Below are 53928 nucleotides of genomic sequence, written 5' to 3'. Positions count from 1 at the left end.
GTCGCGACGCCGAACGACGAGAACGTGGTGAACGCGCCGCAGGCCCCCGTCCCGACGAGCAGAGCGATGTCGCCGCCCGGAGCGCTGGCGGTGAGGGCGGCGAGGACGAAGCTCCCGACGACGTTCACCACGAACGTGCCGCGTGGCACCGCCTCCTGGCGTCGCGTGAGGGCGACCGAGACGAGCTGGCGACCGACCGCGCCGACCGCGCCGCCGACGCCGACGAGCAGCGGTGCCGGGAGGGTCACGCAGACGCCCTCCGTGACTCGACCCGGCCCGCCGCCAGCCGGCCGACGCCGACACCCGCGAACCCGAACGCGTACGTCGCGACGACGTAGCCGACGGCGACGGTCGGGACGCTGGTCGCGGTCCCGACGACGAAGGTGCTGTACGTGGTGAACGAGGAGAGGAAGCCGGTGCCGACGGCGAGGCGGACCCGGCGCGGGACCCGGTCGCGGTCGAGCGAGACGAGGAAGCCGAGCAGCACACAGCCGGCCACGTTGGCGACGAGGGTGCCGGCGAGCCCGGTCGGAAGACCCGCGAGCGCGACGTCGACGCCCCACCGGGCGTTTGCCCCGGCGAACCCGCCAGTCGCTACGAGGGCGAGCGTGCGTGCGTGAGCCCCGTCGCTCATCGAGACGGAGTGTCGAGGCACGGCCTAAAAGTCCGCCGACTTCCGGCGAGCGCGGTCGCTCGGGGTGACTGTCGAACAACGACCCCCGTTCAACACACCCGCGGCTCGGTCAGAAGACGTACTCGTCTTCGTGGCCCATCATCCCGTCGTCCTCGTAGCCGCCGCCACCACCGGGCTCGTCGTCGTCGATCGGCCCACTGGTCTTGTAGGCCTTGATCCCGGTCGAGATGAGATCCTCGATGGCCTCCTCGCGGTTCACGAACTCCCCGCGCTCTACCATCTGTGTGATCTGCATCTCGAGGTGTTCGGGGATGTTGATTTCGACCTTTGGCATCAGTGGTAGGGGCTTCGGTGATGTGGTATTTAAGCCTGACGGGGACGACGAATCCGGTGCACGACCGGTCGTTTCGAGGGTGGGTGACGGGACAGCTGTCGGGCGGTTCCGCCGCCGTGTCGGTGCCGCCGGGTCGTCGCCGAGGCCGTTCCGTCACCCCTACGGTTTCGCGCCACCGAGGGAGTGGTATGAGCGTCACCGACGTCACGGACCTCTACGAGGAGTTCGGCGAGGACCGCCTCCCACCGGGTCAGCGCGAGACCTCGAAGTTCCCCGTGCTCTCGAAGGGGAACACCCCGAAGTTCGACCCCGACACGTGGGAGTTCCGCGTCACCGGCGCGGTCGAGAACGAGCTCACCTTCGACTACGACGAGTTCCGCGCCCTCCCGAGCGAGACACAGCGCCAGGACTTCCACTGCGTCACCGGCTGGTCGAAGTTCGACTGCGAGTTCACCGGCGTCCCCTTCACCGAACTCGCCGAGCGCGCCGGCGTCCACGACGACGCCACCCACGTCATGTTCTCCGCGCTGGACGACTACACGACGAACCTGCCGCTTTCGGAGTGCATGCGCGACGAGGTGCTGTTCACCTGGCAGTTCGACGGCGGGGACCTCCCGCCGGACCACGGCGGCCCCCTCCGGGTCGTCACGCCCCACAAGTACGCCTACAAGGGCGCGAAGTGGGTCTGCGGCGTCGAGTTCCTCACCGAACCCGAGCGCGGCTACTGGGAGCGTCGGGGCTACTCGAACACCGCGAACCCCTGGAACGAGGAGCGGTACAGCTAGCTGCGTTGCAATGAACACCCTTTATACGACCGACCCCTGAGATGGGGGCAATGGAACGAGTGGGTAGCGAGCCGAGCGTCCCACCGGCGACGCGCGAGGACGCGACACTCGTGAGTCGGAGCCGTCCCATCCCGGACGTCTCCTTTCGGGCGTTCCTCGCGGCCCGCGACCCGCCGCGCCTCCAGTGGGCCAGCCACGAGGGGCTGGAGCTGGCCGGCGCGGGCGTCGCCGCCCGGCTCACGGCGAGCGGGTCCGACCGGTTCGAGTCGGTCCGGAGCGCCGCCGAGGGGCTGTTCGCCGACGCCGACTGCACCAACTCGGACGCGCCACGTCCCAGACTCGTCGGAGGGTTCGCGTTCCTCGACGACCACGAGCCCGACCCGCCGTGGACCGGCTTCCCCGCCGCGGAGTTCGTCCTCCCCGAGGTCCAGTTGACGCGGACCGACGACGGGACGTGGCTGACCGTGAACCGCTACGAGCCGGGTGCGGACCCGGACGACGTCGCGAGCGACCTCGACCGCGCGGTCGAGGCCGTCGCCGACCTGCCGAAGATGCGCCCCGCGGGGAGTCAGCCGGGCGTGACGGAGGTGCGCCGCCCGACCCCCAAGGAGGACTGGACCGCACAGGTCGCCGACGCCGTCGAGCGAATCGAGGCCGGCGACCTGCAGAAGGTTGTGCTCGCATGCGCGCTGGAGGTGGACCTCGCGGGCGAGGTCGACCTCCCGGACGTGCTCGAACGGCTGCGACGGACCTACCCGAACTGCTATCGCTTCCTCTTCCAGCCGACCGAGGAGGCGGGCTTCCTGGGCGCACCGCCGGAGCGCCTGGTCAAGCGCACCGGCCGACGGATGGAGACCGAGGCGCTGGCGGGGTCGGTCGGTCGCGGGGGCACGCCGGAGGCCGACGCCGACCTCGCCGCCGACCTCGTCGAGTCGGAGAAGATTCAGCACGAGCAGCGCCTCGTCGTCGACGCCATCTGCGAGCAGCTCGCGCCACTCGGCGAGGTCTCCGAGGGCGAGCAGACGGTGCGGAAGCTGGCGAACATCCAGCACCTGCGGACGCCCATCACGGCCGACCTCGACCGCGAGACGCACGTGCTCGACATCGTCGGCTCGCTGCACCCGACCCCAGCCGTGGGCGGGCTCCCGCCCGACGTGGCGGCGGAGACCATCCGCGACGTCGAGACGTTCGAGCGCGGCTGGTACGCCGCCCCCATCGGCTGGTTCGACGCGGACGGCGACGGGGAGTTCCTCGTCGGCATCCGCTCCGGGCTGGCTGGCGGTCGCAGCGCCACGCTGTTCGCCGGCAACGGTATCGTCGCGGACTCCGACCCGCAGGAGGAGTGGGACGAGGTCCAGCTGAAGTACCGACCGCTCCTCGACGAACTCGAGTGACCAGGCCGTGTCTGAGTACCCGAACCGGAACGTCCTCTGGGCCGAGACGCTCGTCGACGAGCTCGCCGCCGGCGGGCTCACCACGGCGTGCATCGCGCCCGGGAGCCGCTCGACCCCCCTCACCGTCGCCTTCGACGCCCACGACGACGTGGAGACGTTCTCCCATCTCGACGAGCGCTCGGCCGCCTTCTTCGCGCTCGGCCGTGGCCGCCGGACGGGCGAACCGACCGCGCTCGTCTGTACCTCCGGCACTGCGGCGGCGAACTTCCATCCCGCCGTCATCGAGGCGAACCAGGCGCGCGTGCCGCTGCTCGCGCTGACCGCCGACCGCCCACCGGAGCTGCGAGATTCCGGGGCGAACCAGACAGTCGACCAGGAGAAGCTCTACGGGAGTGCGGTGCGCTGGTACCGCGACCTGCCCGAGCCGGAGCCGACGCCACGGAAGCTCCGTCGCCTCCGCACGGACGCGGCCCGGGCGCTCGCCGAGGCGACGGGGAGCGACGCCGGACCGGTCCACCTGAACTGCCCGTTCCGCAAGCCGCTTGAGCCGACGCCGGTCGCCGGCGACGTGCCCGCGGACTGGCACGCGGGCGACGAGCAGGCGGCGGCCGGCCGGGGCGACGGACCCTACGTCCGTCGGCAGCAGGGCCGTCCCGCACTCGCCGACGCGGCGCTGGCGGACCTCGCGAGCGCAATCGAGGCGGCCGACACGGGCCTGATACTCGCGGGGCCCGCCGACCCGACGACGCTCGCGGACGACGACTGGCCCGCGGCCGTCGGGGAGCTCGCGGCCGCGACGAACTTCCCGGTGCTCGCGGACCCGCTCTCGGGGGTCCGCTTCGGCGAGCGCCCGGGGGACGCGACCGTGCTCGGCGGCTACGACGGCTACGTCCACGCGCTCGACCTCGACCTCGACCCCGACATCGTCCTCCGGTTCGGCGCGTCGGCGACCTCGAAGCCACTCCGGAGGGCACTCGCGGACACCGACGCGCGGCAGGTGCTCGTCGACCCGATGGGCGAGTGGCGCGACGCCGAGTTCGTCTGCTCGGACCTCGTCGTCGCCGACCCGACGGGGACGGCGCGCTCGCTGGCGGCGGCCGTGGCGGGGCCCGGAGATTCTCGGTTCGCCGACCGCCTGGCCGACGCCGAGGCCCGGTACTGGGCGCACGTCGAGGAGTTCCTCACCGACGAGACGCCGGAGGGGGCGGTCGCCCACCGCGTGCTCGCCGAGGCACCGGACCCGGCGACCGTCTTCGTCTCGAACTCGATGGCGGTGCGGGACGCCGACCGCTTCGGCGAACCGCGAGCGGCCGACCTCACGGTGCTGGCGAACCGGGGCGCGAGCGGCATCGACGGCGTGCTCTCGACGGCGTTCGGCGCCGGGAGTGCGACCGACGAGCAGCTCGTCCTCCTGACCGGCGATCTCGCGTACTACCACGACATGAACGGGCTGCTCGCGCTGGCGCGCTGTGGCGTCGACGCCACCATCGTCTGCGTGAACAACGACGGGGGCGGCATCTTCCACCTGCTCCCCATCGAGGCGTTCGACCCACCCTTCACCGACCAGTTCGTCACGCCCCACGGGCTGGACTTCGCGGCGACCGGCGAGCTGTACGACCTCTCCTTCCAGCGGGTCCCGGCCGACGAGTTCGGGGACGCCTACCGGGCGTCGCTCGCGATGGACGGCACGCAGGTCATCGAGGTGCCGTTCGACGCCGACGCCAGCCACCGGGCTCGCGAGCGGTTCGCGGACTCGGTCGCCGACCGGCTCTGACGCTCAGCCGACGACGTGCTTGAACGCCATCGCGTACCAGAACGGGACGACGCACGCGCCGACGAGGAACACGCTCATCGGCGCGAGCAGGTTCACGCCGACGAACGCGAGCACGAGCGGGAGCCCGACGCTCAGCGCGCCGAAGCCAACCACGGCGACGCGCGGAATCGTCAGCAGGTAGCCCAGCAGCAACAGCGTGCATCCGCCGATTATCACGTTGACGAACAGGTTCAGCTGTGGCGAGACGGTGACGTACGCCAGGAACGGGTACATCAGGAACGTCAGTGCGGCGAGCACCATCGACTGCTGGGAGAGGCTGACCCGCACCGGCTCCTGTTCGAGCTCCTCCTCGTCCCAGTCGTGGACGGAGAACCCGTCCCACTCGTCGTCCTCGTCGGCGGCGACGTGCTCGCCCTGGCCGCGCGTCGTCCGTCGGGCCGCGCCCTCGAACGACGAGGCCGCGTTCGCGCCGCCGTCGGTCGACGCGGAGGTGGTCCCCCCGCCGCTGCCCGTGCCCGACCCGCCGCCCGAGTTGTCGCCGACGTAGTAGCTCCGACTCGTCCGGTTCCCCTCGCTCGCGGCCTCGCGGTCCGAGCCGGGGTACTCCTGCCGGCGGTTCCGGTTCCCGTACCTGTCGCCGGCCCAGCTCCGCCGGTCGTCGTCAGTCGCCCGTTCCCGGCCCTGCTCCTCGTCGGTCCCGTCCTCGTCTCGCGGCCGTCCCCAGCCGGCCGCGTCGCCGAACATCCGCTGGTACGTGCCGTGGCCCAGCCGGTCGTAGCGGGCGCGCTCGTCCGGGTCCGAGAGCACCTCCTCCGCCTCGGCGACGCGCTGGAACTCGTCGGCCGCGTCCGCGCTGTCGTTCAGGTCCGGATGCGTCTCCTTGACCCGCTCGCGATAGGCCGCCGTTATCTCGTCCTGCGTGGCGTCGGTGCCGACGCCGAGGACGTCGTAGAACGTCTCCGTCATGCGGTCTTGGGGACCCGAAGTTGGTGCACGTTGGGTCGGCACGCCCAAAACAGTTCCTGCTGTCGGGGGTTCCGTGGGGGAGGAACGTGCCGGCCGCACGGTCCGACTCGGGTGGGTAGGGTCGTTGCGACCCTCGTCGGCGACGAAGCGGCCGATCGCCTGCTCTCGCGGTGGCTGAGCGACCCGGAGCGCTGCAGCGGTGAGCGAATCGGCTGGGGAGGGTCGCGGTGGGGGTGGGGTCGGTGGGACGTTCCGGTTCCGACTGTCGCCGGCGGTTTTCCCTCGACAGGGTCGCCCTCCGTCTCACAGGAACTGACCCCAGCTACCGCCGACTTCGATACGGACGACCACGGAAGCGAATCTATTTCCGGGGGCCGACCCCACCCCCGTGCATGGTTTCGGAACTGTTCGACCCCGCGCGGTGGGAGGCTATCGACCGCGACTATCGCGACATCACCTACCACCGGGCGACGGAGTCCGGCACGGTCCGCATCGCGTTCGACCGCCCGGACGTGCGAAACGCCTTCCGGCCCGGGACGGTGGACGAGCTGTACGACGCGCTGGACCACGCGAAGCGACAGACGGACGTTGGCTGTGTTCTCCTCACCGGGAACGGCCCGTCCTCGAAGGACGGCGGCTGGGCGTTCTGTTCGGGCGGGGACCAGACGGTGCGCGGCGGCGAGGGCTACGAGTACCGCGACGAGGACGCCGACCGGGAGAGCGCGGCGACGGGTGGCCGCCTGCACATTCTGGAGGTGCAGCGCCTCATCCGGCACATCCCGAAGCCGGTGCTCTGCGTGGTGCCGGGCTGGGCCGTCGGCGGCGGGCACTCCCTGCACGTGGTCTGTGACATGACCATCGCGAGCGAGGAGCACGGGCGGTTCAAGCAGACGGACCCGGACGTGGCGAGCTTCGACGGCGGCTTCGGCTCCGCCTACCTCGCCAAGCAGGTGGGCCAGAAGAAGGCCCGCGAGATCTTCTTCCTCGGGAAGACCTACGACGCACAGGAAGCGGCCGACATGGGCATGGTGAACGAGGTGGTGCCCCACGACGAACTGGAGGAGGTCGCCCTGGAATGGGCCGAGGAGATGAACTCGAAGTCACCCACCGCGATGCGGATGCTCAAGTACGCGTTCAACATGACCGACGACGGCATGGTCGGCCAGCAGACGTTCGCGGGCGAGGCGACCCGGCTGGCGTACATGACCGACGAGGCCCAGGAGGGCCGCGACGCGTTCGTCGAGAAGCGCGACCCCGACTTCTCGGAGTTCGACTGGCACTACTGAACGTCGAACTCCGCGAACGCGCGTCCGGGCGGCCGTGGCTTCGCGTTCAGCTCCCACTCGACGTCGTAGCGGCCGGTGAACGCGCAGTGGTGGTGGGCGTTGTGCTCGACGGTGGCACCCGCGTCCTCGGCCCGCGCCGCGACCGCCTCGAACGTCGCGGGGGAGACCGATAGCGCGACGTGGTCCACCCGGCCGGTCCCATCGTCCGGCGCGGCGTCGGGTTCCGCCACGGCGAGGAAGAACCCGTCGCGCCCGAGGAACGACATCGAGGGGTCGATACCCGCCGCGATGGCCTCGGGCCAGGTCAGGTGGTCCGGGACGGTGCCCGGCTCGCCGTCGCGGTACCCCTCTCGGAAGCGTCTCTCGAGGTCGAACAGCTCGCGGTAGTAGTCCTCGGCGACGGGGAGGTCGTCGACGAGCAGGACGAGATGGTGAAGGCCGTCGATTTCCATACGTCACCGTCGGACGGCCCGGACCGTAACGGTTGCTCCGTGGCGGGGCGAGAAGGGGGTGGCGACCGACTCAGCCCAGCAGCACCGGCAGCCCGATGGTGACGATGACGCCGACGAGCATCACGACCGCGCCGAAGGTGACCTGGTTCATCTCGAAGTCCTGCATCGGCGAGGTGACGCGGCCCGCGTGCGCCTCGTCGCTGTGGTCGGTGCCGTGGCCGTGGTCGTCGTGTCCGGCCTCGTCGTGCTCCGCGTCGACGCTGTCGGTGTCCTCGCTCATGCGAGGGGATTGTACGAGGTCCTACCTGAAACTATCGAACCTCCCGAACCGGTCACGGCGCGGGCCGGCACCACGAGCACGACCGATGTCGCCGTCGAAACCGTCAAACCCGCCACGCACGAACCCGGAGGTAGGAAATGGGACTCACGAAGCGCATCATCCCCTGCATCGACGTGGATCTGGACGAGGACGGCAACGCGGCGGTGTACACGGGCGTCAACTTCGAGGACCTCGCGTACACGGGCGACCCGGTCGAGATGGCTCGCCGGTACAACGAGTCGGGCGCGGACGAGTTCGTCTTCCTCGACATCACGGCCTCTGCGGAGGGCCGCGAGACGATGCTCGACACGGTGAGCGCGGTCGCCGACGAGGTGTTCATCCCGCTGACCGTGGGCGGCGGCATCCGCACCACTGACGACATCAAGGAGACGCTGCGGGCGGGCGCGGACAAGGTGTCCATCAACTCCGGCGCGCTGGCGAACCCCGAGCTGGTGAACGCCGGGGCGCGCTCGTTCGGCAACCAGTGCATCGTCATCAGCGTGGACGCCCGGCGGCGCTACGACGAGCAGGGCGAGCACTACGCGCAGGTCGACGGCGAGTCGTGCTGGTTCGAGTGCACCGTCAAGGGTGGCCGCGAGGGCACCGGCCGCGACGTGGTCGAGTGGGCGCAGGAGGCCGCAGAACGGGGAGCCGGCGAGCTGTTCGTCAACTCCATCGACGCCGACGGGACGAAGGACGGCTACGACATCCCGCTGACGAAGGCCGTCTGTGACACCGTCGACACGCCCGTCATCGCCTCCTCGGGCTGTGGCGGCCCCGAGGACATGGAGGAGGTGTTCACCGACGCCGGGGCGGACGCCGCGCTCGCCGCCTCCATCTTCCACTTCGACGAGTACTCCATCGCGGAGACCAAGGCGTACCTGGACGAGCACGGCGTCCCGGTGCGGCGCTGACCCGTCCCGCGAACACCCCCCGTACCGACCGGTGACTACCTTCATCCACGCCCTGGCGTATGGATACATGTCGACGAACTGTGACCCGCTGGGGGTCGGTCCCCGGCCTCGCCGTTGCGGCCGACACCGTCGCGGCCCGACCCGTCACCGGAGGCGCGACCACCCTCACCACCGGCTACGGCGGCGTCCTCCCCGGCGGCCGTCTTGCGAGCGTCCGCGCTGGGCTGGAGGTGCATCTCAGTGTCGTCCTCGGCGGCCTCGTCGTCTACGCGCTGGTCAAGCGCAGCGAGGTCTGATTCCGCTTCGCCCACCGGCAGTTACTTTCCCCCGCGACCGAACGTACTGGTAGATGGCGTGGGAGTGCGACGAGTGTGGGACACGGTCGACCTCACCCCCCTGTGACGAGTGCGGGAGCGAGCACGGCGAGTACACCGGCTTCGTCTGGGTGTGCCCGGAGTGCGGCCGCCAGTCCACGAAGAACAACCCGCCCTGTCCCCGCTGTGGCGGGATGGACCTCGAACAGCGCAGGCCGGACTACAGCGACATCGATGCCGAGACGGCGGTGCCGGGCTACGCACAGCTCGCGAAGCCGCTGGTCCCGCTCTTCCTCGTCGTCGCGGTCGTGGTCGCCCTGTTCGCGACGGGCGTCGTCCCGCTCCCCGAGGACCTCGACGTGGCGCTGAACGGCCCGCGCGTCGTCGACGCCCCCGGCTCGGCCGACCAGGCGGGCGGGCTGAACCTCTCCGACGTGGAGTCTGGGATTCTGGACCGCGTCGACGACTACCGGGCAGAGCGTGGCGGCGACGCCCTCTCGCGTGACGACACCCTCGCCGACATGGTGACGTTCGCGAACCAGCGTCAGGTCGCCACCAGCTACGACGGCGGCTCCGTGCGAGGCGGGCTCCGTGACTTCTCGCCGGACTGCCAGCCCGCGATCTACCTGCTGGGCTCGACCGACAGTGAGGGCGCGACCGTCGACGACTTCGAGAGAGAGTCGGCTGCAGCCCAGGCGCTGTTCGACGTCCTCGTCTCGAACACCGAGGGCTCGGCGACGCTCGCGGACGCGACCGACGCCCACGCGACCGACATCCACGTCGCCCCGGACGGGCGAATCTACGCCGCGTACGCTGTCTGCTAGTGGCGAGCGGCGAGAACGGAACAGCGGCTCGCGAGAACTACGCCGCCTGCTCGAACGCGCTACGGAACGCGTCGGTCTTCTCCTGTACGCGCTGGGCCGCCGTCTTGAGCGCGTCGATGGGGTCGACGCCGTCCTCGGTCTTGACCGTGAGGATCGGCTCTGTCTGTCCACCCGACTGCTCGGGGTTCACGTCGTAGGTCGCGGCGGCGACGCCCTCCGTCTCCAGCAGCGCGCCCTTGAGGACGTTCATGAACGTGTGGTCCTCGCCTGCGATCTCGACGCGGAGTTCCTGTTCGAGGTTCTCCGTGACGGTGAGTTCCATGTGCCTTCGTGGTCGTCCGGCGCGTTTACAGGTTTCGGAATGGTTCGTTTGACGGCCGCTACTCGTTACTGTACGTGGCCGAGTCGAACAGTTATGTCGACGGCGAGGTCGGTTTCTGAGGGTTCGGTCCATCCGAGTGATGTGTTGTCCACAATGAGGTAGTATCGCTCCCGATCCCCGAGCTTCACTGTCTCTTCGACAGTTCTAACGAATCGGTGGGTCGTCTGGCTATCGAAGTTACCACCCGATTCGTATGCCTGGAACGCTGCCTCCGAAAAAAGGAACACGTCCACCTGGCCGAACGGTGATGAAACCTCGTACTCCAGATCGTGCTGTACGCCCGGTTCGAGTTCGAACCCTGCGAAGTAGCCCGCTGGTAGTGTGAACGACGCAGTACTCTCCTCGTCGCGTAGCGCCTGCGCGATCCGTTGTCTCCTGACTGCTCGTCTCGCGATTTCAATCCCTTCATCGATACTGGAGTCCGCGGAAGCGGCTTCGTCTCCGCCACCAGCAGCCTCGTCTGCTCCTTTGGAGGCAGCGAGGTACTCGTCAGTCCCTCTCGCGAGCAGTCGAGCGGCTTCGTCTGTCCCGGACGCCAGGGCAACAAAGGAGCCGCCAATGAGATAGAGAACCCCACGTCGTTTACTGGCCATCACCTACGACAACACGAGGCGCTACTGTAAGACTTTCTACCGTTACCACGTCCCGTGGAACGTGTCGAACTCCAGGGCGTCCAGCGGTTCCTCGCCGATGGCGATGCGGTACTCCTGGGGCGTGAGCATCGGCTTGTGGAACTGCGGGCCGTCGTCGGTCGTGATGCGCGGGCAGCCGGTGTTGACGAAGGCGTCCATGTCGAAGTTCCGGAGGCGGTCCGGGGTGACCTCGTCCATGGTGATGAGGTAGGCGTTGTCGTTGTTGTCGACGATCTCCTCGGCCTGGTCCCAGCGACCCTGGCCGATCTTGGTACAGAAGATGACGCCGAACTTCTCGGCGTCCATCGCCTTGTGGACGGAGGCGTAGCGCTGCTTCATGAACTTCTCCGTGTCGGCGACGGTGAGGACGTTGTTGACGGGGTCGGCGATGACGACCTTCTTGTCGGGGTGCTCCATCGCGAGCCCGAGCGGGTGGAACTTGCCGCCGCCGACGTAGAGGATCTGGTCGGCGTCGATGTCCGCGGAGGCGTAGTTGCAACCGAGCACCTGCCCCTCGTGGGTGAGGCGGTCGTCGCCCTTGCGCGTATGGACGGTGTAGCCGGCGTCCTCGAGGTGCTCGCGCATCTCCTCGAAGCGGTTCATGTGCTGGGCGGTGGTCACGAGGCCGACGTCCTCGCCCTCTAGCTCCTCGTCGATGGCGCGGTCGACGCTCGGGAGGACCTCGACGTTGGAGAACAGCGGGACGTAGATGATCTTGTCCGACTCCTTCATCGGGGAGTGCCCGAAGTGGACGAACACGTCGGTCCGGCGCATCAGGTAGGTGTCGAGGTCACAGGCGCCGTAGCAGGGCTGCCCGGAGATGCAGACGGTGACGTCCTCCGGAAGGATCTCACGGAGGTCGTCGGCGACCCGTGGCCCCCGTCGTTTCAGGCCCTCTGGGAACTGGAGGCCGACCTTGTCTGCATCGCGCTCCTCGACCGCGTCGACGATGCGGTCGAGTTCGTAGTCCCACTCGCGGTCGTGCTTGAGGGACATTCCGGTGTTCCGGAGGTCGCCCTCGGAGTACGATTCCTGGCTCATTGGGCCGGATTAGCCGGCACGGACGGTTAACTTCGACGGTTCTGGATTGCGGCGAGAACCGGCGGGAAGCGGTCAGACGGCGTCGACGAGCCGGAACGCGGCCTCGAAGTCCGTCGAGTCGAACGAGCCCTGGAGCTGGCGCGCCTCGTCGCGGAGCCGCCTGAGCCGACCGGGGTCCGTGCCCGCGGCCCGCCGCGCTGCGGCGACGAATGCGTCGAGTTGCTCGAAGTAGGCAGCACGCGTCGCGAGGTGCTCTACCGTCGCGCGGAGGTCGTCCGGGGCGACCGGCGCCTCGAGATGGGCGTCGTGCGGGCCCGTCGGAGGGTGCTCCCGGCCGAGCGAGACGAGCGCACAGCCCGGCGCGCGCTCGGTGAGCGTCTGGAGCAGCGTCCGCTGGGCCCAGTTCCCGACTGGACCGGCGACGGCCGCGACGGACGCCCGTTTCGCGGTCGCCAGTACCTCGTCGGGCACGCCCGTCGCGACGACGTCGTACTGGCTGTTCTCGAGCGCCGACCGATACCGCTCACGGGTCAGTTCCTCCTCGGCGACGACGAGTACCGTCGGGGTCCGGCGTGACATCGTAGCTTTCACTCGGGTCCGAAAACACATCAACCACTCAGTCCGTTCAACGTCCGTTCAGACCGTTCAAATTGCGGTTACGGGGTTTGAGACACGGAATCCTGCGAGAACGTCGGTGCTCCGGCAGGTTGAAACACGTCCGTTCCCAAGCGACGGGCATGAGCGTCGAGACAAGCGGTGAGAGCACCGAGGAGACGGCTTCCGTCGAGCAGCGAGCCCGCGAGCTCGGTCGCGCGCTGCGTGACCTGCCGGAGTACGAGCGGTTCGACGAGGCACAGGCGGCCGTGGAGGGCAGCGAGGAGGCCCAGGCGAAGATCGAGGAGTTCGAGCAGGTGCGGCAGGAGTTCATGCTCGCGCGCCAGACCGGACAGGCCTCCCAGGAGGACCTCGAAGAGCTCCAGGAGACCCAGGAGGAGCTCCACGACATCCCCGTCATGGCGGAGTACCTCGAGGCCCAGAACGAGCTCGACGCCCGTCTGGAGCGTGTCAACAGCACCATCTCGTCCGAGCTCGGCCTCGACTTCGCCGAGGAGGCGAGTGGCTGCTGTAACGACTGAACTGGCGTTCTTCTCCCGGCGTCGCGGTCTCGTGTGAGCGAGGACTGTGACGGCCCCCAACAGCAGCGTTACACGAAGAGACACGCTTTTGGTGGCAGCGGAACCCGGTTTCGGTATGTTCGTCCTCGTCAACCTGAAGGCGTACCCGTGTGACCCCGTGGCGGTCGCGACCGCGGCGGCGAACGCGGCCGACGACAGCGGCGTCCGTATCGCCGTCGCACCGCAGGCGGCCCACCTCGAAGCGGTCTCGGAGACCGGCGTCGAGACCTGGAGCCAGCACGTCGACCCCGTCGAGCCCGGGAGCCAGACCGGCCACACGCTCGCCGAGACCGTCGCGGACGCAGGCGCGGCGGGCACCCTCGTCAATCACTCCGAGTACCGCGTGAAGCTCGCCGACCTCGACGGCTCCGTCCGCGCGGCCGAGCGCGCCGGGCTGGAGACGGTCGTCTGTGCCAACAACCCGGCGCAGGTCGGCGCGGCCGCGGCGCTGGGTCCCGACGCCGTCGCGGTAGAGCCGCCGGAGCTCATCGGCACCGGGACACCCGTCAGCCAGGCCGACCCGGACATCGTCGAGGACGCCGTCGCGGCCGCGGCGGCGGTCGACCCCGCCGTCGACGTGTTCTGCGGTGCGGGCATCTCGACCGGCGAGGACCTCGTGGCGGCGTCCGACCTCGGCGCGACCGGCGTCCTGCTCGCTTCGGGTGTCGCGAAGGCCGACGACCCACGAGCCGCGCTCGACGACCTCGTCGCGCCGCTCTGAACCCGGAACCGGGCTTCCCTTCGTTACGTTATTCATGGAAATAATTAAGTCAGTAGGTGATGGAATAAAACTCGATGGGTGCGAGAGAACGAGTAACGAAGCTCGCGTCGCTGAACGTCGACTCGGCGGCCCGAGCGGTCGCCGAAGCGGGCGGTATCGGACGCAGACACGAACCGGCACTGTCGCCGGGAACCTGCCGGAACTGCGGGGACGATGGGGCCCGCGAGCGAGCCGTCGTCACGGGCGGTGACGGCGAGCGGAACGCCATCAGCCTCTGTGAGGGCTGTACGGCCGACCGGACAACCGGTGGCTCCCGGGCCGACTGCGACGGTCTCCCGGTGGACCGTGCGGCCGTGGTCGAGCGCGACGACGCCCGCTGCCGGGGCTGTGGGGTCCGGGAGGCGCTCGTCGTCGGTGACGTGTTGCACCTCCACGCCGTCGTCTCCACCGCAGCGAGCGGCCACCGACACGTCCACAACGTGGTCGCCCTCTGTCCCATCTGCCACGAACGCGTCCACGACAGTGGGTAAGCATTTAGTAGCCGACCGGCGAGGTTCCGGCATGGCCGAAGAGCAGGTGTTCGTCTCCCACGCACCGTCGGACCTCGACCTCGTCCAGGAGCTGTTCTCGACGGTCCAGAACCTGCACCTCGACATCCACATCGCGCTCGAGCAGATCGAACCCGGCCGGAACCGGCAGGACCTCGAGGGCAGACTCACCAACAGCGACCTGCTCGTCGTCGTTCTCACCGAGGCGAGCGCGACGAACCGCTGGGTGAACCAGGAGATCGGCTACGCGGTCGCGAAGGGAATCCCCATCCTCCCGCTGTCCGCCGACGGCGTCGAGCTCGGGGGCTATCTCCAGCGACACGAGGAGGTCTCGCTCGACCCCGACGAGATGGAGGTGACGGTGTTCAACCTCCTCGCCCGGCTCCGTTCGGAGCTCGCACCGCTGGGCACGCTGTCGACGCCGAACTGGTTCGTCCGTTTCCCCTGCAACTTCGAGAACTGCGGGACGACGGTCACCCTCGACGTCGAGGAGATCCAGAAGAAGCTCTGGCAGATGTTCGAACACAACCAGGCGCTGGTGGCGGGCTGCGAGGAGTGCGACGCGCAGTACTTCTTCAACCCGGCGACCCTCGGCTACGTGCGTCGGGAGGACCCGGTCTAGAACTCGTCCTGCAGCCGGTCGTAGGCGGCCTGCACGCGTTTGAACTCCGCACGCGAGCCGTCGGCCCGGTCGGGGTGGACTGCCTTGACCTGCGCGATGTAGGCGTCCCTGAGGTCGTCGGCGTCCTCGAAGCCGGCCGCACCGAGCACCTCGTAGGCTTCGGCACGGCGCATCCGGACGTCCTTGATGATTCCGTCGTCGCGGGCCTGTTCCATACAGTCCGGGCAGAACTTCTCGGTACGGTCGTCGACCGTCACGACGCGGTAGAGTTCGATGGAGTACCAGTCGTTGCACTGCTGGCAGAGGTTACGCTGGCGGCTCGCCTTCGAGGGCTCCTTGGACTCGAGCTCGGCCGCCGTCTCGGCTTCGGACTCCTCCTGCCTGCGGGGGTCCGTCTCGCCGTCGTTCGACGGCGCGTGTTCGGCACAGGAGTCACAGCAGAGGACGCTCGTTCCGTCCGAGAGGATTACCTCCTCGAGTTCGGAGACGAGGTACTCCTCGGTGCAGCCGTCGCACTCGCGTCGTCGCTGGTCGATGTCCGACCCGTTGTCGGTGACCGTCTCTGCGTACTCCCGGCATTCGGGGCAGCAGACGGCTCGTGACCCACCCGGCATCGTGACCGCGTGGAGGTTGTCGAGGGAGAACTCGCGGTCACAGCCTTCACAGGCGTGTCGTTCGACCACAGCCATCGAATGAGTCAAAGGGATTCATCCTATATTAGTGTTCAGCCTTCGTGGAAGGAAACAGGCCGACACGTGTCGGTGGAGCTCCTGCCTGCGGGACGAACTGACAGAGCGCACAGATGTGCCCGAGACGGAGCGCAGGGAATGGTGACCACCAGACAGGAGTCGGAGCGACTGCAGTAACTATTTCTTCCGGGCAGGAGAAGTCGGCAGTATGACAGCCACCGATTCACCCGACACGGGGGGCTCCGAGTTCGACTGGCTGAGCCTCGACGACGACGAGGAGATCGTCTGGTCGGGCAACCCCCACCCGATGAGTATCGTCCCAGCGCTCGTCTTCGGCGTGCCGCTCGTCATCCTGCTGGTGGGTATCTTCATCATCGTCGGCGCGTACCTCTGGCGCGAGAACACCGACTACGTCGTCACGACCGACGGCCTGTACACGAAGTCGGGCGTGTTCTCCCGGGATGTCCAGCGCGTCGACTTCGACAAGGTCCAGAACATCTCGTTCAGCCAGGGCGTCGTCGGGAACTACTTCGGCTACGGTAACGTCGACATCTCGACCGCGGGCGGCTCCGGCGTCGAGATGCAGTTCCAGTCCGTCGCCGACCCGAAGGCCGTCCAGGAGCGCATCAACCGGCTCATCAAGGAGAACCGCCGCGGGGGCGACCGTCGTGGCGAGGACGCACCCCCGAAGGAGGCCGTGCTCGACGAGATACTCGCCGAGCTGCGGACGATGCGCGAGACCTTCGAGCGCATCGAGGCTCGCGAGGGCCGGTCGGCTGACGGCGCCGGTCAGCCGCCGGACGGGACGCCCAGCGCCAGGGACGACGACGGTTCCGGCCCGCGCGGACGATGAGCCGGGACTGGCTCACGCTCGAGGACGGCGAGGAGGTGCTCTGGGCGGCCTCGCCACGCGTCCAGAGCGTCATCCCGGCGGTGTTCGTCGGCCTGGTCGTCGCCGTCGTCCCGGTCGGGCTCCAGCTGACCGCTGGTGACGCGTTCCCAGTGCCGGTGTGGCCGTTGGCTCTGCTCGGCGTCGTCCCACCGGTGCTCGCGTACGTCTGGATCCGCAACGTCGAGTTCGTCGTGACGAGTCGGCGGTGTTACCGCAAACAGGGGGTGCTCTCGCGGGACGTCCTCGCGGTCGGCTTCGAGAGCGTCCAGAACAGCTCCTACGAACAGGGGTTCTTCGGCAGGCTGTTCGGTCACGGTACCGTCTCGGTGGACACGGCCGGCGGACTGGGGACCGAGCTCGCGTTCTGGAACGTCGAGGACCCGCGGTCGGTGCAGAACCTCGTGCTCGACCAGCGGGCGGCCTTCGACGACGGCGACGACGAGCTTCCGGGCACCGTCGAGCAGTGGCAGGCGGTGCTCGCGGAGGTCCGACGGCTCAGACGAGCAGCAGAAGGCTACGAACAGTCGTCTCGGTGACCGGCAGGCCGGTCGAAACGGAACGACCCCACGGTCGATACCGTTGTGCTGGCTGCCCGAGGGACGACTGGGTGGTGTGATGGTGTCGGGCAGCCCGCAGCGTCGACCGTGCGGCGCCGACGGCACCGCCGTTGGGGACGATGAATGTTCCCGCCGTGAAGGGGAGGAACCGGCGGATCGACGGTCCGCCGCGTAACCTGTCCCGATGGCCGGAACGGTCGTGGTCCACGAAACGTCACGGTCCTCGGGCAAGCCCACTACGGACGGTCGCTACCTATGTATGACTCCGGTACCACCAGCAGATGGACGAGTTCGGGCCGTCGGTAACAGATCCCTGCCGACTCGAACGGCCCGTTCGGGCTACAGTACGGTGCCGTGCTTCTTGTCGGGGAGGTCCTTCTCGACGGTCTCGTAGAACCGGAACCGGTTCTCCAGCTCGGTGCGGAGCGACGACGGCGGGACGACGTCGTCGATGACGACCTCGCTCGCCATCCGGCGCACGTCGATGTCCTCGCGGTACTCCTCGCGGAGTTCCTGCTCGCGCTGGGCGCGCTCCTCGGGGTCGTCGATCTCGTTGAGCTTCCGCGCGTAGACCGCGTTGATGGCCGCCTCGGGCCCCATGATACCGATCTCGCCGGAGGGGAGCGCGATGGTCGACTCGGGGTCGTACGCGGGCCCGGACATGGCGTAGATGCCCGCGCCGTAGGCCTTCCGGACGACGACGCACTGCTTCGGCACCGTCGCCGAGGAGGTGGCGTAGATCATCTTCTTGCCCTTCTCCAGGATGGCGTCCTTCTCGACCCCCGAGCCGGCCATGAAGCCGGGCGTGTCAGCCAGGTACAGCAGCGGGATGTTGAACGCGTCGGACTTCCAGATGAACTCCGCGGCCTTCTCGGCGGCGTCGGGGAAGATGGCCCCGGCGCGCTGGGCGGGCTGGTTGGCGACGATGCCGACCGGCCGACCGTCGATGCGTGCGTAGGCGGTGAGTATCTCCTTGCCGTAGTCGGGTCTGAGCTCGAAGTAGCTCCCCTCGTCGACGATGCGCTGGATGACCCGCTCCATGTCGTAGCCCTTGTTCGGCTCCTGCGGGATGACCGAGTCGATGCCCTCGGGCGAACGGGCGGGGGGCTTCGGCTCCGTCCGCGGCGGGTCCTCGTCGCTGTTGTCGGGCAGGTAGGTGACGAGCTGGGAGACGAGCTCGCGGGCGTGCTCCTCGCTCTCGGCGACGAGGTCGGCGCTGCCGGACTCCTCGGCGTGCATCCGCGCGCCGCCGAGCTCCTGCATCGAGATATCTTCGCCGGTGACCATCTGGACCATCCTCGGCGAGGCGATGGCCATCGCGGACATCCCCTCGACCATCACGGTGAAGTCGGCGAAGACGGGCGTGTACGCCGCGCCGGCGATGCACGGACCGTACAGGACACAGACCTGCGGGACCCGCCCGGAGAGCATCGAGTGGTTGTAGTAGTACTTTCCGATGCCCTCGCGGTTGGCGAAGAACCCGGTCTGCTGGTCGATGCGGCCGCCCGAGGAGTCCATCAGGTAGAGGACGGGACGGCCGGTCTTCAGCGCGCGCTGTTGCATCCGCAGGAACTTCTCGACGCCCTTGGCGGCCATCGAGCCGCGCTTGACCGTGTAGTCGTTGGCCATGAAGTGGACGTCGCGGCCGTCGAACGTCGCCCCGCCCGTGATGAGCCCGTCGGCGGGGAGCTTGTCGTCGGCGTCGAACTCCGCGAACTTGCCGTCCTCGAACAGGAAGGCGTTCTCGCCGTCATCGTCGTCGTCGTCGCCAGACTGCGTCTGGCTGCCTGGCGAGCTGCGCTCGGCATCGAACCAGAGGTCGAGGCGGTCGCGGACGAACAGCTTGTTCTCCTCGTGGAGCGTGTCCTTGTACTTCGCGGGCCCACCCTCCATGATCTCCTCGATCTGTTCGAGTAGCAGTTCCTCGCGCTCGGTCGGGCCGAGGTCGGCGTACTCCTCCGGAACGTCGGACTGGTCCCTCTCGCCCTCCGGAGCGTCGTGCGTGGCCGCCGGTTCGTCGTCCTGTCCGACGTACACCTCGACGTCGTCCCCGACGTGTTCGGCGAGTGCGGCCGCGATTGCCGACGCCTCCTCGGCCGACGCGCCCTCGCTGATGCGCACCTTCATGTCAGGTCGTGCGCGGGGTTTCGTGAGAAAGGTTTCCCTTTGGGTTCCCGCGACGATTGCCGAGGTGGGCCGTGGCAGGACGTGGAGGAGGCCGACGCTGGTCGCGGACCGGCGGTCACGTCGCGACGGCGTCGCTGTTGCGGACCGCGCTGTACAGCCGCCTGGCCGCGTTGACGGTGCCGACGACGAGCCCGGTGATGGCGACGAAGATGGTCATCGTGAGGCCGACGCCGAAGACGACCCCGGCCAGTTCCTTGCCGTTGGGCCAGAGGAACGGGACCGTCGCGGTCATCGCGAGCAGGAACAGCTGGAGCGCCAGCCAGCGGCTGGTCCACTTGTATCGGCGCACCAGTTGGAAGAACGTCTCCGTCTCCAGCGTGAGCTCGATGCTCTCCTTCGTTTCCGTGCCGGCCTGTCCGTGGAAGCTCTGGGACATCGTTCACTCACGAATGGCCGGTTTCAGGGAAAAGGGAGTGGCGCCTGTTCTGGCTTCGTGAAGCTCGAGGGGGTCGATACCGACGAATAAGGGGGTGGAATTTCGCGCCCACGTCGACACGCCGAACTCACCCGTCGAATCCCTCGCATTACCCCGGTATCTCCGTCCGGACGGTCTGCGGGCTCGTCGTGGGCCACTCCGGTCGCGTTCTCACGCAGTGAAGCTGCCGGGGGAACGCACACGATTTTTGCGTCTGGGGCCGTTCGCTTCTCGCGTGTCCAACGAGTGGGACGCGGAGACCCTGTTCGACGTGTTCGAGCGCGCCGACGCCCGGCGCATCCTCGCGCTCACCTCCGTCGAGGAGCTGTCCGCACAGGCGCTCGCCGACCGATGTAACACCTCCGAGGCGACCATCTACCGCCGGCTCGACGTGCTGCAGGACCACGACCTCGTCGTGGAACACGACCGCGTCGACGAGGACGGCAACCACTTCAAGACCTACGCGACGAACCTCGATGAGGTGTGCTTCCAGCTGCGTGACGGTGGCTTCACCATCGACGTGACGTACCGGCGCGACCTCGTCGACGAGGGCCTGTGACGAACCGGGAGAAGATATACCACGGCTGGCCGACGACGGCCACACGTTACCATCCGGGGACCCCGCGAACTCCGACTCCGACGCATCGACGGGGCCCTGGGAGGGCGACGACGAACTCGCCGACGCTGGCTTCCGGCTGGACCGCGCACTGGAACCCGAGGCCCCGAGTCGTACCTGCCGCTGGCGAACGACGAGTGGAACGTCGAGAAGCGGCCACAGATACTCAGTGTGCGAGCGACGGCGGAACGAGCGGTGGCGGCGCGGAGTCGCCGAGGTCAGTCCAGCGCCGCTTCCAGCCGGTCGACGTACTCCTCGCTCCCGACGTGGACGGGGACGCGCTGGTGTAGCTCGGTGGGTTCGACAGACAGGAGCGACTGGCTCCCGTCGGAGGACGCGCCGCCGGCGGTCTCGATGACGTAGCCGATGGGGATGCCCTCGAACTGCAGGCGGAGCTTCCCGTTCGGCGCGGAGTCGAGCGCCGGGTACGCGAAGACGCCGCCGTAGGTGACGACCTGGTTCACGTCGGCGATCATCGCGCCGCCGTAGCGAAGCTTCAGCTCGTCCTCGACCTCGTCCACGTAGGCCGCGAAGTCGTCGGGCCAGTCGGGGACGCGGCCGCCGAAGCCGTAGACGACGGGGTCGTCGGGGATGGTCACGTCGCGCTCGATGACGCCGCGCTCGTCGCCGCTCAGCTCGTACTCGACGACGGTGTCGCCGCGGGCGACGAGCATCGTCGTGACCGGGCCGTACAGCACGTAGCCGGCGGCGACGAGGTCCTCGCCGCGGGCCGGCAGCTCGGCGTCGTACACGCCGAAGATGGTGCCCATCGCGTTGTTCGACTTGAGGTTCGAGGAGCCGTCGAGCGGGTCGACCGCGACCGCGACGCCCTCGCCGCAGTCGACGACCTCCGGGCGCTCCTCGCTGGCGTACTGTCCGACGCCGTCGATGCGCGAGAGGCGGTCCTCGAGCAGGCCGTCGGCCCACACGTCGGCCTCGACCTGCTCGTCGCCGCTCGGGTTCTCCTCGTCGACGGTGCCGCGTCGGCCGACGAGACCCGTGCGGATCTCCGGTGCGGTCTCGGCGATGACGTCGACGACCGCGTCGACGGTCGCGTCGTGGGCGCTCTCCTGCATCATCGGTCCAGCGCTTCCTCGGCGGAGGCACCCTCGTAGATGACCGCTTCGAGGGCGTCGAGGATCTCGGTGGGGTTCTCGCGCTGCCAGACGTTCCGGCCGACCGCGAGGCCCTTGCCGCCGGCCGCCATGCAGCCTTCGACCTGCTTGAGGAACGCGTAGTCGTCGGTCTTCGAGCCGCCGGACATGACGACCTTGACCTTCCCCGCAGCGTCGACCGCCCACTCCATGTTCTCCGGCGAGCCGGGGTACTTGACCTTCGCGATGTCCGCACCGAGCTCGAGCGCCTGCCGGGCCGCGTACGCGATGGTCTCCGGGTCGCGGTCGTTCTTCAGGCCCTGGCCGCGCGGGTAGGACCACATGACCATCGGGACGTCGTGCTTCCGGGCGTTCTCCTGGGCCTTCCGGAACTCCTCGGCCATCTCTATCTCGTTGTTGGAGCCGCCGTAGAGGGTGAACCCGAGCGCGTCGGCACCGACCTCCTCGACGGCGTAGTCCACCGAGCAGTTCACGGCCGAGTCCGGTTCGCCCATCCAGAGGTTCGACGTGCCGTTGAGCTTCATGAGGAGGTTCACGTCGTCCTCGTAGGAGGGGTAGTACGCCTCGGCGACGCCCTTCTGGACGGCCATCGCGGTGACGGCGTCGTGTGTGCCGACGTCGAACACCGTCGAGGGGTCGATGGTCTCGGGAACTGGCTCGAAGTCCACGGGGCCGTGCTCCAGCCCGTGGTCCATCGCGAGAATCAGTACCTTTCCGTCGCGGACGATGGGTGAGTCGTCGATGGGTCGCATTCGGTTCCAAGTTCCACGAACCGCCTATTAAAGCGTGGTGTTCGGAACGGGGCATCGGACGAACGCACGAGCGAGCTGGAGCGGAACGCTACCGGCGTCTCAGCGGCGCTCGCGAGTCGATGAAAACACACTACACCGGTAGTAAATATTCGGGTCGGTTCGTTACGCCCGCTGGAACGCCTCGCGCGCCGAGAACCGCCACGTTCTCGCCTGCATCACGTTCACGTCGAGCGCCTCCGCGAGCGCCGCCGCGTCGACCCACGCGAGCTGGCGCACCGAGGTGATGCCCGCCGCTGCGAGCTGGTCGGCCACCCAGCCGTCGACGACCGTCTCGACCGGTGTCGGGCGCTCCCGGTCGGCCCAGATGTCGACGGGGTCGCGCTCGACCGGGTCGTACTCCCGGACGCCGAGTTCCTCCCAGTCGCTCGTCGAGGCCGCGACCCAGTCGCGCTCGTCGTCCTGCAGCCCGCCCATCGACTCGGCCCGCTCGTCGAGGCCGTCGCCCAGCGTCGACGACCACGAGAGCGAGTACTCCCGGCGCAGGGCCGTCGCCACGCGCTGCTCGACGCCCGCCTCGACCAGGTCCGTGTACGTCACCCGTTTCTCGGTCACGTCGCCCGCCGTGACGCCCGCGTCGGTCAGCTGGGCCGCCGCGACCGGTGTGACGCCGTCCAGCCCGGCCAGCATCTCGGCGTCGGCTACCAGCTCCTCGCTACCGTCGTTCGTGCCCATCCGTCACTGTTGTTCTCGCCAGCACCGGTCTTGAATGTTGGTGTGCCGGCCGCGATTCGTGGAACCGAACGTGAGTGTTCGGTCGCGTGTCGTTTCGATTCTGAGAGGGCCGGCCCTGCAGTCGTGGAACCCCTCACGGCGACGCTTCCCATCCAGCCGGGGTGCGCGCGGTGCGGTGTGATTGCGGGGCGGGACTGAAAGGGGCTTTCTGGTTGTTCGCAGTCACGGTCGTTCCTGACACAGCCAAAACCGGGATATCAACGGAGATGCCAGCACGACCCCGGACTCGAACACGGACTGGTAATCGCGGAACGTCTTTACGGTATCACGCGATAGAGGCAGTCATATGACACGGGTGCTTCACACCGCCGACACCCACCTCGGATACCGGCAGTACCACTCGCCCGAGCGCCAGCGGGACTTCCTCCGGGCGTTCGAGCGGGTGGTCGCCGACGCCGTCGAGGACGACGTGGACGCCGTGGTCCACGCGGGCGACCTGTTCCACGACCGACGCCCCGGACTCAGGGACCTCCAGGGGACGGTCGCGGCGCTCCGGGACCTCGCCGACGCCGGGATTCCGTTCCTCGCCGTGGTCGGCAACCACGAGGGGAAACGGGACGGGCAGTGGCTGGACCTGTTCGAGGACCTCGGGCTCGCCACCCGTCTCGACAGCGAGCCGCACGTCGTCGGCGACACGGCGTTCTACGGGCTGGACTTCGTCCCGCGGTCACGCCGGGATGACCTCGACTACGAGTTCGGCGCGCACGACGCCGACTACGCGATGCTGGTGAGCCACGGACTGTTCGAGCCGTTCGCACACGCCGACTGGGACACGGAGCGGCTCCTCGCGGAGTCGTCGGTCGAGTTCGACGCGCTGCTGCTGGGGGACAACCACGCGCCGGGCGTCGAGGAGGTCGACGACACCTGGGTCACCTACTGCGGGTCGACCGAGCGGGCGAGCGCGAGCGAGCGGGACGACCGGGGGTACAACATCGTCGCCACGGAGGAGGAGACGGTGGCCATCAGCCGCCGTGGCATCCCCGACACCCGGTCGTTCCGGTTCGTCGACGTCGAACTGAAGCCGGGCGAGGGCGTCGAGCGCGTCCGCGAGGCGGTGCGCGAGCACGACTGCGAGGACGCCGTCGTCGTCGTCACGGTCACGGGCGACGGCGAGGCGGTCTCCCCGGCCCCCGTCGAGGAGCTGGCCATCGACCGCGGCGCGCTGGTCGCCCGGGTGAACGACCGCCGGGAGTTCGACGAGGAGCAGGCGGTCGACGTGACATTCGCGGACCCCGACGAGGCAGTTCGCGAGCGCGTCCGCGACCTCGGGCTGAGCCAGGCCGCCCGCGACGTGGACGAGACAGTCCGCGCCTCGAAGGTCGCCGACTCGAACGTCCGCGACTCGGTGAAGGACCGGGTCGAATCGCTCGTGGACGGCGGCGACCTCGATGCCTTCGAGGGCGCGGAGCCGACGGCCGGGGACGACCCCGACGACCCCGGCGGCGACGCCGCCGAGGAGGCAGACGACGACGCAACCGACGACACGGTCCCGGCCGAGCCGACGGACGGAGACGGCCAGGACGAACCACCGGAGTCGGAGCCCGCGTCGACCGACGGTGGCGACGCGGTGCACGCCGGACACGACGAGGCCCCCGAGACCGACCCCGCACTCGACGAGCCACCGGACGAACCGACCGATGACGCAGACGAACAGGCCGCCGGGAGCGACTCGCAGGCGTCCATGGAGGAGTTCCTGTGAGGGTCGACCGCGTCCGCCTCTCGAACTTCAAGTGCTACGGCGACGCCGACCTGCGGCTCGACCGCGGGGTCACCGTCGTCCACGGCGTCAACGGCAGCGGGAAGTCGAGCCTGCTGGAGGGGTGCTTCTTCGCGCTGTACGGCTCGGCCGCGATTCCGGGGACCCGGGAGGACGTCATCCGGACCGGCGAGGAGGAGTGCGAGGTCGAGCTGTGGTTCCGCCACGACGGCGTCGACTACCGCCTCGAGCGCAGCCTGAAGGACTACGGCGACCGCGTGTCGCACGACTGCCTGCTGGAGGGCGGCGACGCATCCTGGGAGGGGCCGAGCTCGGTCGACGCGGCCATCACGAACCTGCTCCGGATGGACGCCGACGCGTTCGTCAACTGCGCGTACGTCCGCCAGGGCGAGGTGAACAAGCTCATCCACGCCAGCCCGAGCACCCGTCAGGACATCATCGACGACCTCCTGCAGCTCGGCAAGCTGGAGGAGTACCGGGAGCGCGCCAGCGAGGCCCGGCTGGGCGTGAACGACGTGCTCGACAACGCCCGCGGCCGGAAGGAGAGCCTCGACGAGCAGGTTGCGGCGAAGGAGGCGAAGGGCCTGCACGACCAGCTCAACGAGCTCCAGAGCGAACTGAACGAGACCGGCGCGGAGATCGAGCGACTGGAGGACAACGTGGCGGAGGCCGAGTCGACACGCGACGAGGCCCGGGCCGTGCTCGACGACCACGAGGAAAAGCGCGAGGAGCTGGCGTCGGTCGAGTCCGACGTGAGCGAACTGCAGGACGCCATCGCGGCGACCGAGCGCGAGCGGGAGGAGCTGAAGGCCCGCATCGCCGACCGGACCGACGACCTCGACGACCTGCGCGCCGAGCGCGACGACCTCCTCGAGGCGGTCGACCTGCCCGACGCGAGCGACCTGTCCGACGATACGGGACTCGCGCCGGACGAGACGGCCGGACTCGTCGAGCACCGGCTCGGCGAACTCGAGAGCGAAGCCGAAGCGCTGCAGGAGCGGATCAACGAGCTCTCGGTCGAGATCAGCACGAAATCCGACGAGGCCGACCGGCTGGCCGAGCGCGCGGCCGAGCTGGAGAACGAGGCCGAGCGGCGGCGCGAGGAGGCGGCCGACCTCGAAGCCGAGGCCGACGAGGCCGACGCCGACCTCGACGACCTGCGCGAGAAGCTCGACGGCTTCGACGACGACATCGAGGCGCACCGCGAGGCGTTCGACGACGCACCCGTTGAGTTCGGCGATGCGGAGTCGCACCTCGCGGCCCGCCGCGACGAGCGCGAGGAACTGCGGGACGAGGCCAGCGACCTGCGAACCGGGGTACAGACGCTCCGGAACCGCATCGAGGAGGCCGAGGCGCTGCTCGAGGAGGGCAAGTGCCCGGAGTGCGGCCAGCCCGTCGACGGCTCGCCCCACGTCGACTCGCTGGCCGACGACCGCGAGGAGTTGGCGTCGAAGGAAGCCGAACTCGAGGCGCTCGAGGCGGACATCGAGGCGCTCGACGAACGCATCGACCGCGCCGAGAGCCTCCGCGACGCCGAGCGCGAGGTCGAGAGCCTGCGCGAGAACCGCGACAACATGGCGCAGCTCCGCGAGCAGAAGGCCGAGAACGTCTCGGAGAAGCGCGAGCGTGCCGCCGACCTGCGCGAGGAGGCCGACGAGCTCGAGTCAGAGGCCGCGGAGCGGCGCGAGGAGGCCGATTCGACCCGCGAGGCGGCGGACGACCTGCGGAGCGACCTCGGCGAGGCCAACGGCGAGCGCGCCGACGTGAAGGCCACCATCGAGACGCTGGACCGGCTCTCGGAGCTGTTCGGCGAGGTCGACTCGGTCGAGGCTGAGGCCGAGCGACTGCGTGACGAGCGCGCGAGCAAGGCCGAACTCAACGAGGAGCGTCGGGAGCGCCTCGCGGAGAAACGCGAGCGGAAACGGGAGCTCGAGTCGGCGGTCGACGAGGAGCGGGTCGAGACCGCCCGCAGCGAGAAACAGCGCGCCGAGGAGTACCTCGAGGAGGCGACCGAGGCGCTCGAGACGCTCGAATCGGAGGAGGCGGACCTCCGGGACCGCATCGGCGGCGTCCGCAACGAGATCGAGGAACTGGAGTCGCTCCGGACCAAGCGCGACGCACTCGCGAAACGCGTCGATGCACTCGAATCGCTGTACGACGAGGCCCAGGACCTCCAGGAGATGTACAGCGACCTGCGCGCGGAGCTCCGCCGGCGGAACGTCGAGACGCTCGAACGGATGCTCAACGAGACGTTCGACCTCGTCTACCAGAACGACTCGTACTCGCATATCGAGCTCTCGGGCGACTACGAGCTGACGGTGTACCAGAAGGACGGCGAGACCCTCGACCCCGAACAGCTCTCGGGCGGCGAGCGCGCGCTGTTCAACCTCAGCCTTCGCTGTGCCATCTACCGGCTGCTCTCCGAGGGTGTCGAGGGGGCGGCACCGATGCCGCCGCTCATCCTCGACGAGCCTACCGTCTTCCTCGACTCGGGTCACGTGTCGCAGCTGCTCACGCTCGTCGAGACGATGCGAACGGAGTACGGCGTCGAGCAGATCATCCTGGTGAGTCACGACGAGGAGCTCGTCGGCGCGGCGGACTCGCTGGTCCACGTCGAGAAGGACCCGACGACCAACCGGTCGACGGTCACGCGCGGGAAACGGCCGATTCCCGGGCTGGACTGACGCTACTCAGCTCTGAGTAGCTCGATACCCTCCGCCGCCAGCGCCGTCGCGGCGTAGCCACGCTCGCCGGCGATGCGGGCCTCCTCGACGAGCCCTGCCGCACGGAACTCGGTCAGCAGGCCGAGCAGGTCGCTCTCGCAGAGGTCGTAGTCTGCGAGGAGGTCGCGCACGGCAACCGCCTCGCGGTCGACGAGCTCGACGAGGAGGCCGAGCGAGCGGTCGTCGTGGGTGGCGCTGAGGATTCGGCGGACCGCCGGCGGGACGGCACCGGCGGCGACCGCGAGCCCGGACCCGTCGTCGACCGTGGTCAGGCGCTCGTTCGGGCGGAACTCCTCGGCACCGGTCTCGGGGTCACGGACCAGCGTGGACTCGCCGGACTCCTTGACCACCAGAAACGTGCGGCCGTGCTCGTCGCGGACCGTTCGCATGCGTCGGGCTTCGAGCGCGAAGGGTTAGTCCTTGTCGTCGCCCGTGCCGTCCGTCGTCGCAGCCGGAGCGGTCTCCTCGTCCCCGCCCGTGGGTCCGTCGGCGTCGGTGGACTCGGCAGGTGTGGACGCCGAGACCGCCTTGGTGCCATCGCCCCTCGGGAGGTCCCACGTCCGGAGGCGGTACGCGCCGTAGAGGAAACAGACCAGCCCGGCGGCCAGCAGCCGTCCCCCGAGGTACCAGTCGTTCCGGAAGACGACGTACAGCCCACCCAGGCTCCCGGCGAGCAGCGCGCCGTTGAACGCGAGGACGAGCACCCAGAACTTCCGCTGGAGCTCCGCCGGTGCGTCGACGTCGGCGGGCGACGACGGCGAGGGTGCCTCCGGAATCTGCACGGAGGGTGTGAGCTCCGCCTCGTAGTCGCGGAGGTCGGCCTCCGGGTCGGGCTCGCCGGGGCCTTTCTCCTCGTTCCCCTCCAGTAGGTCGTCGAGCACGCTTCGCTGTTGGGGCGGCGGCAGCAAAAGGGTTGCTCGTTCGCGTGGTCCGTTGCAGGTGGCTCAGGCGTGCTCTCGGAGGGAGAACGTCTCTCCGGCCTCTAGCCACGCAAGCGGGTTCTCGGCGTCGTAGAACACCGTCCCGTCGTCGGTCTCGTATGTCTCGATAGACTCGACGCCGTCAGTCTCGTCTCTATCGGCCGTGCGTCCGTCGGATTGCGTTGCGTGGTCGGACAAGCCGGTCACCTCAGAGGCTGGTAGACAGTACCAAGGTATATGTCTTGTTGCCGCGGGGAAATCAGACCCGACCGACAGCAACCGATGGTAACGGTCGCTTACCGAGGGCGAACGTTGCGATTGCGGGGTGTGAACCACGGCTGTTTTTACTGCTGCCCCCGAACCGCCTCCAATGACCGACGCAGGGGATTCCGAACAGCTGACGCTCGGGGGCGCGTTCGGTGACGGCGGGTCGGCCGACAGCGAGGACGACGGACTCAGCGAGTCCGACCTCGTCGCCGAGGCCGAGGCCGTCACCACGCCTGGTCTCGAGAACGCCGACTTCGTCGAAGCCGACGAGGCCCTGTTCCCCGACCCCGACGGCACCGTCTCGCTCTCCGTCATGCAGGTGGACTACACCGTCGAGGGGTCGGGCGAGCACGAACAGCCCGTGATGCACGTCTTCGGCCGGACCGCCGAAGGGACCGCCGAGCACGTCATGGTGTTCGGTTTCCAGCCGTACTTCTACGCGCCGACCGACTCGCTCGACGAGTCCGAACTCGAGGACGAGAACGTCATCGTCGACTGGGAGGCGACCGACGTGGACGGCGAGCCCTACGAGAGCATCCGGGGGGAGCGCCTGACGAAGATCTTCGGCCGCACGCCGCGCGACGTGGGGAACATCCGCGACCGATTCGACCACTACGAGGCCGACGTGCTGTTCCCGAACCGGTTCCTCGTCGACAAGGGCATCAACAGCGGTATCACGGTCCCGGCTCGCCGCGGCGAGAGCGGCTCGATTCGGGTCCCACACGAGGAGGTCGAGGCGACCGAGCTGACGGCCGACCCGCGGGTCAACACGTTCGACATCGAGGTCGACGACCGCAACGGCTTCCCCGAGGACGGCGACGAGCCCATCATCTGTCTCACCTCGCACGACTCCTACGACGACGAGTACGTCGTCTGGCTCGCCATCGCCGACGAGTACGACGGCGATGCCCCGGACGCACTGCCGGACTACGACCCCATCGAGGGCGAGCTGGACCTCCGCGTCGAGATCTTCGACGGAGAGGACCAGCTCGAGGCCGAGCGGAAGATGCTCGAGGCGTTCCTCGACTACATCGACGAGACCGACCCCGACGTGATGACCGGCTGGAACTGTCTTCCGGAGGACTCGGAGGTCCAGATGGCGGACGGGACGACAACTGAGATCAAAGACGTCTCGGTCGGAGATGCTGTCGTTGGTTCGGAGGGACAGGAGACGGCAGTTGCCGAAGTGACGAACAAGTGGTCGAGCGAGAAGGAAATCCTCGAATTCACGCTCGACGACGGAACGACGCTCGAATCGTCAGCAGACCATCGTATCATGGTCGGTGACGATGCGGACGTCGACTGGAAGGAGGGAGGCGACATCGAGGTCGGGGACTACGTCCTCAAACCGAGACGGCTCCCGGTAGCCGAAGAACGGCTGCCAACGTTCAGCGAACTCGTCCCGGTTGACAGGCAACGGTACGCCTCACAAGAGACGATTAGCCGGTTCAAGGGGGAGTTACCGTACGGTGCAGTCACCGAACTCGCCGAACGATTTGATGTGGAAAAAGAGACGCTCTACCACCCATCCCCCACGGTCTGGAGTGTAGAACGGTGTCGGGAAGCTGCAGCCAACTACGATGTTCCCGTTCCGGACGGCGGGCGTGTACACAAAGAGACGGGGGCGGAACTGGACCGGGAGATGACGGAGGACGAGCTCTACCTTGCTGGACTGGTCTTGACCGACGGAACGATGTCGACCGACAGTGGCGTCCGGTTCTACAACACGAAGCCCGAACTCCACGACCAGTTCCCCGGCAGCAACACGCAGACACCCGACGGGAAGGGCTGTTACAAGCAGAACGTTCTCGATTACGCGACGATGTACGCGTTCAACGGACTCGGGATCCCGTTGGGTGATAAGAACGAAACTGACGTGGACCTATCACCAGTGTTCCGGATGCCGGAAGAGTACGTCAGCTCGTTCCTTGCCGGAGTTATCGATGGTGACGGGAGTATCGGAAAGACCGGGATTACTGTCGCAGCAGAGAACGAGAGCATCGGTGAGTGGTACGTCAAACTCTTCAAACGCCTCGGCATCTATGCGCAGCAGAATCGGAACGTTGTCAGGATTCCCGATTCACAACGAGATATCGGCCGTCTCAAGCGGCGAGTGCTCCCGGAGATGAACCATCCGGCCAAAGTGGAGTCCCTCCGGGCGTTCGAGGGTGGGAGAAGTGGACAGACCGAGAACATCTCGTACGCCCTCTTCGACCCCGACTCGGACTCCGAAGTCAGGCGTGTTGGAGAGGACAAGCACCGACGTGGAATCAACCTCAAACGACACGAGTCGGTGAACGATGACTGGGAGGAGTACGTGTTCGTCGAAGTTACCGACGTCAGCGTGACCGGTACCGAGACGACGTACGACATCGAAACCACTACCCACAACTTCGTTGCCGAGAGCTGTCTGGTCCACAACTGTGACGACTTCGACGCCCCGTACTTCCTCGACCGGCTGGAGGTGCTCGACTCGACGATGCACGACCAGGACATCGACCCGAACCGGCTCTCCCGGGTGAACGAGGTCTGGCGCTCGGGCTGGGGCGGCCCGAACGTGAAGGGGCGGGTCGTCTTCGACCTGCTGTACGCCTACAAGAGCCGGCAGTTCACCGAGCTCGACTCCTACCGGCTCGACGCCGTCGGCGAGACCGAGCTCGACGCCGGCAAGGAGCGCTACACCGGCGACATCGGCGACCTCTGGGAGAACGACCCCGGCCGGCTGCTGGAGTACAACCTCCGCGACGTGGAGCTCTGCGTCGAGATCGACGCGAAGCAGGACATCATCTCGTTCTACGACGAGGTGCGCACGTTCGTCGGCTGCAAGCTCGAGGACGCCCCGACCGCCGGCGACGCCGTCGACATGTACGTCCTCCAGAAGGTCCACGGCGAGTTCGCGCTCCCCTCGAAGGGCAAGCAGGAGTCCGAGGACTACGAGGGCGGCGCGGTGTTCGACCCCATCACGGGCGTCAAGGAGATGGTGACGGTACTCGACCTGAAATCGCTCTACCCGATGTGCATGGTGACCATCAACGCCAGCCCCGAGACGAAGGTCGACCCCGAATCCTTCGACGGCGACACGTACCGCGCCCCCAACGGCACCCACTTCCGCAAGGACGAGGACGGGATGATCCGGGCGATGGTCGACGAACTGCTGGCGGAGCGCGAGGCCAAGAAGGAGTTGCGGAACCAGCACGACCCCGGCAGCCAGGACTACGAGCGGTACGACCAGCAGCAGGCAGCTGTCAAAGTAATTATGAATTCTCTCTACGGCGTTCTTGGGTGGGACCGGTTCCGTCTCTACGACAAGGAGATGGGTGCCGCCGTAACCGCTACAGGGAGAGAGGTAATCCGGTTCACCGAACAGGCCGCGAACGAGATAAACTACCAGGTTGCTTATGGTGACACTGATTCTGTAATGTTGGAACTCGGACAGGACGTGACTCCCGAGGGAGCCATCGAGCAGTCCTTCGAGATAGAGGAGCACATCAACGACTCCTACGACGCCTTCGCCGCGGAGGAGCTGAACGTCGACATCGAGGGCGGCGAGGAGCACCGCTTCCAGATCGAGTTCGAGAAGCTCTACCGGCGGTTCTTCCAGGCGGGCAAGAAGAAGCGCTACGCGGGCCACATCATCTGGAAGGAGGGCAAACACGTCGACGATATCGACATCACCGGCTTCGAGTACAAGCGCTCGGACATCGCGCCCATCACGAAGGAGGTCCAGCACGAGGTCATCGACAAGGTGGTCCGCGGTGCCGAGGAGTCCGAGATAACGGAGTACATCCACGACGTCATCGAGCGGTTCCTGGCGGGCGAGTACAGCTACGACGAGATCGCCATCCCGGGCGGCATCGGCAAGCGCATCGACAACTACGACACGGACACGGCCCACGTCCGCGGTGCGAAGTACGCGAACCTGCTGTTCGGGACGAACTTCGACCGCGGCTCGAAGCCCAAACGGCTCTACCTCGAGAAGGTCCACCCGGACTACTTCAAGGAGCTCGAGGACGCGGGCGAGTTCGACCCGCAGCGGGACCACCGCTACGGCGAGTTCAAGCGCGAACAGGACGTCATCTGCTTCGACTACGCAGACCAGATTCCGGCGGAGTTCGAGGTCGACTACGACAAGATGCTCGACAAGACCCTGAAAGGCCCCATCGCTCGCGTCATCGAGGCGCTCGGTATCTCCTGGGAGGAGGTCAAGACCGGACAGGAGCAGACTGGGCTGGGCAGCTTCATGTAGGCCCGGAATCGGAGTGTCGGGCTCCCACACCGCCGCCACACCCGATTCTAAAATCGTGAACAATTTTTTTCGATATGCGAATCAGAGGCACGGGAATACGCAAGGATTATGGGGCCGACACCCTATCACTAGAACACTAAGAGGTAGCCAGCATGGCAAAACTCGAACTCAACAATCTCCACGCGAGCGTTGCAGAAGACGATGGCGAGAAGATTCTCGACGGCGTCGACCTCGAGGTCGAATCCGGCGAGATCCACGCCCTGATGGGACCGAACGGCTCCGGGAAGTCCACGACGGCGAAGATCGTCGCCGGCCACCCGGCCTACGAAGTGACAGAGGGCGAGGTACTACTCCACCTCGAGCCGGGTGACTTCGGCGAGGACTTCGAGATTCCCGAGGACAAGCGCACCTGGGACCTGCTCGACCTCGAACCCAACGAGCGCGCCGCCCTCGGCATCTTCCTCGGCTTCCAGTACCCGGCCGAGATCGAGGGCGTCACGATGACGAACTTCCTCCGCACCGCTCTCAACGCGAAGCTCGAGGAGCGCGAGGAGCTCTTCGAGGACGACGAAGAGGAGCCGGAAGACGAGGAGGACGGCTACGACACCTCCCCGATGGAGGGTCCCGCGGACGAGGGCGAGGTCGGCGTCGCAGAGTTCCAGAAGCTCCTCCAGGCGAAGATGGAGCAGCTGGACATGGACGAGAAGTTCGCCCAGCGCTACCTCAACGCCGGCTTCTCCGGCGGCGAGAAGAAGCAGAACGAGGTGCTCCAGGCGGCCATCCTCGAGCCGAGCATCGCGGTGCTCGACGAGATAGACTCCGGACTGGACATCGACCGCCTGCAGGACGTTTCCCACGGCATCAACGCGCTCCGCGACGAGCAGGGCACGGGTGTCCTGCAGATCACCCACTACCAGCGCATCCTCGACTACGTCGAACCCGACCACGTCCACGTCATGATCGACGGCCGCATCGCGAAGTCCGGCGGCCCCGAGCTCGCAGAGCAGCTCGAGGACGAGGGCTACGACTGGGTCCGCGACGAGGTCTACGGCACCGCGTAAACCACCCCGACACCACTACACCACAACCATGAGTTCCGATCAAGACCACCTCAAAGAGACCGACACCGAAGCCCGCTTCGAGTTCAAGAAGGAGGAGAGCTCCGCCTTCCAGACCGAGAAGGGCCTGACCGAGGAGACCATCCGTCTCATCTCGGAGGACAAGGACGAGCCGCAGTGGATGCTCGACCGCCGTCTGCGTGCACTGAAGCAGTTCCAGCAGATGCCGATGCCGACCGACTGGCCCGGCCAGCCCGACCTGAGCGAGGTCGACCTGAACGAGATCGTCCCGTACATCCGGCCGGACATCGAGACGCGCGGCGGCGCGGAGAACTGGGAGGACCTCCCGGACGAGATCCAGGACACCTTCGACAAGCTGGGCATCCCGGAGGCCGAGAAGAACGCGCTCTCGGGCGTCGGTGCGCAGTACGAGTCCGAGATCGTCTACCAGAACATGCAGGAGCAGTGGGAGGAGAAGGGCGTCATCTTCTGTGACATGGACAAGGCCGTCCAGGAGCACGAAGAGATCGTCAAGGAGTACTTCATGACGAAGTGCGTCCCCCCGAGCGACAACAAGTTCGCCGCGCTCCACGGCGCCATCTGGTCCGGCGGGTCGTTCGTCTACGTCCCCGAGGACACGACCGTCAACATGCCCGTCCAGGCGTACTTCCGGATGAACTCCGAGGGCATGGGCCAGTTCGAGCACACGCTCATCATCGCCGAGGAGAACTCGGAGGTGCACTACATCGAGGGCTGTTCCGCCCCGAAGTACTCCGCGTTCAACCTGCACTCCGGCGGCGTCGAGGTGTTCGTCGGCGAGAACGCCCACGTCCAGTACTCGACCGTACAGAACTGGTCGAAGAACACGTACAACCTGAACACGAAGCGTGCCATCGTCGAGGAGGAGGGCACGATGGAGTGGGTCTCCGGCAGCATGGGCTCGAAGGCCACCATGCTCTACCCGGCGACCATCCTGAAGGGCCGCGGCGCGACGGACAACCACATCACCATCGCGTTCGCCGGCGAGGGCCAGAACATCGACACCGGCGCGAAGGTGTACCACAACGCGCCGGACACGAAGTCGACCATCGAGTCCAAGTCCGTCTCGAAGGACGGCGGCCGGACGAACTACCGCGGCCTCGTCCACATCGCCGACGGCGCGGAGAACTCCTCCACGTCCGTCGAGTGTGACGCGCTCATGTTCGACAACGAGTCCACCTCGGACACGATGCCGTACATGGAGATACAGGAGTCGAAGGTCGACGTCGCCCACGAGGCGACCGTCGGCAAGATCGGCGACGAGGACGTCTTCTACCTCCAGTCCCGCGGACTGGACGACGACGACGCAAAGCAGATGATCGTCGCTGGCTTCATCGAGCCCATCACGGAGGAGCTGCCCATCGAGTACGCGGTCGAACTCAACCGCCTCATCGAGCTCGAGATGGAGGGGAGCCTCGGATAATCATGAGCACACAGGTACACGCCAACCTCACACGAGACCAGGTGGAGCAGATCTCCGAGCAGCTCGGCGAGCCCGAGTGGCTCCTCGAGACCCGGCTCGAGGCGCTCGAGGCGCTCGACGACCTCGAGATGCCGGACGTCATCCGGACGCCGGGGCGGGACTGGACGAACCTCGACGCCCTCGACTTCGAGGGCTTCGTCGACCCGCTCAACGCCGCCCAGGACAAGGAGCGCGAGAGCGCCGAGGGCATCGAGGTCCTCGAGTGGAGCGACGCCGTCGCCAAGCACGGTGACCTCCTCGAGGAGCAGTTCGGCAGTATCGTCGACCCGGAAGAGAACTACCTCACCGCGCTCTCGACCGCGCTGTTCACCGACGGCACCGTCGTCTACGTGCCCGAGGGCGTCGACGCCGAAGACGTGAAGATCCGGACGACGATGAACAGCCAGTCGCTGTTCAACTACACGCTCGTCGTCACCGAGCAGAACGCCTCCGTCACCATCCTGGAGCGCCAGTCCACCGGGGACCGCGAGGCGGGAAGCGCCTCGGATGCGAGCGTCGACGGCGAGCGCTACTACAGCGGCATCGTCGAGGTTGCGGCCGGCGAGAACTCCCACGTCCAGTACGGGAGCCTCCAGAACCTCGACGACGAGACGTACAACTACACGCTCAAGCGCGGCACCGCCGACACCTACGCCAACGTCAACTGGATCGAGGCCAACATGGGCTCGCGCCTGACCAAGAGCGAGGTCGAGACGACGCTCGACGGCGACGGCTCCGAGAGCCACATCGTCGGCGCGTTCTTCGGCCACGACGACCAGCACTTCGACATCAACAGTCGGGTCTGGCACCGCGCCGAGCACACCACCGCCGACCTCGTCACCCGCGGCGTGCTCGACGACAGCGCCCGCTCCGTGTACGAGGGCGTACAGGACGTCGGCCGCGACGCCTGGAACACCAGCAGCTACCAGCGGGAGAACACGCTGATGCTCTCCGACGACAGCGAGGCCGACGCCTCCCCGAAGCTCATCATCAACAACCACGACACCGAGGCCAGCCACTCCGCCACGGTCGGGCAGGTCGACGAACAGGACCTGTTCTACATGACCAGCCGCGGTGTCGACCCGCGCAGCGCCCGCAACATGCTCGTCGAGGGCTTCTTCGTCCCGGTCCTCGAGGAGGTCGCCGTCGACGAACTCCGCGACGACATCGAGGAGCTCGTCGCCGAACGGCTGCGCGAGTGACGCGCTCGCCGCGTCCGGCCGCCGCGCTCGTTTCTTTGCGGTTCTTTCGCACACTGCCGGCAGCTTGAGGTGGGTCCTTCTCGTCGACCAGCGTATGACCGATACCGACTGCGTGTTCTGCGACATCGTCGCGGGCGAGGCGGACGCGCTCGTCGTCGAGGAACGCGACGGTGGCGAGGAGGGGGCGGGGACGCTCGCCTTCTCGCCGCTGGACCCGGTCGCGCCAGGGCACGTGCTCGTGATTCCGAAACCCCACCACGAATCGCTGTTCGATGTCCCGCCGGACGTCCTCGGGGACGTGATGGCGCACGTGCAGGACCTCGCGACCCGGATGCGTGGCGGTGGGAGCGACGAACGAGGGTTCGACGGCGTGGCCGTCCTCAACGACAGCACCGACTACCAGTCCGTTCCACACCTCCATCTGCACCTCGTCGGACGCCACGACGGCGACCCGGACCTGTTGCCCGACAGCGGTGACTACGGCATCGCGAGGCGCGACGCCTTCGACGCCGTCACAGCCGCCCTCGACGACGACTGAGCGCGCGGCTCGTCGACGCCACCGGTCGGCCCGGGAGCGCGTCGAGTGGAGAGGGAGAGCGTTAAGTGACCGGCTCTCTACCGTTCCCTCATGAGCCTGGGGCAGCGCGTCGCGACCGACCACCAGCTCGCCCGTCTCCTGCAGATCGGGGCGGTGCTGGAGGAAGTCGTCGAATCCCGCGCGTACCATCACCTGGACTCCTTCGAGGACGAGGAGGGCGTCGACGAGGACGTTCGCGACCTCCTCGAACACGCCGCCGAGGAGTCAGCAGAGCACCGCAGCCGACTCGAGGCACTCATCGAGGACCTGGACGCCGAGACGGTCCCCTACGAGGAGATAAACAAGCTGGTCGAGGCCCAGTACGCCCAGACCAAGCCGGAGGACTTCGACGGGCTGCTGTACGACCAGCTCTGCAACGAGGAGACCGCGTACAAGTTCTACGACGACCTCGTCGAGGCCATCGAGGCGAGCGAGAGCGAGTTCAGCATCGACCGCGAACTGGTACTCGACACACTCCGCCAGATCCGCGAGGAGGAGGCGGAGGGCGTCGAGGAGGTCACCGAAGTCATGGAGCGACGAGCGTGAGGACCAACCGATGAACACCGCAGACCAGTATCTCAAGGCGATCTACCTGGTGCAACGGATGGAAGACGGGCCGGCAGCGACGGGCGCGCTGGCGGACATGCTCGACGTCTCGCCGGCCAGTGTCAACGAGATGGTCGGCAAGCTCCAGGACCGGGGGCTCGTCGACCACGAGAAGTACAAGGGTGCGACACTCACCGACGACGGGATCGTCCGCGCCGAGGACGCCCTCCAGACTTACTGCATCATCGAGCGCTTCCTCGCGAACGTCCTGGAGGTCGAGGACTACCGCGGGGAGGCCAGCGCCCTGGAGGCCGTCATCGACGACACTGTCGCCGAGCGACTCGACACCATCATCGACCGACGCGAGGAGTGCCCCGACTGCTTCGACGCCGAGGCCGACCAGTGCTGCTATCTGGAGGTCGCCGCCGGCGAGAGCGCGGACTGAACCTGGTTTTACTTTCACCACGGCTGGCGTGGGTTTAATACGACCAGGAGGCTGCTGGAAGTATGGAGTGCCCGACCTGCGAGAAGGTGTTGTCGACCGAACGGGGGATGCGCCAGCACCACACCAAGGTCCACGGCGTCTCGCTGCCGAATCGGAAGTGTTCGGGCTGTGGAACCGAATTCTACGACCCCAAAGCCCGACTTGAGTACTGCGACGATTGCAACCCGAATGCCGGCGAGCACAACGGGAACTGGCAGGACGCGACGGAGAGGGCGGCGTGTGCTCGGTGTGGAGATGCGTTCGAGTACTACCCGTCGGACAAGGACGGGGTGTACTGTCCGACCTGTGTAGACGAGAGTGACGAGTTTCTCGGCGACGCCTCCTGGGAAGTGTGGGACGTACAGCGTGTCGACCGGAACTGTGACGAATGCGGCGTCGAGATGACGGTGCTCAAGTCGGACCGCGAGCGTAGCGTCGGTCGGTTCTGTTCACGGGATTGTCTCTCAGCCTGGATGTCAACGGACGAGGAGTGGGACCCGAGCGACTACAGCGGTTCTTGGTATCCGGTGAAACGAGCGGCCTTGGAACGTGACGACCACGAATGTCAGTCATGTGGACGTACGAGGACCGATATGGGGCGGGAGCCGGATGTTCACCACATCGTCCCAGTTCGAGAGTTCGATGACCCGCAGGACGCTCACACGATAGAAAACGTAATCTGCCTCTGTCGGAGCTGTCATCGATTAGCCGAGATCGGACGGATACCGACACCGGTCCCGTAGGAATAACAACGCATAAATCGGTCCATGCGCAACCCTCGACTGCTTAGCCCTGTGGTGTAGTGGCCAATCATATGGGCCTTTGGAGCCCATGACAACGGTTCGAATCCGTTCAGGGCTACTATAGAATTTTTTACATTTTCCGGCAATCCGAGAACGGACCTTTTTCATAGCTGCCGCCCCTCGTTTCGAATCCAATGGGCTTTGGGAGCTACGACGAATCCGAACAACAGGACCAGGACAGCGACATCGACGAGGACGACGCGGTCACCGTCCACGAGCACGACCACGAGGGTGAGGTCTCGTTCGACCAGGGGGACATGTCGAACGAGGACCTCGTCGGGCAGCTCAAGCAGATGAAAGACGACGACGAGTAACGGCTCGTCGAACGCTCGCGGTCGCGGACTACTCGTTCTCGTGGAAGGCGTCGGCACCGTGGTCGTCCTGCCAGGCGAACGCGAACAGCCGACGGCTCGGCAGTCGCTCCAGGGACCGGCCGTCGTCGCTCTCGCCGGTCGCGCCGTCCCAGCGGGCACCGTCGGCGACGAACGTCCCGGGTTCGACGGTGCGTTCGAACGCGAGTCCCGGGTTCTCGAAGGCGTGGATGCCGTCCTCGGTGGCGAAGACGACCACGTCGCGGTGGCCGACGGTCGTCTGCGCGACGCTCCCGTTCGCCTCGACGCGCGAGAGCGGGAACCCGAGGGCGTCGTCGCCGACGGTGAGGCCGAGGACGACGGCCTTCGGGTCGAGGTCTCTGCGGTCCCAGTCGCGTTCGTCGCCGGTGCCACGGTGGGCGGCGAGGCCGAAGCCGTCCATCTCGAAGTAGTGCTCGTACGGGGCCACGTCGTAGTCGATGGGTTCGGGCTCGTCGCCTTCGCCGGCGGCCTCGCTCTCGCCGCCCGGCGGGACGAGCACCTCGCCGCCGGGATTCGCGTCGCGGAAGCGGTCGACGGTCGTCATCGCGGCCGGGACGACGGTGAGTTCGACGCCGGAGAGCGGGCCGTCGATGGCGACGCCGCGGCTCTGCTTCTACTCGCTCTCCGTCTCGCGGTCGTACATCACCAGGTCGTCGTCTGCCAGCTTGCCGGACACGCCGAAGGTGAGGGTCCGGGGGTCCGCGCCGTCGTCCGTGGCCACGGTGCGCTCGTAGACGACGGCGCTCCCGCAGAGGGGACACCACGTGACGGCGACTGGACTGCCGTCAGAGGCCTCTGCGTTGACGATCTCGTGGTAGTGCAGGTACCGGACGGGGTAGGCACGGGCTTGCTCGCCGTCGACGACGACGACCTCGTCGTCGCCGTCGCCATCGTACTCGGCGACGGGGTCGTAGGTCGGGTCGTCGACGCTCGGAATCGCGTCGCGCGGGAGGACGTTCCTGACGTTCACGTCCGCAGGTGCGTCCGACTGCGATATAAGGAATCGGGTGTGTAGCGGGGTCGATGCAGTCCAGCTCCCCGGCCTACGCAAGCTCGAACCGGACGCGCTCGCCGTCCGAGCCGCGGGTCTCCCGGCCGGTGACGGTGACGGTCCCGATGTCGCCCGTGGACTCGACGTGCGTGCCGGCGCAGGCGGTGCGGTCGTAGGGGTCGGCGGCGGCGTCGGCACGGTCGCACGCTCCCGCCGGCCCCACCCCACCGATCTCGACGATTCGAAGTTCGGTGATGGAGTCGGGCAGCAGGTCGATGCGGGTGCGGTCCGTGTCGAGCTCGGCCTCCGCCGTCTCGCGGTCCATCTCGTACCAGCGGACGGGCAGCTCGTCGTCGACGAGTTCGTTCAGCCCGTCCTCGATGGTGGCGAGGTCCCCGTCGTCGAATCGGTCGTAGTCGCAGTCGAGGCGGGCGCGGTCCGCGTACACCTGGTTGCCGGTCGTCTGGGCGGCGAACTCGTCGAGCAACAGCCCCGAGAGGAGATGCTGGGCGGTGTGGTAGCGCATGTGGGCGTGGCGGCGGTCCCAGTCGAGCTCGCCGACGACGGCGGTGCCCGGCTCCGGCGGGTCGTCGTCGAGCATGTGGTAGATGGTGTCCTTCTTCGCGACATCGGTGACGGCCCACTCGGTGCCGTCGGCGGTCAGCGTCCCGGCGTCGGCGGGCTGGCCGCCGCCGGCCGGGTAGAAGCAGGTACGGTCCAACACGACCCGGTCACCGGCGACGCGCTCGACGGTCGCCTCGAAGCGACGGGTGGACGAATCTGTCAGGTAGAGCACTTCTGTCACGTCCGGAGCGAGGCTCTGCGTACACTTAATCCGCACTGTCGTAACGCCTAAGAGTTGTAGAGCCGTTTGTACCGATAACAATGACTACGGACCGTCTAATCTGGTGGGATTCTCTATGGGTGTCGAGATAAAGGAATCACGGGTCACCGACGAGGAGTTCGAGGAGATGCAATCGTTCGTGCACGACTACCTCCTCGCCAGCGTGGAGAACGAGGAGGAGGGCGGCCGGATGCGGTGGTACCCCTGGCACTCCGCCGAGTACCGGTTCAACCACATCCTCAACGTCGTCGCCCTCGCGACGAAGATCGCGAAGCAGGAGGGCGCCGACGTGGACGTGACCCGCGTCGCCGCGCTGTTCCACGACATCGCGAAGCTCGACGCCGACCAGGACGTCCACGCCGAGGAGGGCGCTCGCGTCGCCCGACAGTACCTCGAGACCCGCGGTGAGTTCCCCGCGTCGTTCGTCGACGAGGTGTGTCGTGCCGTCGAGAACCACTCGTACCAGGGCGAGCTCGGCGACCTCTCGCTGGAGACGCAGTGTCTCATCGAGGGCGACGTGCTCGACAAGGTCGGCGCGAACGGCACGGCGCTGATGCTGCTCCGGATGGGCTACGAGGCCCGGACGCACATGGACGCCGCCGAGATGGTCGACCGGGTGCTAGAGCGCGGTCACGACGCCGCGGAGCGCATCGAGAGCGACACCGCCGAGGGCATCGCACACCAGCGGCTCAAGCGCGTGAAGTGGTTCCGCGAGTGGCTGGAACTGGAGGTCGCCGAGATGGACCTCGGCGACGTCGATTCCCCTCTCTGAGGCGGTCGAACCGCTGTTTCTGTGCCGGAGCGACGGCTACACCGGCGCGAACGTCCGTACCGCGTCGACGAGGAAGAAGCCGCCGAACAGCGCGAGCACCACCGCACTCGCGCCCGCGACGACCGGGGCGAACCTGTCGACGCGTTTGCCGACGGCGACGAGCGTGGCCGGGAAGCCCGTAACCCAGACGAGGATACCGCCGAAGAAGCCGACGACGAGCGCCGGCGACCCTGCCTGCACGACGACGGTGCCGGCGAGCGACTCGCTCACGTAGGGGACGTGGGTGAACACGTCGATGGTGCGGTCGTCGAGCATGTGGACGCCGACGGTGAGCCAGAAGACGATCTGGTACGGGTTCGTGAGCGCGAGCACGAACGCCTTGGTGAACCCCTTCCGGTCGTCCTCGGGGTCGACCTCGACGAAGTCAGTCGCGGTCATCGCGTCGCGGGCGGCCCCGTAGGCGAAGTAGAGCATGAGGACGCCGCCGGCGGCGACCATGACGCCCTTGACCGCTGGGACGGTCTCGACGAACGCGACGACGCCGAGCCACGCGAGCACGAAGAAGCAGGCGTCGGCGGTAAAGGCACCGAGGCCCGCTCGCACGCCGGAGAGCCAGCCGCCGAGCACGCTCTCCTCGGCGATGATCGCGTTCATCGGCCCCGGTGGGGAAGCGAGTGCGAAGCCGAAGAGGAGGCCGGCGAAGAGCGAGGCGACAGTCGATGCCATCGGCGGCCGTACGCGAGTGGGATACAAAAGGCGACCGGAGGCGGCGAAGGACGTTGTGAAAGTCAGCCGGCGAAGTGGCGGCCGACTACGGGAGCGTCGCCACGCTGTCGACGGCGAGCGGGAGGACGTTGGCCAGCCAGTCCGTGACGGCGAAGACGGCGTCCGTGGCCGCCCCGACGAACGTCTCCCAGAACGAGAACCCTGTCAGGAGTGCGAGGAACGTGTCCAGTCCGAAGAAGCCGAAGAGCGCGGCGGAGGCGATGTGGGCCGTCCGGAGGTTCACCCGGCCCGCGAACCGGTGGAAGAAGTAGGCGTTCGCGAGGCTCACCGGGACGATGGCGAGCATCTCGCCCGTCCAGATGGCCGGCGTCGCGCCGTACTGGGCCGCGAGCCCGATGGTGACCATCTGGGTCTTGTCGCCGAACTCGCCCGCGGCCATCATCCCGAAGATGGGGAACCACGCGGCGAGGCTGGCGGGGAGTTCGCGGCCGAACACCGTTCGTGTCTCGGTGGCACCCTCGACGGACGCGAGAAACCCACCGTCGGTCTCGACGCTGTCGAAGCTGCGGTCGCCGTCCGTCGGCATCGAGCGCAGGAGCAGCCCGGCGAAGACGAGGAAGAGGGTGCCGGTGAAGATGTCGAGGTAGACGCCCGGGAGCACCCGGAGGAGGAACTCACCGAGGAGGATCTCCAGTGCGGTCCAGCCGGCGAACGCGGTCGCTGCGGCGGAGACGACGACGAGGGGATGGTAGCGCGTCGACAGCCCGGCGATGATGAACTGGACCTTCTCGCCGGGCAGCACCGCCAGCTGGGCGACGAACGCGACGACGACGACCTCCGCGAAGCCGGTCACGCCTCGGGCACCTCCTCGGCGGAGACGGCGTCGGTCTCGACCCGCTTGACGCGGATGGAGTCGGCGATCTCCTCCGGGAGGCTCTGTCGGCCGCCGTCGCTGACGGCGACGGTGACCATCCCGAAGGGGGCCACGTCGACGATGCGGACGACAGTGCCGGGCGTGATGTTCGCGTCCTTCAGGTACCGGAGCTCCTCCTCCTCGCGGTCGCTGACGCGGGATATCTCGACCGTCGTGCCGGGCTCGTGCTCCGACAGCCGGGTGTGTTCGGCGTCGTCCGGCGGCGAGAGGTCGGCGTTCGGGATCGGGTCGCCGTGGGGGTCGACGGTGGGGTCGTCCAGCGCCTCGGCGACGCGGCGCTCGAACTCCTCGGAGATGTGGTGTTCGAGCACGTCGGCCTCCTCGTGGACCTCGGACCAGTCGTAGTCGAGGTGCTCGGTGAGGTAGGCCTCGAGGAGCCGGTGGTGCCGGAGCACCTCGAGTGCGACGGTGACTCCCTCGTCGGTCAGCTCGACGCCCTTGTACTTCTCGCGCTCGACGAGCCCCCGGTCGTCGAGCTTCTCGACCATGCTCGTCACCGTCGGTGGGGTGACGTCCAGGTAGTCCGCGATCTGGGAGGTCGAGATGGGCGGCTCCGCGCGCTCCTGAAGGATGTAGATGCCCTTCAGATAGTCCTCCATCACGTCGGAAAGCATCCTTGCCCCGGATTAGACGTGTCTAAAGTAAAAGTTACACGGTCGACAGTCGCGCATCGTGTCGGGAACGGCCGCGAGGCCGCGGTCAGATACCCTGGCCCATCAGGTGGCTGCGGAGGATGTCGTCGTCCTTGTTGCCCGTGCCGGTGTTGACGAGCACGACGGTGTCGTCCTCGTCGAACTCGCCCTCGTCGGCGAGCTTCCACGCGCCCGAGGCGGCCGCAGCGCAGGTCGCGCCCATCTCCAGGCCCTCGTGCTGGGCGACCGTGATCGCGGCGTCGAGGATGTCCGGGTCGTCCGTCGCGACCGCGCCGCCGTCGGACTCGCGGAGCACGTCGAGTATCCAGGGGCTCGCACCGGGGTCCGGGATCTCGATGCCGCCGCAGATAGTGTCGGGATGCTCCCACGCCTCGTGGACGTCCTTCCCCTCCTCGAAGGCGGCGACGATGGGCGCACAGCCGGTCGCCTGGGCCGCGTAGAACCCGGGCACGTCGTCGGTCAGCCCGAGCGATGCGAACTCCTCGGCGGCCTTGTGCATCCCGACGAGGCCGACGCCGCCGCCGGTCGGGTAGACGACCGCGTCGGGCGTCTCCCAGTCCAGCTGCTCGGCGATCTCGTAGTACATCGTCTTCTTGCCCTCGTGGCGGTACGGCGTCTCGAACGTCTTCACCGAGTACCAGTGGTCGTTCTCCGGGTCGTCCATGGCGTCGGCGAACGCCTCGCCCGCGTCGGTGATGCGGCCCCCGACGACGCTCATGTCGCCGCCGTGGACGTTCACCATCGCCTTGTTCGTGAAGCCGGAGCGCGCCGGCAGGAACACGTGGGCATCCATGCCGGCACGCGCGGCGTACGCCGAGGCGGCCTGGCCGGCGTTGCCCGCCGAGGCGAGCGCCACGTCCGTCGCGCCGTGCTGGGCTGCCGCGGTCACCGCGACGGTCTGCCCGCGGTCCTTGAACGTCCCCGTCGGGTTGCGCCCCTCGTCCTTGATGTACACCTCGCCGACGCCCAGCTCGTCGGCCAGGGTCGGGCACTCGACCAGCGCCGTCGCGCCCTCGCCCATCGACACCGCCGACTCGCGGGTGAACGGCAGCAGTTCGGCGTAGCGCCACATCGACTCGAACGGACGGTCGGCGAGCGCCTCTCTCGACAGCGACACGTCGTCGTACTCGTACGCGGGGTCGAGGATACCCCCGCAGTCGGGACAGCCGTGTGTCGCCTCGGCGGCGTCGAAGCGCTCGCCGCAGTCGACGCAGTCCAGTCCGACGAAGGCCTCGGTCGTCTCCATGTTCGGGGGTTGGGCCGGGGTGTCCTAAGCCCTGTCCATGTCGCCGGCGCCGGGGGAGAGCCGGTCGTCGACACCGCGACCACCGCGGTTTTCAGCCCGGTGGCCGAAGGGAGGGTATGGACGCAGACGTCATCGTCGTCGGTGGGGGGCTGGCCGGGCTGGTCGCCGCCCGCCGAATCGCCGACGAGGGGGCGGACGTGCGGCTGTTCGAGCGCGAGGACATGGTCGGTGGGCGCGTCCGGTCGACCCACGAGGACGGGTTCACCTTCGACCGTGGGTTCCAGGTCATGTTCACCGGGTATCCCGCGGTCGAGACGGAGCTCGACCTCGACGCGCTGGACCTCCGGACGTTCGCGCCGGGCGCGTGCATCTGCCGGCCGGGGCATCGCTCCATCCTCTCGGACCCGTTCCGCGACCCCTCGGCGCTGACGGAGTCGGTGCTCAACCGGGACGTCACCGTCGCCGACAAGCTGCGGACGCTGAAGCTCAAGCGAGAGCTCTCGGGCCGTTCGACGGAGACCATCTTCCAGGGACCGGACTCCGACATCGAGTCCTACCTCGGGTCGCGTGGCTTCTCGCGGAAGTACATCGACAACTTCGCCGCGCCGTTCTACGGCGGTATCACGCTCGACCGGTCGCTCTCGACCTCCAAGCGCGTGTTCGAGTACACGTTCAAGATGCTCTCGGAGGGCAAGACGGCGGTGCCGGCCGGCGGCATGGGCGCTATCACCGCACAGCTCCGCGAGCGGGCCGAGGCGGCCGGCGTGGACGTGCGGACGGGTGCGACCGTCACCGAGGTCGACGCCGACGAGGGTGACGTGACGGTCGCCGTCGACGGGTCGTCCGTCGAGGCCGACGCCGTCGTCGTCGCCACGGACCCCAAGGCGGCACGGGAGCTGACGGCGGTCTCGGCGATTCCGACCGACGCCCACGCCTGCGTCACGCAGTGGTTCTCGCTCTCGGGGCGCGACGAACTCGACGCCGGCACGCGCCTCATGCTCAACGCCACCGAGACGGGGCCGAACCAGATCGCAGACCACACCGCCGCCGCGCCCGAGTACGCCCCCGAGGGGGTCAGGCTCCTCAGCGCGACGTTCCTCGGCGAGCGCGAGGAGAGCGACGACGAGCTCGCCGCGCTGGCGAGGGAGACCCTCGAATCGTGGTACCCCGAGCGGCGGTTCGGCGACTTCTCCCTCGAGCACACCGACCGCATCCAGTTCGCGCAGTTCCAGCAGCCGGCCGGCTTCTCGGACTCGCTGCCGGACACGCGGGACCCGATGGGACCGGTGTACCTCGCGGCTGACTACACGCGCTGGTCCTCGATACAGGGCGCGATGGCCAGCGGGCGGGACGCCGCGACGGCGGTTCGCCAGGACCTCGGGTAGCCCGACCGCCGATTCCCGCGAGCTGACACCCACCGGAGGTTTATCCCGGGCAGCGTGTGTCGATACCGACATGTCCTCGCAGACCGGCAGACGACTCGACGACATCGGCGACCCGATTCAAGGCACCGGATTCGAGTACGACACCGACGGCCCGCTCGCCGACCGCCTCCACGACCGGGTCACACCGCTGTTCTCCAACCCTGTCGCCGGCGAGTGGACGACGGGACTCGTGTCGCCGGCCGAGACCGACGGTGCGTCCGTCACCGGGCTCGGCGTGTTCGCGCCCGGCAACGATGGGCCCCCCGAGCACTACCACGTCGGCTACGAGGAGTCGTTCACGGTCCTCCGCGGCGAGCTCGTCGTCGACGTCGACGGCGAGACGCACCACCTCTCGCCCGGCGACGAGATCACCGTCCCGCCGGAGACGCCCCACGGCTTCGCGGTCGGCGGCGACGACCTGGCCGCGACGCTGACGACGACCCGTCCGGCGGCCCGGACGATCGACGTGGTGCGCACGCTCTACGGACTCGCTCACGAGGGTGCGCTCGACGACGACGGCCAGCCCGGACTGCTGCAGGCGATGGCGCTCGCGGCGGCGATGTCCGACGATACGGTGTTCACGTCGCCGCCGCCTGCAGTCGCGCAGCCGCTCGCCCGGCTCGTCGGTCCCGTCGCGAACGCGCTCGGCTACGAGGCGACGTACGAGCGGTTCGAAGCCGAAGCGTTCTGGACCGAGCGCGTCGAGCAGCCGTCGCTACAGGACCCGTCGTAGCTCCCCGAGTGGCGGGAACCGGAGCGTCTCGCCCGCGTCCGGGTCGCGGACGACCGGGTGGAACGTTCCCGCCCGGCCGACGAGTGGCGAGTCGAAGTCCTTCGCGCGCATCTCGTTGACGACGACACCGGCGGCGAGCGTGGTGAAGGGCGGAAGCATCAGCACCGGGTGGCCGTCGTACGCCCCGGGTCCGTACAGCAGACAGGGGTGGCGTCTCCCTTCGACCGCCAGGACCGGGTGGTCGTGACCGACGATGTAGCGCTCGCCACCCGCTGGTGGCTCCTCGTGGCCGTGACAGACCACGGTCCCCGAGTCGAGTCGGTAGGCGTCGTGGACGGGTGCGCTCGCGACACGGTCGAGCTGGCGGTCGTGGTTGCCGCGGACGAGAATCGGCTCCGCGTCGGCGTCACGGACGGACGTGACGAGGGCGTCGAGCGACTCGCGCACCGGCACCGGGACCGCGTCGAACCGATGGAGCACGTCCCCCGCGAACACGACCGTCTCGGGGTCGAACCGGTCGAGGAGGGTACCGAGGCGGTCGAGCGTGTCCCGTCGCTCGTTCAGTGGAAACTCGACGTTCGAGGCGTGAGCACGACCGAGGTGGACATCGGCGACGACGAGTGCGTCGTCGGCAGGGAGGTAGACACCCCTGTCTCCGACGACGAACTCACTCGCGGACATCGCCGCCGTCGGTCCGCACGTCGGCCGAGACCCCCAGTGCGTCCTCGAGGTCGTACTCGGTGCCGGTCGCGACGAACAGCACCTCCTCGAGGACGGCGAGCAGCTCGGGGACGACCTTCACGACCAGCCAGGTGATGCCCACGAGCGCGACGACGGACGCAAGCTGGGAGACGACGCTGTGGGCGAACCAGAACGAGGCCTCGATGGGCTCGACACCGGCGTAGCCGGCGACGGTGACCACCGGCTCCATCGCGAACCAGCCCGAACCCGCGGCGACCGCGACGAACACGTTCCGAACGATGTTCAGCACCCAGATGACGGGGATGGCGATGGCGAGTGACTTGAGCTTCCGGCGGAGCGGTGCCTCGACGGCGACGATGAGCCCCGCGAAGATGGCCATCGAGCCGATGCCGGTGCAGGCGTAGACGATGTACGTGCTGAACGCGTCCGGCCCGAAGTAGAAGTAGTTCATGTAGCCGTGGATGGGGCCCTCCCGGAACACCGGGTCGTAGCCGAGCAGGTTGATGCCCCAGAGCGTCTGGCGGGCTACCTGCTCGATGAGGAGCTTGCGGATCGCGGGAACGGCCTGCGTCGGGAAGTAGACGAGGCCCATCACGCCGACCGCGCGCGAGAGCACGTGCAGCCGCTCGCGGCCCCCGAGGATGAGGTAGCCGGTGTAGATGCTGGCGGGGACGGCAAAGAGTGCGAGCCCGCCCTCGACGAAGCTCTTGACCTCGAACGCGAAGTGCGGGAAGACCGCCAGCCAGAACAGGCCGAACAGCCCCCACGTCACCGCGAGGACGTACCGGGCGGTGTCCCTGTCGTAGACGTCGACCAGCGAGCCGACGAGGAACGCCGCGATCATGACCCACGCGAACAGGTCGGTCGCGGTCATCCCGAGTACCGTCGGTCCGACGACGGCAGGGAGGAAGTTCATATCGACCGCAAGGTGGTTCTCGGTTAAAGTCCTAACGCCATCCTACGATGGGCTTACCGCCGGGTAACCGACCGCAGACGGCTGGCGGTCCCGGAACTCAGTCGGCGTGCTCCTTCGCCGTCGTGTACGCGTCGCGGACCTCCCGGAACGCCTCCTCGTCGCCGCCGTGGTCCGGGTGGACCTCCATCACCCGCTCGCGGTAGGCGTCGCGGACCTCGTCGGTCGAGGCGGCGGGCGAGAGGTCGAGCGCCCGGAACGCACGTTCGACAGCGTCGGGCTCGCTCGCCGGCTCCCACTCCAGCTCCGGCACCTCGAACGGGAGCCGCCGCCCGAGGTGGTGACCCGGCATCTCGTGCTCGCACAGCACCGCGTCGATGCCCGCACCCTGGATGTCGAAGAACGCCTGCGCGTCGAACGTCACCGCGACGTCGCGTTCGGGCAGGTAGAACGCCACGGAATGACCGCCCACGGGATGGTTCTCGGCGTACCGCTCGCCGATATCGTCGAGGTAGTGACGGATCTCCTCGTGACGACGGACCTGCCCCTGACCGTCCTCGTCGCTCCGACGACCCGGCGGGCTCGGGAACAGCTGCTCCCCGACGACGAACATCGCCGCCGAGAACGCGGCGAAGACGACGCCGAGCGATAGCCCCGCCAGCACCCACGACGGGAGTGCCGTGCCCAACGCGAGCCAGAGGGCGAGGGGTTGCAGTGCCACGACGGCGACTAGGGGTTGGGCGGTAAAGAAAACAGCGGACCGAAGACGTTCGGTCCGACGCTACTCAGCCGATGTAGCGCAGGTCGTCGTCGCTCGGTACGTTCGCCTGCTGCTGTTGCTCCATCTCCTGTATCTTCCCGATGACCTCCTCCATCTCGTCCGCGCGCTCCTCGAGCGAGGCGTAGTCCACGTCCATCCCGAGCATCCCCTCGAGCACCTCGAGGACCGCGCGGGCGCTCTTGGGGTCGACGAGGTAGCCCGAGGTCTCGCCCATCAGGCAGGCCGCCTCGACGTCGCGGCGAGCGCCCAGGCCGAGCAGCAGGCCGGAGACACCGACGATGCCGCCCGCCGGCTCGTCCTCGCGGAACTCGACGCCCTCGTCCTCGAGCGCCTCGACGATGGACGACTGGGTCGCCGCCCCCAGTACCGCGTACTCCTCGATGAGCTCGCCGGTCGGAACGCCGCCGAGCGCGTACAGCTCCTCGCAGCCGAACTCGTCGGCCACGTCGAGCACCGCGCTCGCGAGGCGGTAGTGCCCCTCGTTCGTCTGCGCCTGATGGTCGCCGGTCAGCACCAGGAGGTCGCGCCCCTCGGTCTCGACGGCGTGGAACTCCAGATGGGTGAGCTCGGCGACACCGTCGTCGCCCACGTCGACCTGCGGCGGCAGGTCGTGTGAGTAGAGCCGCCGGACGAGCGTTCCGTCGTACTGGTCGAGGATGTGCTCAGCCGTCAGCTTGCCGACGTGGCCGACGCCAGGCAGGCCTTCGATGAACGCCGGGTCGGAGAGTTCGGCCGAATCGACGGTCTCGATGTCGAGTGGCTCCATACCCGCTACTCGCGGTCGGCGCGCTTAAGAGCGCGTCGGTAGCCGCCGTAGCTGTCCTCGGGGTCGACCGGAGCCGGCGCGCTGTTTATCGCGTCGGCGCCACAGTCGGGACAGCTGTCAGAAAGGGTGTACACCGGGCGTTCGTGGCGGCCGCGCCACGCCGAGCACACCCGGATGTCCGACTTCATTCGTCGTCCGAACGACGCTCGCGGTGGTACTCGCCGGTCCCACCGTGCTCCTCGATGGCGACTTCGGCCCGCCCTGCGGCCGCCTCGAGCTCGGACTCCGCGGTCTTGTAGTTCGGTGCCTTCACGCGGATGCGGTACTCCGGCGACCCGACGTAGGTCACGTCGAGTTCGACCTCGTCGGGCACCTCGCCGTTGCCCTCTGCCGCCTGCAGTGCCTCCTGCACGTCGTCGACGCCGCTCGGGTTCGGGCTGCGCAGGTCGACGTAGCCGGTGACCGTGACGTACGGCACCGAGACGTTGTCGCGCGCGGTGTCCACCAGCTGTTCGACCTCCTCGCCGGAGAGGTCGCCGTCCGAGAGCGCCTCGGGGCCGTGGATTGCCGCCTGTTCGAAGCCCTCGTAGAGGCTACCGAACTCGGCGAGCAGCTCGTTGGCGACGGAGGCGTACTGCTCGTCGCTGACGTCCTCGCCGAACGCGAGCAGCATCCAGTTGTCGGCCTTCTGCTCGTTCTTCCACTCCTGAATCTTGTCCGACCGCTGATGGTCGTTGACGTCCTTGATGGAGAGGTCGATCTGCTGGGAGTCTTCGTCGACGTCGAGTACCTTACAGACGACGGTCTGGCCCTCTCCGACGTGGTCGCGGACGTTCTTGATCCATCCGCTGGCGACCTCGCTGATGTGGACGAGGCCGCGCTTGTCCTCGTACTCCTTGAGGTCGACGAAGACGCCGAAGTCCTCGATCTCGTCGACGTCGCCGACGACGAGTTCGCCCTTTTCGGGCCAGCCGCTGTACTTCATCGTGCGTCGACCGTCTCCACGATGTCGTGGGGAATCTCCGCCTGACCGCCAGTGGGGGTGGCGAGCGTGGTGCCACACACCGCGCAGTTGACGGTGGTCGAAGCGTTCCCGAACACGATCTGTTCGTTCTCGCAGTCGTTACACTTGACTCGGATGAAATCTCCTGCCATGGGTCTCACTCCTGAAGCTCCAGTCGGCCGGCACGCCATCCCGGACGGAGGTGCGCCTTGCCGCACTCACCGCAGCGGTACTTGAGGTCGGTCTTCTTCGTGGGCTTGTCCCCACCGGGGACCTTCGAGAAACGACCGGCGTTCCCGATGACCTTCTTCCCCTCGCGCTGCTTGCGCTGGTCTTTCTTCATGCCCGAGCTCCGGCCCGTGCGGACCTTCTCCACTTCGTGCTCGTGGTGCTCGTTGCAGTGTGGACAGTACGTGTTGAAACGTCGTGGCATCTGCATAGATATCGGCCTCTTGGACCCACCTTGTCTCCGGCACTTTAAAACCCGTTTGGTTCGCCGCGAGCCGTCCGCGAGCGCCGCTACTGCACCGCGTCGGCCGCTCCGTCCGTCCTCTCACCGGTGTCGCCGTCGTCCGGACCGCCCTCCGCGGACGCATCCGGTACGTCGCCCTGGAACGCCTCGCCGAGCTGCTCGCGCCACTCCTCGGTCGCCGCGAGGTCGGACTCCAGCTCGGCGACGTGGTCGGCGAGTTCGGTCATCGACTCGCCGTGCCGCTCCTCGATGGCCGAGAGCTCCGTCCGGAGCTCCCCGAGGTCGTCCGCGAGCGTGTCCGCGCGGGCGTCGACCTCGTCCGTGCGGCCGCCGACACGGTCCAGGCGCGCGTTCGTCCGGTCGAGCCCCTCCTCGAGCGCCCTCACCTCGTCGGCCACGTCCGCAACCCGGCCGTCGAGCCGAGCCTCGACCGCCTCGAACCGGTCTTCGACCGTGGCGAAACGGTCGTCGATGGCGGCGAAGCGGTCGTCGACCTCGTCGAGGCGGGCGTCGAGGCCCGCCAGTCGTTCGTCCACGGCCGCCAGCCGCTCTCCGAGTGCGTCGTACTCGCCGGCGTCGGCGTCGAGTCGCGCCTCGACGTCGGCGACCGACGCGCGGGCCGCAGCGACCTCGGCCTGCATGTCGTCGACGATCTCGGTCGCGGTGCCGTGCTCGTCGATGAGCTCCGCGAGACCGTCGGCGTACGCGGCGAACTCCTCGAGGCGGGCCTCCAGGTGTTGGCGGTGGACCTCCTCGCTGCGCGCCCTGCCGGGCGCGACGTGCTCGCGCAGCCGCTCGGCCTGGTGCTCGCTGACCGCCCCGGACTCGAAGGCATCGACCAGCGCTTCGACGACGGCCGCCGGCGGGAGCGCCGAGACCACGGCCTCGGCCGAGAGGGCGTCCGCGACCGCCTCCTCCGAGAGAGCGTCCGCGACCGCCTCGGGTGCCGGTGCGTCGGGCACGGCCGCTTCGGTGCGGTCGACGTCCGCGTCTGTCGTTCCGCCACCCGACCGCGAGCGTGACCCCGCCGAGTCGACCGGGTCGACCATGTCGATGTGTGGTTCGCCGAACACCGGCTGGACGCGTTCGAGGTCGGCGGACGCGACGACGTACCCCGTCGTCACGCTGTCCCCAGCTGGAAGGATGTCGACGAGGACGAGCGTGGCCTCGCCGTCCTCGAGCAGCCAGTCGCCGTGCCCAGCCGAGTCCAGGTCGAGCGCCTCGACCGGGAACGCCCTGCCCAGGGGCTCCTCGAGACGGACGGCGGCGGTGTCGGGCCGCTCCGACGTGATCTGGTACTTCACCGTCATCGCCTCGTCCCCTGGCTGGATGCCCTTTGCTACCCGAATCCCCTCCTTGGTGGTCGATTTCGTGTTGTTCAGTGAGTCCGTCGATTGCATGGCCACCCCTCCGTTCTCCCGATGTACACACCCCACCAT

61 protein-coding genes, 1 tRNA gene and 1 pseudogene (1 of these 63 only partly in view) are annotated in these 53928 nt (G+C 67.9%); 29 read left to right on the top strand and 34 right to left on the bottom strand.

The window, feature by feature from the left end:
* The 3 genes from crcB to BLT27_RS02280 form a co-directional block, all read right to left on the bottom strand.
* Nucleotides 1-248 carry the 5' portion of a fluoride efflux transporter CrcB gene (crcB, locus tag BLT27_RS02290; RefSeq protein ID WP_089731412.1) on the bottom strand. Its footprint begins 115 nt before the window's first position, so 248 of the gene's 363 nt are visible here — the first part of the coding sequence; its start codon is at nt 246-248; the stop codon falls past the left edge of the window.
* Nucleotides 245-634: a fluoride efflux transporter FluC gene (locus tag BLT27_RS02285; RefSeq protein WP_089731411.1), complete on the bottom strand. Its 390-nt coding sequence runs from the start codon at nt 632-634 to the stop codon at nt 245-247. Before BLT27_RS02285 ends, crcB begins: the two co-directional genes overlap by 4 nt.
* Before the next feature lie 109 nt (nt 635-743).
* On the bottom strand, nt 744-968 hold the full coding sequence (locus tag BLT27_RS02280; RefSeq protein ID WP_089731410.1) for a ribbon-helix-helix domain-containing protein: 225 nt from the start codon (nt 966-968) through the stop codon (nt 744-746).
* A 188-nt stretch (nt 969-1156) separates the two neighbouring features.
* On the opposite strand from BLT27_RS02280, the gene BLT27_RS02275 reads away from it, so the two are divergent.
* The 3 genes from BLT27_RS02275 to menD are packed head-to-tail and all read left to right on the top strand — an operon-like array spanning nt 1157 to nt 4921.
* Nucleotides 1157-1753: a sulfite oxidase-like oxidoreductase gene (locus tag BLT27_RS02275; RefSeq protein WP_089731409.1), complete on the top strand. Its 597-nt coding sequence runs from the start codon at nt 1157-1159 to the stop codon at nt 1751-1753.
* A 50-nt stretch (nt 1754-1803) separates the two neighbouring features.
* A complete protein-coding gene (locus tag BLT27_RS02270; RefSeq protein ID WP_217639081.1) occupies nt 1804-3147 on the top strand; it encodes an isochorismate synthase in 1344 nt (447 codons plus the stop codon).
* A gap of 7 nt (nt 3148-3154) precedes the next feature.
* Nucleotides 3155-4921 carry a 2-succinyl-5-enolpyruvyl-6-hydroxy-3-cyclohexene-1-carboxylic-acid synthase gene (menD, locus tag BLT27_RS02265; protein WP_089731407.1) on the top strand — a complete coding sequence of 589 codons (1767 nt, stop codon included), beginning with the start codon at nt 3155-3157 and terminating at the stop codon, nt 4919-4921.
* Between the two features lie 3 nt (nt 4922-4924).
* Here the strand turns inward: menD and BLT27_RS02260 are convergent, their stop codons facing one another.
* Nucleotides 4925-5887: a DnaJ domain-containing protein gene (locus BLT27_RS02260; protein WP_089731406.1), complete on the bottom strand. Its 963-nt coding sequence runs from the start codon at nt 5885-5887 to the stop codon at nt 4925-4927.
* A 392-nt stretch (nt 5888-6279) separates the two neighbouring features.
* Between BLT27_RS02260 and BLT27_RS02255 the strand changes: the two genes are divergently transcribed.
* Nucleotides 6280-7173, top strand: a complete 894-nt coding sequence (locus BLT27_RS02255; RefSeq protein ID WP_089731405.1) for a 1,4-dihydroxy-2-naphthoyl-CoA synthase — start codon at nt 6280-6282, stop codon at nt 7171-7173.
* On the opposite strand, the gene BLT27_RS02250 is transcribed toward BLT27_RS02255, so the two are convergent.
* Both BLT27_RS02250 and BLT27_RS02245 read right to left on the bottom strand, forming a co-directional pair.
* Nucleotides 7167-7625, bottom strand: coding sequence for a VOC family protein (locus tag BLT27_RS02250; RefSeq protein ID WP_089731404.1), 459 nt, complete (start codon nt 7623-7625; stop codon nt 7167-7169). The two genes, BLT27_RS02255 and BLT27_RS02250, sit on opposite strands and share 7 nt — an antisense overlap.
* Nucleotides 7626-7695: 70 nt before the next feature.
* Entirely contained in the window at nt 7696-7905 is a 210-nt protein-coding gene (locus tag BLT27_RS02245) for a DUF7550 family protein (protein WP_089731403.1), read from the bottom strand.
* Between the two features lie 137 nt (nt 7906-8042).
* On the opposite strand from BLT27_RS02245, the gene hisF reads away from it, so the two are divergent.
* The 3 genes from hisF (at nt 8043) to BLT27_RS02230 (ending at nt 9996) form a co-directional block, all read left to right on the top strand.
* On the top strand, nt 8043-8858 hold the full coding sequence (gene hisF / locus BLT27_RS02240) for an imidazole glycerol phosphate synthase subunit HisF (RefSeq protein WP_089731402.1): 816 nt from the start codon (nt 8043-8045) through the stop codon (nt 8856-8858).
* Nucleotides 8859-8938: 80 nt separating this feature from the next.
* Nucleotides 8939-9154 carry a hypothetical protein gene (locus BLT27_RS02235; protein WP_089731401.1) on the top strand — a complete coding sequence of 72 codons (216 nt, stop codon included), beginning with the start codon at nt 8939-8941 and terminating at the stop codon, nt 9152-9154.
* A 53-nt stretch (nt 9155-9207) separates the two neighbouring features.
* Complete coding sequence (locus tag BLT27_RS02230; RefSeq protein ID WP_089731400.1) at nt 9208-9996, top strand: hypothetical protein; 789 nt, start codon at nt 9208-9210, stop codon at nt 9994-9996.
* 37 nt (nt 9997-10033) lie between these two features.
* On the opposite strand, the gene BLT27_RS02225 is transcribed toward BLT27_RS02230, so the two are convergent.
* From BLT27_RS02225 to BLT27_RS02210, 4 genes are all read right to left on the bottom strand, one after another.
* A complete protein-coding gene (locus BLT27_RS02225; RefSeq protein ID WP_089731399.1) occupies nt 10034-10318 on the bottom strand; it encodes a DNA-directed RNA polymerase subunit L in 285 nt (94 codons plus the stop codon).
* A 65-nt stretch (nt 10319-10383) separates the two neighbouring features.
* Nucleotides 10384-10971, bottom strand: coding sequence for a hypothetical protein (locus BLT27_RS02220; protein WP_089731398.1), 588 nt, complete (start codon nt 10969-10971; stop codon nt 10384-10386).
* Between the two features lie 42 nt (nt 10972-11013).
* On the bottom strand, nt 11014-12051 hold the full coding sequence (gene dph2 / locus BLT27_RS02215) for a diphthamide biosynthesis enzyme Dph2 (RefSeq protein ID WP_089731397.1): 1038 nt from the start codon (nt 12049-12051) through the stop codon (nt 11014-11016).
* A gap of 72 nt (nt 12052-12123) precedes the next feature.
* Nucleotides 12124-12630, bottom strand: a complete 507-nt coding sequence (locus BLT27_RS02210; protein WP_089731396.1) for a hypothetical protein — start codon at nt 12628-12630, stop codon at nt 12124-12126.
* Nucleotides 12631-12788: 158 nt separating this feature from the next.
* Between BLT27_RS02210 and BLT27_RS02205 the strand changes: the two genes are divergently transcribed.
* The 4 genes from BLT27_RS02205 to BLT27_RS02190 all read left to right on the top strand — a co-directional run bounded on the left by BLT27_RS02205 (nt 12789) and on the right by BLT27_RS02190 (nt 15117).
* Complete coding sequence (locus BLT27_RS02205; protein ID WP_089731395.1) at nt 12789-13187, top strand: YlbF/YmcA family competence regulator; 399 nt, start codon at nt 12789-12791, stop codon at nt 13185-13187.
* Nucleotides 13188-13302: 115 nt separating this feature from the next.
* Complete coding sequence (gene tpiA / locus BLT27_RS02200; RefSeq protein WP_089731394.1) at nt 13303-13947, top strand: triose-phosphate isomerase; 645 nt, start codon at nt 13303-13305, stop codon at nt 13945-13947.
* A 74-nt stretch (nt 13948-14021) separates the two neighbouring features.
* Nucleotides 14022-14477 (top strand): HNH endonuclease, encoded by a 456-nt coding sequence (locus BLT27_RS02195; RefSeq protein WP_089731393.1) that lies wholly within the window; start codon nt 14022-14024, stop codon nt 14475-14477.
* Between the two features lie 31 nt (nt 14478-14508).
* The gene (locus BLT27_RS02190) at nt 14509-15117 is read left to right on the top strand and encodes a toll/interleukin-1 receptor domain-containing protein (protein ID WP_089731392.1); all 609 of its coding nucleotides are present in this window, start codon (nt 14509-14511) and stop codon (nt 15115-15117) included.
* Here the strand turns inward: BLT27_RS02190 and BLT27_RS20110 are convergent.
* Nucleotides 15114-15806 carry a J domain-containing protein gene (locus tag BLT27_RS20110; RefSeq protein WP_089731391.1) on the bottom strand — a complete coding sequence of 231 codons (693 nt, stop codon included), beginning with the start codon at nt 15804-15806 and terminating at the stop codon, nt 15114-15116. The genes BLT27_RS02190 and BLT27_RS20110 overlap by 4 nt on opposite strands.
* A gap of 208 nt (nt 15807-16014) precedes the next feature.
* On the opposite strand from BLT27_RS20110, the gene BLT27_RS02180 reads away from it, so the two are divergent.
* Nucleotides 16015-16659: a PH domain-containing protein gene (locus BLT27_RS02180; RefSeq protein WP_089731390.1), complete on the top strand. Its 645-nt coding sequence runs from the start codon at nt 16015-16017 to the stop codon at nt 16657-16659.
* Nucleotides 16656-17234 carry a PH domain-containing protein gene (locus tag BLT27_RS02175; protein WP_089731389.1) on the top strand — a complete coding sequence of 193 codons (579 nt, stop codon included), beginning with the start codon at nt 16656-16658 and terminating at the stop codon, nt 17232-17234. Before BLT27_RS02180 ends, BLT27_RS02175 begins: the two co-directional genes overlap by 4 nt.
* A gap of 360 nt (nt 17235-17594) precedes the next feature.
* Here BLT27_RS02175 and BLT27_RS02170 read toward each other — a convergent pair whose 3' ends face one another.
* Both BLT27_RS02170 and BLT27_RS02165 read right to left on the bottom strand, forming a co-directional pair.
* Nucleotides 17595-19382 carry an acyl-CoA carboxylase subunit beta gene (locus BLT27_RS02170; protein ID WP_089731388.1) on the bottom strand — a complete coding sequence of 596 codons (1788 nt, stop codon included), beginning with the start codon at nt 19380-19382 and terminating at the stop codon, nt 17595-17597.
* Between the two features lie 115 nt (nt 19383-19497).
* Complete coding sequence (locus BLT27_RS02165; protein WP_089731387.1) at nt 19498-19818, bottom strand: hypothetical protein; 321 nt, start codon at nt 19816-19818, stop codon at nt 19498-19500.
* A 274-nt stretch (nt 19819-20092) separates the two neighbouring features.
* Here BLT27_RS02165 and BLT27_RS02160 point away from each other — a divergent pair, with 274 nt between their 5' ends.
* Nucleotides 20093-20416, top strand: coding sequence for a winged helix-turn-helix domain-containing protein (locus tag BLT27_RS02160; protein WP_089731386.1), 324 nt, complete (start codon nt 20093-20095; stop codon nt 20414-20416).
* 275 nt (nt 20417-20691) lie between these two features.
* Here BLT27_RS02160 and BLT27_RS02155 read toward each other — a convergent pair whose 3' ends face one another.
* The 3 genes from BLT27_RS02155 to BLT27_RS02145 all read right to left on the bottom strand — a co-directional run bounded on the left by BLT27_RS02155 (nt 20692) and on the right by BLT27_RS02145 (nt 23072).
* Entirely contained in the window at nt 20692-21552 is an 861-nt protein-coding gene (locus tag BLT27_RS02155) for a class 1 fructose-bisphosphatase (protein ID WP_368086017.1), read from the bottom strand.
* Entirely contained in the window at nt 21549-22340 is a 792-nt protein-coding gene (locus BLT27_RS02150) for a class I fructose-bisphosphate aldolase (protein WP_089731385.1), read from the bottom strand. Before BLT27_RS02150 ends, BLT27_RS02155 begins: the two co-directional genes overlap by 4 nt.
* A 162-nt stretch (nt 22341-22502) precedes the next feature.
* Nucleotides 22503-23072 carry a DUF7409 domain-containing protein gene (locus BLT27_RS02145; protein WP_089731384.1) on the bottom strand — a complete coding sequence of 190 codons (570 nt, stop codon included), beginning with the start codon at nt 23070-23072 and terminating at the stop codon, nt 22503-22505.
* A gap of 346 nt (nt 23073-23418) precedes the next feature.
* Here BLT27_RS02145 and mre11 point away from each other — a divergent pair, with 346 nt between their 5' ends.
* Nucleotides 23419-24831: a DNA double-strand break repair protein Mre11 gene (mre11, locus tag BLT27_RS02140; RefSeq protein WP_089731383.1), complete on the top strand. Its 1413-nt coding sequence runs from the start codon at nt 23419-23421 to the stop codon at nt 24829-24831.
* A complete protein-coding gene (gene rad50, locus BLT27_RS02135) occupies nt 24828-27533 on the top strand; it encodes a DNA double-strand break repair ATPase Rad50 (protein WP_089731382.1) in 2706 nt (901 codons plus the stop codon). Before mre11 ends, rad50 begins: the two co-directional genes overlap by 4 nt.
* Before the next feature lie 2 nt (nt 27534-27535).
* On the opposite strand, the gene BLT27_RS02130 is transcribed toward rad50, so the two are convergent.
* The 3 genes from BLT27_RS02130 to BLT27_RS02120 form a co-directional block, all read right to left on the bottom strand.
* Complete coding sequence (locus BLT27_RS02130) at nt 27536-27961, bottom strand: DUF7346 family protein (RefSeq protein ID WP_089731381.1); 426 nt, start codon at nt 27959-27961, stop codon at nt 27536-27538.
* 24 nt (nt 27962-27985) lie between these two features.
* Nucleotides 27986-28453, bottom strand: coding sequence for a DUF7322 domain-containing protein (locus BLT27_RS19555; protein ID WP_175526345.1), 468 nt, complete (start codon nt 28451-28453; stop codon nt 27986-27988).
* Between the two features lie 63 nt (nt 28454-28516).
* Entirely contained in the window at nt 28517-28699 is a 183-nt protein-coding gene (locus tag BLT27_RS02120; protein ID WP_089731380.1) for a DUF7331 family protein, read from the bottom strand.
* Between the two features lie 163 nt (nt 28700-28862).
* Here BLT27_RS02120 and BLT27_RS02115 point away from each other — a divergent pair, with 163 nt between their 5' ends.
* From BLT27_RS02115 to BLT27_RS02070, 10 genes are all read left to right on the top strand, one after another.
* Nucleotides 28863-33005: a DNA polymerase domain-containing protein gene (locus BLT27_RS02115; RefSeq protein WP_089731379.1), complete on the top strand. Its 4143-nt coding sequence runs from the start codon at nt 28863-28865 to the stop codon at nt 33003-33005.
* Nucleotides 33006-33157: 152 nt separating this feature from the next.
* Complete coding sequence (locus tag BLT27_RS02110) at nt 33158-34066, top strand: ABC transporter ATP-binding protein (RefSeq protein WP_089731378.1); 909 nt, start codon at nt 33158-33160, stop codon at nt 34064-34066.
* Between the two features lie 28 nt (nt 34067-34094).
* Nucleotides 34095-35525 (top strand): Fe-S cluster assembly protein SufB, encoded by a 1431-nt coding sequence (gene sufB, locus BLT27_RS02105; protein ID WP_089731377.1) that lies wholly within the window; start codon nt 34095-34097, stop codon nt 35523-35525.
* 2 nt (nt 35526-35527) lie between these two features.
* Nucleotides 35528-36766 (top strand): Fe-S cluster assembly protein SufD, encoded by a 1239-nt coding sequence (sufD, locus tag BLT27_RS02100; RefSeq protein ID WP_089731376.1) that lies wholly within the window; start codon nt 35528-35530, stop codon nt 36764-36766.
* 94 nt (nt 36767-36860) lie between these two features.
* A complete protein-coding gene (locus tag BLT27_RS02095; protein WP_089731375.1) occupies nt 36861-37304 on the top strand; it encodes an HIT family protein in 444 nt (147 codons plus the stop codon).
* Nucleotides 37305-37394: 90 nt separating this feature from the next.
* Nucleotides 37395-37889 (top strand): rubrerythrin, encoded by a 495-nt coding sequence (locus tag BLT27_RS02090; RefSeq protein WP_089731374.1) that lies wholly within the window; start codon nt 37395-37397, stop codon nt 37887-37889.
* A gap of 10 nt (nt 37890-37899) precedes the next feature.
* Nucleotides 37900-38334, top strand: a complete 435-nt coding sequence (locus BLT27_RS02085) for a metal-dependent transcriptional regulator (protein ID WP_089731373.1) — start codon at nt 37900-37902, stop codon at nt 38332-38334.
* Between the two features lie 62 nt (nt 38335-38396).
* Nucleotides 38397-39116, top strand: a complete 720-nt coding sequence (locus tag BLT27_RS02080) for an HNH endonuclease (RefSeq protein ID WP_089731372.1) — start codon at nt 38397-38399, stop codon at nt 39114-39116.
* A gap of 45 nt (nt 39117-39161) precedes the next feature.
* Nucleotides 39162-39234, top strand: a tRNA-Gln gene (locus tag BLT27_RS02075).
* 76 nt (nt 39235-39310) lie between these two features.
* Nucleotides 39311-39490 carry a DUF5786 family protein gene (locus tag BLT27_RS02070; RefSeq protein WP_089731371.1) on the top strand — a complete coding sequence of 60 codons (180 nt, stop codon included), beginning with the start codon at nt 39311-39313 and terminating at the stop codon, nt 39488-39490.
* 28 nt (nt 39491-39518) lie between these two features.
* Here the strand turns inward: BLT27_RS02070 and BLT27_RS02065 are convergent.
* Both BLT27_RS02065 and BLT27_RS02060 read right to left on the bottom strand, forming a co-directional pair.
* Nucleotides 39519-40499: pseudogene (locus tag BLT27_RS02065) on the bottom strand (DUF3179 domain-containing (seleno)protein).
* Between the two features lie 73 nt (nt 40500-40572).
* Nucleotides 40573-41325 carry an alanyl-tRNA editing protein gene (locus BLT27_RS02060; protein WP_089731370.1) on the bottom strand — a complete coding sequence of 251 codons (753 nt, stop codon included), beginning with the start codon at nt 41323-41325 and terminating at the stop codon, nt 40573-40575.
* A 115-nt stretch (nt 41326-41440) separates the two neighbouring features.
* On the opposite strand from BLT27_RS02060, the gene BLT27_RS02055 reads away from it, so the two are divergent.
* Nucleotides 41441-42136, top strand: a complete 696-nt coding sequence (locus BLT27_RS02055) for an HD domain-containing protein (protein WP_089731369.1) — start codon at nt 41441-41443, stop codon at nt 42134-42136.
* Nucleotides 42137-42172: 36 nt separating this feature from the next.
* On the opposite strand, the gene BLT27_RS02050 is transcribed toward BLT27_RS02055, so the two are convergent.
* From BLT27_RS02050 to BLT27_RS02035, 4 genes are all read right to left on the bottom strand, one after another.
* On the bottom strand, nt 42173-42862 hold the full coding sequence (locus tag BLT27_RS02050) for a LysE family translocator (protein ID WP_089731368.1): 690 nt from the start codon (nt 42860-42862) through the stop codon (nt 42173-42175).
* Nucleotides 42863-42947: 85 nt separating this feature from the next.
* On the bottom strand, nt 42948-43715 hold the full coding sequence (locus tag BLT27_RS02045) for a TMEM165/GDT1 family protein (RefSeq protein WP_089731367.1): 768 nt from the start codon (nt 43713-43715) through the stop codon (nt 42948-42950).
* Entirely contained in the window at nt 43712-44410 is a 699-nt protein-coding gene (locus BLT27_RS02040) for a metal-dependent transcriptional regulator (RefSeq protein ID WP_089731366.1), read from the bottom strand. Before BLT27_RS02040 ends, BLT27_RS02045 begins: the two co-directional genes overlap by 4 nt.
* An 85-nt stretch (nt 44411-44495) precedes the next feature.
* Nucleotides 44496-45695: a threonine synthase gene (locus BLT27_RS02035; protein ID WP_089731365.1), complete on the bottom strand. Its 1200-nt coding sequence runs from the start codon at nt 45693-45695 to the stop codon at nt 44496-44498.
* A 116-nt stretch (nt 45696-45811) separates the two neighbouring features.
* Between BLT27_RS02035 and BLT27_RS02030 the strand changes: the two genes are divergently transcribed.
* Both BLT27_RS02030 and BLT27_RS02025 read left to right on the top strand, forming a co-directional pair.
* A complete protein-coding gene (locus tag BLT27_RS02030; RefSeq protein WP_089731364.1) occupies nt 45812-47080 on the top strand; it encodes an NAD(P)/FAD-dependent oxidoreductase in 1269 nt (422 codons plus the stop codon).
* A 70-nt stretch (nt 47081-47150) separates the two neighbouring features.
* Complete coding sequence (locus BLT27_RS02025) at nt 47151-47852, top strand: cupin domain-containing protein (protein WP_089731363.1); 702 nt, start codon at nt 47151-47153, stop codon at nt 47850-47852.
* Here BLT27_RS02025 and BLT27_RS02020 read toward each other — a convergent pair.
* The 9 genes from BLT27_RS02020 to BLT27_RS01980 form a co-directional block, all read right to left on the bottom strand.
* A complete protein-coding gene (locus BLT27_RS02020) occupies nt 47835-48533 on the bottom strand; it encodes a metallophosphoesterase (protein WP_089731362.1) in 699 nt (232 codons plus the stop codon). The genes BLT27_RS02025 and BLT27_RS02020 overlap by 18 nt on opposite strands.
* Nucleotides 48520-49470 (bottom strand): archaeosortase A, encoded by a 951-nt coding sequence (gene artA / locus BLT27_RS02015; RefSeq protein WP_089731361.1) that lies wholly within the window; start codon nt 49468-49470, stop codon nt 48520-48522. Before artA ends, BLT27_RS02020 begins: the two co-directional genes overlap by 14 nt.
* Before the next feature lie 97 nt (nt 49471-49567).
* A complete protein-coding gene (locus BLT27_RS02010) occupies nt 49568-50188 on the bottom strand; it encodes a J domain-containing protein (protein WP_245707588.1) in 621 nt (206 codons plus the stop codon).
* 64 nt (nt 50189-50252) lie between these two features.
* On the bottom strand, nt 50253-51014 hold the full coding sequence (locus BLT27_RS02005) for a proteasome assembly chaperone family protein (protein ID WP_089731360.1): 762 nt from the start codon (nt 51012-51014) through the stop codon (nt 50253-50255).
* A gap of 5 nt (nt 51015-51019) precedes the next feature.
* Nucleotides 51020-51202, bottom strand: a complete 183-nt coding sequence (locus BLT27_RS02000) for an RNA-protein complex protein Nop10 (protein WP_089731359.1) — start codon at nt 51200-51202, stop codon at nt 51020-51022.
* Nucleotides 51199-51999, bottom strand: a complete 801-nt coding sequence (locus tag BLT27_RS01995; RefSeq protein ID WP_089731358.1) for a translation initiation factor IF-2 subunit alpha — start codon at nt 51997-51999, stop codon at nt 51199-51201. Before BLT27_RS01995 ends, BLT27_RS02000 begins: the two co-directional genes overlap by 4 nt.
* The gene (locus BLT27_RS01990) at nt 51996-52169 is read right to left on the bottom strand and encodes a 30S ribosomal protein S27e (RefSeq protein ID WP_089731357.1); all 174 of its coding nucleotides are present in this window, start codon (nt 52167-52169) and stop codon (nt 51996-51998) included. Before BLT27_RS01990 ends, BLT27_RS01995 begins: the two co-directional genes overlap by 4 nt.
* A gap of 5 nt (nt 52170-52174) precedes the next feature.
* Nucleotides 52175-52456 (bottom strand): 50S ribosomal protein L44e, encoded by a 282-nt coding sequence (locus tag BLT27_RS01985; protein WP_089731356.1) that lies wholly within the window; start codon nt 52454-52456, stop codon nt 52175-52177.
* 80 nt (nt 52457-52536) lie between these two features.
* Nucleotides 52537-53889: a hypothetical protein gene (locus BLT27_RS01980; protein ID WP_089731355.1), complete on the bottom strand. Its 1353-nt coding sequence runs from the start codon at nt 53887-53889 to the stop codon at nt 52537-52539.
* Nucleotides 53890-53928 lie beyond the last annotated feature (39 nt).

This window comes from Haloarchaeobius iranensis (assembly GCF_900103505.1).
GTDB classification, from domain to species: domain Archaea; phylum Halobacteriota; class Halobacteria; order Halobacteriales; family Natrialbaceae; genus Haloarchaeobius; species Haloarchaeobius iranensis.
The sequence above is the reverse complement of the archived record's forward strand: the minus strand, read 5'-3'. Positions and strand labels throughout refer to the sequence as shown.

Coding starts and splice junctions, on each gene's coding strand:
- BLT27_RS02210 (WP_089731396.1), bottom strand. CDS start 12,630: ATGTCACGCCGGACCCCGACGGTACTCGTCGTCGCCGAGGAGGAACTG.
- hisF (WP_089731402.1), top strand. CDS start 8,043: ATGGGACTCACGAAGCGCATCATCCCCTGCATCGACGTGGATCTGGAC.
- BLT27_RS02225 (WP_089731399.1), bottom strand. CDS start 10,318: ATGGAACTCACCGTCACGGAGAACCTCGAACAGGAACTCCGCGTCGAG.
- BLT27_RS02090 (WP_089731374.1), top strand. CDS start 37,395: ATGAGCCTGGGGCAGCGCGTCGCGACCGACCACCAGCTCGCCCGTCTC.
- BLT27_RS02155 (WP_368086017.1), bottom strand. CDS start 21,552: ATGATGCAGGAGAGCGCCCACGACGCGACCGTCGACGCGGTCGTCGAC.
- BLT27_RS02180 (WP_089731390.1), top strand. CDS start 16,015: ATGACAGCCACCGATTCACCCGACACGGGGGGCTCCGAGTTCGACTGG.
- BLT27_RS01985 (WP_089731356.1), bottom strand. CDS start 52,456: ATGCAGATGCCACGACGTTTCAACACGTACTGTCCACACTGCAACGAG.
- BLT27_RS02255 (WP_089731405.1), top strand. CDS start 6,280: ATGGTTTCGGAACTGTTCGACCCCGCGCGGTGGGAGGCTATCGACCGC.
- BLT27_RS02220 (WP_089731398.1), bottom strand. CDS start 10,971: ATGGCCAGTAAACGACGTGGGGTTCTCTATCTCATTGGCGGCTCCTTT.
- BLT27_RS02260 (WP_089731406.1), bottom strand. CDS start 5,887: ATGACGGAGACGTTCTACGACGTCCTCGGCGTCGGCACCGACGCCACG.
- BLT27_RS02195 (WP_089731393.1), top strand. CDS start 14,022: ATGGGTGCGAGAGAACGAGTAACGAAGCTCGCGTCGCTGAACGTCGAC.
- artA (WP_089731361.1), bottom strand. CDS start 49,470: ATGAACTTCCTCCCTGCCGTCGTCGGACCGACGGTACTCGGGATGACC.
- BLT27_RS02025 (WP_089731363.1), top strand. CDS start 47,151: ATGTCCTCGCAGACCGGCAGACGACTCGACGACATCGGCGACCCGATT.
- BLT27_RS02190 (WP_089731392.1), top strand. CDS start 14,509: ATGGCCGAAGAGCAGGTGTTCGTCTCCCACGCACCGTCGGACCTCGAC.
- BLT27_RS02170 (WP_089731388.1), bottom strand. CDS start 19,382: ATGAAGGTGCGCATCAGCGAGGGCGCGTCGGCCGAGGAGGCGTCGGCA.
- mre11 (WP_089731383.1), top strand. CDS start 23,419: ATGACACGGGTGCTTCACACCGCCGACACCCACCTCGGATACCGGCAG.
- BLT27_RS02035 (WP_089731365.1), bottom strand. CDS start 45,695: ATGGAGACGACCGAGGCCTTCGTCGGACTGGACTGCGTCGACTGCGGC.
- BLT27_RS02040 (WP_089731366.1), bottom strand. CDS start 44,410: ATGCTTTCCGACGTGATGGAGGACTATCTGAAGGGCATCTACATCCTT.
- BLT27_RS02165 (WP_089731387.1), bottom strand. CDS start 19,818: ATGTCCCAGAGCTTCCACGGACAGGCCGGCACGGAAACGAAGGAGAGC.
- BLT27_RS02085 (WP_089731373.1), top strand. CDS start 37,900: ATGAACACCGCAGACCAGTATCTCAAGGCGATCTACCTGGTGCAACGG.
- dph2 (WP_089731397.1), bottom strand. CDS start 12,051: ATGAGCCAGGAATCGTACTCCGAGGGCGACCTCCGGAACACCGGAATG.
- BLT27_RS02020 (WP_089731362.1), bottom strand. CDS start 48,533: ATGTCCGCGAGTGAGTTCGTCGTCGGAGACAGGGGTGTCTACCTCCCT.
- BLT27_RS01990 (WP_089731357.1), bottom strand. CDS start 52,169: ATGGCAGGAGATTTCATCCGAGTCAAGTGTAACGACTGCGAGAACGAA.
- BLT27_RS01980 (WP_089731355.1), bottom strand. CDS start 53,889: ATGCAATCGACGGACTCACTGAACAACACGAAATCGACCACCAAGGAG.
- BLT27_RS02000 (WP_089731359.1), bottom strand. CDS start 51,202: ATGAAGTCGGACATCCGGGTGTGCTCGGCGTGGCGCGGCCGCCACGAA.
- BLT27_RS02275 (WP_089731409.1), top strand. CDS start 1,157: ATGAGCGTCACCGACGTCACGGACCTCTACGAGGAGTTCGGCGAGGAC.
- BLT27_RS01995 (WP_089731358.1), bottom strand. CDS start 51,999: ATGAAGTACAGCGGCTGGCCCGAAAAGGGCGAACTCGTCGTCGGCGAC.
- BLT27_RS02055 (WP_089731369.1), top strand. CDS start 41,441: ATGGGTGTCGAGATAAAGGAATCACGGGTCACCGACGAGGAGTTCGAG.
- BLT27_RS02005 (WP_089731360.1), bottom strand. CDS start 51,014: ATGGAGCCACTCGACATCGAGACCGTCGATTCGGCCGAACTCTCCGAC.
- BLT27_RS02130 (WP_089731381.1), bottom strand. CDS start 27,961: ATGCGAACGGTCCGCGACGAGCACGGCCGCACGTTTCTGGTGGTCAAG.
- BLT27_RS02245 (WP_089731403.1), bottom strand. CDS start 7,905: ATGAGCGAGGACACCGACAGCGTCGACGCGGAGCACGACGAGGCCGGA.
- BLT27_RS02110 (WP_089731378.1), top strand. CDS start 33,158: ATGGCAAAACTCGAACTCAACAATCTCCACGCGAGCGTTGCAGAAGAC.
- BLT27_RS20110 (WP_089731391.1), bottom strand. CDS start 15,806: ATGGCTGTGGTCGAACGACACGCCTGTGAAGGCTGTGACCGCGAGTTC.
- BLT27_RS02080 (WP_089731372.1), top strand. CDS start 38,397: ATGGAGTGCCCGACCTGCGAGAAGGTGTTGTCGACCGAACGGGGGATG.
- BLT27_RS02050 (WP_089731368.1), bottom strand. CDS start 42,862: ATGGCATCGACTGTCGCCTCGCTCTTCGCCGGCCTCCTCTTCGGCTTC.
- BLT27_RS02115 (WP_089731379.1), top strand. CDS start 28,863: ATGACCGACGCAGGGGATTCCGAACAGCTGACGCTCGGGGGCGCGTTC.
- BLT27_RS02280 (WP_089731410.1), bottom strand. CDS start 968: ATGCCAAAGGTCGAAATCAACATCCCCGAACACCTCGAGATGCAGATC.
- BLT27_RS02030 (WP_089731364.1), top strand. CDS start 45,812: ATGGACGCAGACGTCATCGTCGTCGGTGGGGGGCTGGCCGGGCTGGTC.
- sufB (WP_089731377.1), top strand. CDS start 34,095: ATGAGTTCCGATCAAGACCACCTCAAAGAGACCGACACCGAAGCCCGC.
- BLT27_RS02205 (WP_089731395.1), top strand. CDS start 12,789: ATGAGCGTCGAGACAAGCGGTGAGAGCACCGAGGAGACGGCTTCCGTC.
- BLT27_RS02070 (WP_089731371.1), top strand. CDS start 39,311: ATGGGCTTTGGGAGCTACGACGAATCCGAACAACAGGACCAGGACAGC.
- BLT27_RS02250 (WP_089731404.1), bottom strand. CDS start 7,625: ATGGAAATCGACGGCCTTCACCATCTCGTCCTGCTCGTCGACGACCTC.
- BLT27_RS02145 (WP_089731384.1), bottom strand. CDS start 23,072: ATGGGCACGAACGACGGTAGCGAGGAGCTGGTAGCCGACGCCGAGATG.
- sufD (WP_089731376.1), top strand. CDS start 35,528: ATGAGCACACAGGTACACGCCAACCTCACACGAGACCAGGTGGAGCAG.
- tpiA (WP_089731394.1), top strand. CDS start 13,303: ATGTTCGTCCTCGTCAACCTGAAGGCGTACCCGTGTGACCCCGTGGCG.
- BLT27_RS02175 (WP_089731389.1), top strand. CDS start 16,656: ATGAGCCGGGACTGGCTCACGCTCGAGGACGGCGAGGAGGTGCTCTGG.
- BLT27_RS02095 (WP_089731375.1), top strand. CDS start 36,861: ATGACCGATACCGACTGCGTGTTCTGCGACATCGTCGCGGGCGAGGCG.
- BLT27_RS02285 (WP_089731411.1), bottom strand. CDS start 634: ATGAGCGACGGGGCTCACGCACGCACGCTCGCCCTCGTAGCGACTGGC.
- BLT27_RS02150 (WP_089731385.1), bottom strand. CDS start 22,340: ATGCGACCCATCGACGACTCACCCATCGTCCGCGACGGAAAGGTACTG.
- BLT27_RS02230 (WP_089731400.1), top strand. CDS start 9,208: ATGGCGTGGGAGTGCGACGAGTGTGGGACACGGTCGACCTCACCCCCC.
- BLT27_RS02270 (WP_217639081.1), top strand. CDS start 1,804: ATGGAACGAGTGGGTAGCGAGCCGAGCGTCCCACCGGCGACGCGCGAG.